42 protein-coding genes and 3 riboswitches are annotated in these 50266 nt (G+C 30.1%); of the genes, 8 read left to right on the top strand and 34 right to left on the bottom strand.

Features of this window, described 5'->3' with window-relative positions:
• Positions 1-120: 120 nt before the first annotated feature.
• The 8 genes from B2694_RS00705 to B2694_RS00670 all read right to left on the bottom strand — a co-directional run bounded on the left by B2694_RS00705 (position 121) and on the right by B2694_RS00670 (position 11620).
• Complete coding sequence (locus tag B2694_RS00705; protein ID WP_346884137.1) at positions 121-2499, bottom strand: homocysteine S-methyltransferase family protein; 2379 nt, start codon at positions 2497-2499, stop codon at positions 121-123.
• Positions 2489-3169, bottom strand: coding sequence for a methionine synthase (locus B2694_RS00700; RefSeq protein WP_346884136.1), 681 nt, complete (start codon positions 3167-3169; stop codon positions 2489-2491). Before B2694_RS00700 ends, B2694_RS00705 begins: the two co-directional genes overlap by 11 nt.
• A gap of 36 nt (positions 3170-3205) precedes the next feature.
• Positions 3206-4093 (bottom strand): methylenetetrahydrofolate reductase [NAD(P)H], encoded by an 888-nt coding sequence (metF, locus tag B2694_RS00695; protein ID WP_346884135.1) that lies wholly within the window; start codon positions 4091-4093, stop codon positions 3206-3208.
• 35 nt (positions 4094-4128) lie between these two features.
• The gene (locus B2694_RS00690; RefSeq protein WP_346884134.1) at positions 4129-5355 is read right to left on the bottom strand and encodes a homoserine dehydrogenase; all 1227 of its coding nucleotides are present in this window, start codon (positions 5353-5355) and stop codon (positions 4129-4131) included.
• A 40-nt stretch (positions 5356-5395) separates the two neighbouring features.
• Complete coding sequence (locus B2694_RS00685; protein ID WP_346884133.1) at positions 5396-6280, bottom strand: homoserine O-succinyltransferase; 885 nt, start codon at positions 6278-6280, stop codon at positions 5396-5398.
• 4 nt (positions 6281-6284) lie between these two features.
• Positions 6285-7583 (bottom strand): O-acetylhomoserine aminocarboxypropyltransferase/cysteine synthase family protein, encoded by a 1299-nt coding sequence (locus B2694_RS00680; protein WP_346884132.1) that lies wholly within the window; start codon positions 7581-7583, stop codon positions 6285-6287.
• 113 nt (positions 7584-7696) lie between these two features.
• Positions 7697-7812, bottom strand: a riboswitch (SAM riboswitch).
• Positions 7813-7901: 89 nt separating this feature from the next.
• A riboswitch (SAM riboswitch) is annotated at positions 7902-8007 on the bottom strand.
• Positions 8008-8133: 126 nt separating this feature from the next.
• Complete coding sequence (locus B2694_RS00675; protein WP_346884131.1) at positions 8134-9876, bottom strand: ABC transporter ATP-binding protein; 1743 nt, start codon at positions 9874-9876, stop codon at positions 8134-8136.
• A 40-nt stretch (positions 9877-9916) separates the two neighbouring features.
• Positions 9917-11620, bottom strand: a complete 1704-nt coding sequence (locus tag B2694_RS00670; protein ID WP_346884130.1) for an ABC transporter ATP-binding protein — start codon at positions 11618-11620, stop codon at positions 9917-9919.
• A gap of 171 nt (positions 11621-11791) precedes the next feature.
• Between B2694_RS00670 and B2694_RS00665 the strand changes: the two genes are divergently transcribed.
• Both B2694_RS00665 and B2694_RS00660 read left to right on the top strand, forming a co-directional pair.
• The gene (locus B2694_RS00665) at positions 11792-12517 is read left to right on the top strand and encodes a hypothetical protein (RefSeq protein ID WP_346884129.1); all 726 of its coding nucleotides are present in this window, start codon (positions 11792-11794) and stop codon (positions 12515-12517) included.
• Positions 12514-13617 (top strand): anti-sigma-I factor RsgI family protein, encoded by a 1104-nt coding sequence (locus B2694_RS00660; RefSeq protein WP_346884128.1) that lies wholly within the window; start codon positions 12514-12516, stop codon positions 13615-13617. The genes B2694_RS00665 and B2694_RS00660 overlap by 4 nt, the downstream gene beginning before the upstream one ends.
• A gap of 295 nt (positions 13618-13912) precedes the next feature.
• Here the strand turns inward: B2694_RS00660 and bioA are convergent, their stop codons facing one another.
• From bioA to B2694_RS00600, 12 genes are all read right to left on the bottom strand, one after another.
• Positions 13913-15274 carry an adenosylmethionine--8-amino-7-oxononanoate transaminase gene (bioA, locus tag B2694_RS00655; protein ID WP_346884127.1) on the bottom strand — a complete coding sequence of 454 codons (1362 nt, stop codon included), beginning with the start codon at positions 15272-15274 and terminating at the stop codon, positions 13913-13915.
• Positions 15275-15292: 18 nt separating this feature from the next.
• Complete coding sequence (gene bioD / locus B2694_RS00650) at positions 15293-16018, bottom strand: dethiobiotin synthase (RefSeq protein ID WP_346884126.1); 726 nt, start codon at positions 16016-16018, stop codon at positions 15293-15295.
• A complete protein-coding gene (gene bioB, locus B2694_RS00645; RefSeq protein ID WP_346884125.1) occupies positions 16011-16994 on the bottom strand; it encodes a biotin synthase BioB in 984 nt (327 codons plus the stop codon). Before bioB ends, bioD begins: the two co-directional genes overlap by 8 nt.
• Positions 16995-17018: 24 nt before the next feature.
• Complete coding sequence (locus B2694_RS00640) at positions 17019-17579, bottom strand: biotin transporter BioY (protein ID WP_346884124.1); 561 nt, start codon at positions 17577-17579, stop codon at positions 17019-17021.
• A gap of 192 nt (positions 17580-17771) precedes the next feature.
• Positions 17772-19493, bottom strand: a complete 1722-nt coding sequence (locus B2694_RS00635; RefSeq protein WP_346884123.1) for an ABC transporter ATP-binding protein — start codon at positions 19491-19493, stop codon at positions 17772-17774.
• A gap of 9 nt (positions 19494-19502) precedes the next feature.
• Positions 19503-20339, bottom strand: coding sequence for an ABC transporter permease (locus B2694_RS00630; protein ID WP_346884122.1), 837 nt, complete (start codon positions 20337-20339; stop codon positions 19503-19505).
• Complete coding sequence (locus B2694_RS00625) at positions 20332-21318, bottom strand: ABC transporter permease (RefSeq protein WP_346884121.1); 987 nt, start codon at positions 21316-21318, stop codon at positions 20332-20334. Before B2694_RS00625 ends, B2694_RS00630 begins: the two co-directional genes overlap by 8 nt.
• A 1-nt stretch (position 21319) precedes the next feature.
• Positions 21320-22882 (bottom strand): ABC transporter substrate-binding protein, encoded by a 1563-nt coding sequence (locus B2694_RS00620; RefSeq protein WP_346884120.1) that lies wholly within the window; start codon positions 22880-22882, stop codon positions 21320-21322.
• Positions 22883-22895: 13 nt separating this feature from the next.
• Complete coding sequence (locus B2694_RS00615; RefSeq protein WP_346884119.1) at positions 22896-23720, bottom strand: class I SAM-dependent methyltransferase; 825 nt, start codon at positions 23718-23720, stop codon at positions 22896-22898.
• A gap of 125 nt (positions 23721-23845) precedes the next feature.
• Positions 23846-24024, bottom strand: a riboswitch (cobalamin riboswitch).
• A 233-nt stretch (positions 24025-24257) separates the two neighbouring features.
• Entirely contained in the window at positions 24258-25151 is an 894-nt protein-coding gene (locus B2694_RS00610) for an AraC family transcriptional regulator (protein WP_346884118.1), read from the bottom strand.
• Between the two features lie 164 nt (positions 25152-25315).
• Entirely contained in the window at positions 25316-25849 is a 534-nt protein-coding gene (locus tag B2694_RS00605; RefSeq protein ID WP_346884117.1) for a permease, read from the bottom strand.
• 2 nt (positions 25850-25851) lie between these two features.
• Positions 25852-26328 carry a permease gene (locus tag B2694_RS00600; protein WP_346884116.1) on the bottom strand — a complete coding sequence of 159 codons (477 nt, stop codon included), beginning with the start codon at positions 26326-26328 and terminating at the stop codon, positions 25852-25854.
• A gap of 249 nt (positions 26329-26577) precedes the next feature.
• Here B2694_RS00600 and B2694_RS00595 point away from each other — a divergent pair, with 249 nt between their 5' ends.
• The 6 genes from B2694_RS00595 (at position 26578) to ric (ending at position 31450) form a co-directional block, all read left to right on the top strand.
• Positions 26578-27297 (top strand): GntR family transcriptional regulator, encoded by a 720-nt coding sequence (locus B2694_RS00595; protein ID WP_346884115.1) that lies wholly within the window; start codon positions 26578-26580, stop codon positions 27295-27297.
• A gap of 12 nt (positions 27298-27309) precedes the next feature.
• Positions 27310-28092, top strand: a complete 783-nt coding sequence (gene frlD / locus B2694_RS00590) for a fructoselysine 6-kinase (RefSeq protein ID WP_346884114.1) — start codon at positions 27310-27312, stop codon at positions 28090-28092.
• Entirely contained in the window at positions 28092-28832 is a 741-nt protein-coding gene (locus tag B2694_RS00585; protein ID WP_346884113.1) for a GntR family transcriptional regulator, read from the top strand. The genes frlD and B2694_RS00585 overlap by 1 nt, the downstream gene beginning before the upstream one ends.
• Positions 28833-28852: 20 nt before the next feature.
• Positions 28853-29878, top strand: coding sequence for a fructoselysine 6-phosphate deglycase (gene frlB, locus B2694_RS00580; protein WP_346884112.1), 1026 nt, complete (start codon positions 28853-28855; stop codon positions 29876-29878).
• A 20-nt stretch (positions 29879-29898) separates the two neighbouring features.
• Complete coding sequence (locus B2694_RS00575; RefSeq protein ID WP_346884111.1) at positions 29899-30606, top strand: Crp/Fnr family transcriptional regulator; 708 nt, start codon at positions 29899-29901, stop codon at positions 30604-30606.
• A 127-nt stretch (positions 30607-30733) separates the two neighbouring features.
• Positions 30734-31450 carry an iron-sulfur cluster repair di-iron protein gene (ric, locus tag B2694_RS00570; protein ID WP_346884110.1) on the top strand — a complete coding sequence of 239 codons (717 nt, stop codon included), beginning with the start codon at positions 30734-30736 and terminating at the stop codon, positions 31448-31450.
• 111 nt (positions 31451-31561) lie between these two features.
• Here the strand turns inward: ric and B2694_RS00565 are convergent, their stop codons facing one another.
• The 14 genes from B2694_RS00565 to B2694_RS00500 form a co-directional block, all read right to left on the bottom strand.
• Positions 31562-32641, bottom strand: a complete 1080-nt coding sequence (locus tag B2694_RS00565; RefSeq protein ID WP_346884109.1) for a 2,3-butanediol dehydrogenase — start codon at positions 32639-32641, stop codon at positions 31562-31564.
• 336 nt (positions 32642-32977) lie between these two features.
• Positions 32978-34918, bottom strand: a complete 1941-nt coding sequence (locus tag B2694_RS00560) for a sigma-54-dependent Fis family transcriptional regulator (RefSeq protein WP_346884108.1) — start codon at positions 34916-34918, stop codon at positions 32978-32980.
• Positions 34919-35023: 105 nt separating this feature from the next.
• Complete coding sequence (gene uvsE, locus B2694_RS00555; protein WP_346884107.1) at positions 35024-36271, bottom strand: UV DNA damage repair endonuclease UvsE; 1248 nt, start codon at positions 36269-36271, stop codon at positions 35024-35026.
• A 21-nt stretch (positions 36272-36292) separates the two neighbouring features.
• Positions 36293-37117, bottom strand: coding sequence for a zinc transporter ZupT (gene zupT / locus B2694_RS00550; RefSeq protein WP_150841597.1), 825 nt, complete (start codon positions 37115-37117; stop codon positions 36293-36295).
• A 289-nt stretch (positions 37118-37406) separates the two neighbouring features.
• Positions 37407-37901, bottom strand: a complete 495-nt coding sequence (locus B2694_RS00545; protein WP_346884106.1) for a hypothetical protein — start codon at positions 37899-37901, stop codon at positions 37407-37409.
• Between the two features lie 169 nt (positions 37902-38070).
• The gene (locus B2694_RS00540) at positions 38071-39795 is read right to left on the bottom strand and encodes an FAD-binding oxidoreductase (RefSeq protein ID WP_346884105.1); all 1725 of its coding nucleotides are present in this window, start codon (positions 39793-39795) and stop codon (positions 38071-38073) included.
• 21 nt (positions 39796-39816) lie between these two features.
• Entirely contained in the window at positions 39817-41373 is a 1557-nt protein-coding gene (locus B2694_RS00535; protein WP_346884104.1) for an FGGY-family carbohydrate kinase, read from the bottom strand.
• Complete coding sequence (locus B2694_RS00530) at positions 41363-41752, bottom strand: DUF1667 domain-containing protein (protein ID WP_346884103.1); 390 nt, start codon at positions 41750-41752, stop codon at positions 41363-41365. The genes B2694_RS00535 and B2694_RS00530 overlap by 11 nt, the downstream gene beginning before the upstream one ends.
• A 1-nt stretch (position 41753) precedes the next feature.
• Positions 41754-43037 carry an NAD(P)/FAD-dependent oxidoreductase gene (locus B2694_RS00525; RefSeq protein ID WP_346884102.1) on the bottom strand — a complete coding sequence of 428 codons (1284 nt, stop codon included), beginning with the start codon at positions 43035-43037 and terminating at the stop codon, positions 41754-41756.
• A complete protein-coding gene (locus B2694_RS00520) occupies positions 43024-44784 on the bottom strand; it encodes an NAD(P)/FAD-dependent oxidoreductase (protein WP_346884101.1) in 1761 nt (586 codons plus the stop codon). The genes B2694_RS00525 and B2694_RS00520 overlap by 14 nt, the downstream gene beginning before the upstream one ends.
• Positions 44785-44866: 82 nt before the next feature.
• The gene (locus B2694_RS00515) at positions 44867-45589 is read right to left on the bottom strand and encodes a GntR family transcriptional regulator (RefSeq protein WP_346884100.1); all 723 of its coding nucleotides are present in this window, start codon (positions 45587-45589) and stop codon (positions 44867-44869) included.
• A gap of 298 nt (positions 45590-45887) precedes the next feature.
• Entirely contained in the window at positions 45888-47225 is a 1338-nt protein-coding gene (locus B2694_RS00510; protein ID WP_346884099.1) for an APC family permease, read from the bottom strand.
• A gap of 12 nt (positions 47226-47237) precedes the next feature.
• The gene (locus B2694_RS00505; protein ID WP_346884098.1) at positions 47238-48935 is read right to left on the bottom strand and encodes an FAD-dependent oxidoreductase; all 1698 of its coding nucleotides are present in this window, start codon (positions 48933-48935) and stop codon (positions 47238-47240) included.
• Between the two features lie 17 nt (positions 48936-48952).
• The gene (locus B2694_RS00500; RefSeq protein WP_346884097.1) at positions 48953-50221 is read right to left on the bottom strand and encodes a YeeE/YedE family protein; all 1269 of its coding nucleotides are present in this window, start codon (positions 50219-50221) and stop codon (positions 48953-48955) included.
• Positions 50222-50266: the final 45 nt, after the last annotated feature.

The raw sequence follows: 50266 nt of genomic DNA, 5'->3' as shown, positions 1-50266 counted from the left end.
AAGTCAAAAATCGTTGACAATAATTTATTTAAATTTTTATGTTTTTTGTTAATTTCTCATAATGTCTTAGTATATCATATTACACTACGTCTTAAATTTAAAGATAGGATTTGACTTATACTAACCCAATACTTTCCTAGCTATGGTTACAGATTCCTTTGCATCTTTAGCATAAAAATCTGCTTTAATCATATTTGCATATTCCTCATTAAGTACCGCTCCCCCCACCATAACTACACAATCTGGCTTAGTCCTTTTTAGTTCAAATATGGTTTCTTCCATATTTTTAACAGTAGTAGTCATTAGTGCACTAAGTCCTATTAGTTTAACATTATTTTTAATAACAGCTTCTACTACTTTCTCCTTAGAAACATCTTTTCCTAAATCGATAATCTCATAGTTATAATTTTCTAGAAGTACCTTTACTATATTTTTTCCTATATCATGTATATCACCTTTTACAGTAGCTAATACTATCTTTCCTTTTGAAATCTCAGCATCAGTTCCTTTTCTTAACTTATCTTTTATGACCTTGAAGGATTCTTTTACTGTTTCTGCAGATTGGATTAGTTGTGGAAGAAATATATGTCCATTTTCATATTTTTCTCCTACAATATCTAAGGCAGGAATTATATATTCATTTACAATCTCTAGTGGTTGTTTATTTTCTAATAGCTTTACTGTAGCTATTTTAGCTTCTTCTTTAATACCTTTTAATATTATTTTAAATAAATCCTCTTGAATATTGTTCACATCTTTTTTTATAGGTATTTGTTCTTTAGATATATTTTCATTATATTTTAAATATTCCTTTGCGCCCTTATCTTCATCCCATAAAACTTTAGAGGCTACGATAGTGTCCATGATTTCTTTATTTAAGGGATTTATTATAGGTAAATCCAAACCGGCAAATAAACTTGCTGCTAAAAATGTTTTATTTAGAATTTCCCTATTAGGTAATCCAAAAGATACATTGGATACTCCAAGTACAGTCTTTACATTTAACTTCTCTTTTACTAAGGAAAGTGCTTTTAAAGTTTCTTTAACATCTTCCTGTTGAGCAGCAGCTGTTAATGTTAAGCAATCTATATATATGTCTTTTTTATCTATACCATAACTTTCTGCTGTATTTACTATTTTTTCAGCTATTCTAAATCTTTCTTCCCCACTTGAAGGTATTCCTCTGTCATCTAAAGTAAGCCCCACTACAGCAGCTCCATATTTTTTTACTATAGGTAATATATTTTCTAAAACTTTATTTTCTCCATTTACTGAATTAACTATAGCCTTACCATTATAATATCTTAATCCCATTTCTATAGCTTTAGCATTTGTAGAATCTATCTGAAGAGGTACGTCCAATATGGATTGTATTTCTTTAATAACCTTAACCATTATTTCTTCTTCATTTATTTCTGGAAGACCAACATTAACATCTAAAATATGGGCTCCTGCATCAACTTGAGCTATAGCCTCTCTTAGAATATAATCTAAATTTCCATTTCTTAATGCTTCCTTAAATAATTTTTTACCTGTAGGATTTATCCTTTCTCCTATTACTTTGACCTGATCAATAATTACTGCTTTAGTAGGAGTGCATACACCACTTAAAGGACTATATTTCTTGTCTTTTATTTCTACTTTCTTTAAAACTTTTACTAGACTTTCTATATGTCTATCTGTTGTACCACAGCATCCTCCTATTACTTTTATACCTTTTTCTTTAAACTTTGCTCCGTAAATTGCAAATTCTTCTGGCAAAATATTAAATATCGTATCACCCTTTATAATATTAGGTAATCCTGCATTAGGCTGGACCATTACAGGCACTTTAGATATGTTTAATATTTCATCTATTATAGGTTCTATTTCTTTAGGTCCTAAAGAGCAGTTAACTCCAAGAGCATCTACGCCTAACCCTTCTAGCACCATTACCATAGATGTGGCATTGCACCCTGTGAAAGTCCTCTTGTCTGCCTCAAAACTCATTGTACAAAATACTGGCAAATCTGAATTTTCCTTAGCTGCTAATACTGCGGCCTTTGCTTCGTATAAGTCTGTCATGGTTTCTATTAAAATTAAATCAACACCACTTTTTACCCCTTGAATAATCTGCCTTTTAAAAATATTATAGGCTTCATCAAAGGTTAAAGTCCCCATAGGCTCTAATAGTTCACCAATGGGACCTATATCTAAAGCTATATATACTTGTTTATTCTTAGTAGCTATTTTTGCATTTTCTACTGCTGAATGAATTATTTTCTCTACACTAAAATTACTATTTTTAAGCTTAATTTCGTTAGCTCCAAAGGTGTTGGTAGTAATAAAATTTGCACCAGATTCAATATAAGCTTTGTGTATTTCAATTATTATTTTTGAATCAGTAATATTTAATATTTCTGGTAATTCACCTAACTTTAATCCTCTACTTTGCAACATAGTACCCATAGCACCATCAAAAATTAAAATTCCTTCTTTCAATTTTCCTTTAATTTCCACATCTATCATCCCCTTTTCTAAACATACAATTAGAATATTTATTACACTGTAAACAGCTTATCTTTTTTATGCTATTATTCTCTCTTTTAACAACCCCTACTATGGCTGTAACGGATTTTCTTGGTATTAAAATACTATTAGAAGATGCAGTAAGCCCTATAGATTTTTCCGCACTGAGCATAGCGAGAAATTTTTTTTGTATATCTATGGGTAAATCCCCATATCCAGGACTATACCTAGATGTTAGTGTATTGTTTTCATTTTGTACAACTTCCTCCAACTCTTCACATATTCTATCACATAGTTCTTCTATAGCTGTTGTAGCACAAGCATCTAGTATTAACGCCTTAGTCATGCTTATCTTTTCATAATATCTTATTTTTGCATCTACACTATTTCCTAGAGTTGCAGCCATTAAGATACAGACTTCTGATTTATCTAAGTGCTTTCTAATATCTCCTCCTGCTATACTAAAATTGCTATTAAATATACATATTTTATCCTTCTCTTTCCTAATATTAAAGAATTTATATATATATCTAGCTTTAATTAAGCTTCTCATTTCATCCATTAATTCATCAATTAAAGCAATAGTAACTTTGTCTAAAACTTGATTTTTATAGCCTAAATATCTTAAAACCTCATCTTTATTTTGTAGAAATTTATTCATGGGCAAGCTCCACCTCCCTTATTCATTAATTATATATTAAATTACTTGTCTTTTATTTATAGAATTTAGTATTGAGCCAATGCTATTAGTAATTCTTTTAGCTATATATGGATTGTTCATTGTATAAAGATGTATTCCCCTTACACCAGTAGAAACTAAATCCACTATTTGTTCTAATGCATATGCTATTCCTGCATCCCTCAGTGCATCCTTATCATGCTCATATCTATTTATTATTTTTATGAACTTGGAGGGTAGATTAGCTCCACAAAGCGAAACTATCCTTTCAACTTGTTTTCTATTGGTTACTGGCATAATACCTGCTTGAATAGGTACCTCTACACTACTTTTCTCTACAGAATTTAAAAATTTATAGAAATACTTATTATCAAAGAATAACTGGGAAATTAAATACTCTGCTCCTGCATTCTCCTTTAACTTTAATATTTCAATTTCCCTCTCTATATCTCTACTTTCAATATGTCCTTCAGGATAGCAAGCTGCTGCTATTCCAAATTCCTTGGTTTCCTTTATGTGGTTTATTAGTTCTTGAGAATTATTAAACTCCCCTATTGAGAGATTTCCTTCAGGAACATCTCCCCTCAAAGCTAATATATTTTCGATTCTATTTTCATTTAAATTTTCTAAAATTCCATTTATTTCACTTTTAGTAGAACCTATACACGTTAAATGTGCTAATGCCTCTATACCATATTTATTTTTAACTAAAGATGATAACTCACATGTTCTATTATTATTAACACTTCCACCAGCTCCATAGGTAATGCTAATATAGTCAGGATTTAAACCTTGTAATCCCTCTAAAGTATCGTATACAGTCTCTATTGATGATGTAGGTTTAGGTGGAAATATTTCAAAAGAAAAAACTACTTCTTTTTCTTTAAATAACTCTTTTATATGCATTTACTATACCCCCTCTTAGAATAATATAATACTTGTTATCTAATAACAGCATAAAACTCATCATTAATGAAGTTTTTAATGTTACTAATAAATTTACTTATTTTTACACAATCTATATCTTTAGAGGTAAATATAATGTTTTCACCAGTTTTTATAATTTTATCAACTATTTTTTCTTCTTTAATAACTGCTAACACCTTCTCATTTAATCCATATTTAGGACTTATTCTTATATAATATATTTCTTTAACTAAATCTGTATTATTACATAACTTATCTTCTTCCTGATTTATTCCACAACTTCCATAATTATTATATATAATATCAAGAACATCACTTACCACAGCATTTGCTGTAGGTAGTTTACCCGCACCTGCACCATAAAATTTCAGCTCTCCTATATCATTCCCAGTAATAGACACTAAATTATTAGCATCTTCTACCTTTGCATAAAATGAATCCTTAGACAAAATATTGGGCTCTACAGATAAATAATAATTATTTTCTTTAAATAAAGCCTTTGCTAATAATTTTACCGTATATCCTAATTCCTTTATTGCCTTTATATCTACTGCCTTAATAGTTCTAATGCCTCTACAGTAAATATCTTCTTCTTTTATCTCTCTTTTAAAGGCTATGGTAGATAAAATTGCTAATTTTCTTCTAACATCATATCCGTCAATATCATCCGTTGGATCCGCTTCCGCATAACCTAACTTTTGTGCAATATCCAGTGCCTGTGAAAAGTCTAGGTTTTCTTTAATCATCTTACTTAATATAAAGTTAGAAGTACCGTTTAATATACTATTTATCTCTTTAATATCATTTAAGGTTACTTGTTGTTTTAAAGGTTTAACAATAGGAACACCACCTGCCACACTAGCTTCATATAAAAATGCTCTTTTATTCTTATTTGCTAAATCTATAAATTCCTTCATATGCCTTGCAACCACCGCCTTATTTGCAGTTATAACATGTTTCCCTTTTGTTAAAGCATATTTTATATATTCATAAGCTTCTTTTATTCCTCCTATAGCTTCTATGACTATATCTATATCTGGATCATCTAAAATAAAATAAGGATTATCTGTTAGTTTATTTTTACAATCCTTTATACTCCTATCCTTATTTATATCTTTAATAAGAATTTTACTTATAGATAGTTCATCACCCACTAATGTTCTAAAAATCCTTTTTCTTTTATATATAATTTCATAAACTCCTGTGCCTACAGTTCCAAATCCTAATAATCCTATATTCATAAAAATATCACTCCTCTTTTAATATAATTAGTTGCATATTTTAACTTTTTACTAAATATTCTCTTACCCAATTTGAGAATAAACGCTGTGAATTACTACTCCAATCTAAGTTAATTTCTTGGCTAGAATCATCACTTGGAAAATAATTTTTAGGTACGCTTATATTAAATCCACTTTTTATATCTCTTTCATATTCCTTTTTTAAGGTACAGCTCTCATACTCAGGATGTCCTGTAATATAGATTTGTTTTTTATCTCTTGTGCTTACTATATAGATACCTGATTCTTCTGATTCGCATAGGACTTCTAATTCTTTTATTTTTTCTATATCTTGTTTTCTAACTCTCCCATATCTTGAATGAGGAACTATAAATCTATCATTAATCTCTTTTAATAGAGGCTCCTTTTTCTTTACAATTACATGAGGAAAAACTCCGAAGATCTTTTCTGTTGTTACACATTTATTTATTCCAAAATTGTGATATAATCCTGCTATTGTTGCCCAACATATATATAATGTAGACTTAACTTTTTTATTTAAAAAATCAATTACTCTCTGTAGTTCCTTCCAATATTCAATATCATTAAAATCTAAAAATTCTAAGGGAGCACCCGTAATAATAGCCCCGTCATAATTACTATTTGCTACCTGATTTAGGGTTTTATAATTTCTCTCTAAATAGGTTTTATCTGTATTTAGTGGTGTATGGGTTTCCATATACAAGAAATCTACCTTTATACTTGTATTCATATTGCCAAATATACTTAAAAACTGAAATTCTGTTTCACACTTTTTAGGCATTAAATTTACAATTAAAATACGTATCACATCTGAATGGTAACTGTGAGAAGCATCTTCTATTTGGATTCCATGCTCAATTAACTTATTTACTGATAAAAGATTTTTATCTATTATTAAGGACATTTCATCACCATTCCTTTAAAACTGCTTTTTTAAGAGCTTGATCTATATCTTCTATAAGGTCATCCACATCTTCTATTCCAATAGAAAGTCTTATCATATCTGATGTAACTCCGGCATTTAATTGTTCTTTTTCATTTAATTGAGCATGAGTAGTGCTTGCTGGGTGTATTACAAGAGATTTTGCATCTGCAACATTAGCAAGATGAGAAAATATGCTAAGTGATTCAATAAATCTTACTCCTTCCTTTACTCCACCTTTTATCCCAAATGTAAATATGGAACCAACACCCTTTGGAAAATACTTTTGTGAAAGAGCATAATATTTATTACCTTCTAAACTAGGATAATTTACCCATGATACAAGTGGATGTTGTTGTAAAAACTCCGCAATCTTTTTAGCATTTGACACATGTCTTTCTACTCTCAATGAAAGAGTCTCCAGTCCTTGTAAAAATAAAAATGAGTTGAAAGGACTTAATGATGCTCCTGTATCCCTTAAAAGTTGCACTCTAGCTTTTACAATATAAGCTGCTGCTCCTATATCTTTAGCATAAACTATACCGTTATAACTAGAATCTGGTTTGTTAAACTCAGGGAATCTCGGGTTATTCAACCATTGGAATTTTCCAGAATCTACAATTATTCCACCTATTGAAGTTCCATGTCCCCCTATAAACTTTGTTGCAGAATGAACTATAATATCAGCTCCATGTTCTATTGGACGTATAAGGTATGGTGTCCCAAATGTATTATCTACAATTAGTGGTATATTGTGCTCATGAGCAATGTTAGCTACCTCTTCAATATCAATAAGATTTATCCCTGGATTTCCTATAGTTTCCAAATAAATAGCCTTAGTTTTGTTACTTATAGACTTTCTAAAATCTTCTATGATATCTGGATTTACAAATACGGTTTTAATACCTAACTTAGTAAGAGTTGTAGATAAAAGATTGTATGTGCCTCCATATAAAGTGCTAGCTGCAACTATTTCATCTCCTGCTCCTGCTATATTAATTATTGCGTATGTGATTGCAGCAGAACCAGATGCAACTGCAAGAGCACCAACACCCCCTTCTAAAGCTGCCACTCTTTTTTCAAAAACATCCGTTGTTGGATTCATTATTCTAGTGTAAATATTTCCTTCTTCTTTTAAAGCAAATAGATTAGCTCCATGCTCAACGCTATTAAAAACATAGGATGTAGTCTGGTATATGGGAACTGCTCTAGAGCCTGTTGCACTATCTACTTCTTGACCTCCATGAACTTGTACCGTATCAAATTTAAATTTTCTTTCTCCCATTTTAATCTCTCCTTAAAATATTTTATTAGATAACATAAAATCCCCTTTCATCTAAATTTAAATAATCTAGATGAAAGGGGATTTACATACAAGGGTACCCATGTTATAGCTCCCTCTCATCTTTCTCTAAATTTATAATTAGAGTAGGAATTGGCACCTTTTCAGACAAATGGGTCTGAAGGTTGCCGAGGTTTCATAGGGCCTATCCCTCCACCTCTCTTGATAAGAGTTTCATTATTAAATTTTAAATAGTATAATTTCTAAAAACAATTTGAAAACAAAAAACCTCTTTCACTGAAAGAGGTTATAACAATCGTCTTCTTATCTTTCAGCTCATACTGTAGGATTTAGCACCATATATGTAGATGAACACATTGGTTGCTGGGTTTCATAGGGCCTATCCCTCCACCTCTCTTGATAAGTATTATATTAAACATTTTATTACATACCATTATAATGACTATGAATATCTATGTCAATAGATTTTTTATATAAATAAAATTTATTTTTATAGTATTAGTTAATTATTTGAAGATAGACTTTTTATTAATTATTCAAACTGAGAATTATATAATTGGCTATAAAAACCCTTTTGTTTTAATAACTCCACATGATTTCCTTGTTCAACTATATTCCCATTATTAACCACTAGAATATGATCTGCATTCCTTATGGTAGAAAGCCTATGTGCAATTACAAAGCAGGTTTTATCCTTCATTAAATTTCTCATAGCCTTTTGAATTTGAACTTCTGTTCTAGTATCAACATTAGAAGTTGCTTCATCTAAAATAAGCATCTTTGCATCCAAAAGCATAGCCCTCGCTATGGTTAGCAATTGTTTTTGTCCTTTAGATACATTAGCTCCATCATCAGTAATTACTGTATCATAACCCTTAGGAAGTCTTTTTATATATGAATGAATTTTAGCTGCCTTAGCTACTTCTACAACCTCTTCCATAGTTGCATTTTCATTGCCATAAGCAATATTTTCAAATATACTTCCTTCAAATAGCCATGTATCTTGAAGTACCATAGCATAAGCCTTTCTTAAACTCTTACGTGTAACCTGTGGTATTGAATTTTCATCTACCTTAATATCCCCTTCATTAACATCATAGAATCGCATGAGAAGATTAATTAAAGTAGTTTTTCCTGCTCCTGTAGGGCCTACTATAGCAATCATACTTCCAGCAGGTACATTCATACTAAGATTCTTAAGAATAATCTTATTCTTATTATATCCAAAGGAAATATTCTCTACCTTCACATTTCCTTCCATATCCACAAGTTCTTTAGCTCCCTCTCTATCTGCTACCTCCGATAGCTCATCCATTAATTGAAAAATTCTTTCAGCAGCAGAAAGGGAGGATTGAAATTCTCCCATGATATTAGCAGCTTCATTAATAGGTCCTGAAAATTTTCTAGAATATAGTACAAAGGAAGATATGTTTCCTAAAGTCATTTGTCCAAAAAGATACATAATAGCACCAAAAATACTGATAAGAGTTAGGGATAAATTATTCATAAAATTAACTGAAGGACCAACCATAGAACCATAATAATCAGCACGATAATAAGCATTTACTGCTTCTTCATTTTTACTTGCGAATTTTTTCTTTGTATTTTCTTCTTGATGATAAGCCTTTAAAGTCTTTTGACCTGATACAAACTCCTCCACCATTCCATTAAGTTCCCCTAATTTTCTTGAACGATTACGAAACATTGGTCTTGTTACCCTAGTTATTCTTTTAGTAAGTATAATAGACATAGGAACTGTAAATACAAATACTAAAACTAACTTTTCAGATATCATAACCATAGAACCAAAGGATATAATCACAGTAATTATACTTGAGCAAATGCTCACTAAATCAGATGTTAAGGTAGAATTTAAAGTATCCACATCATAGGAAATTTTGCTTATGATATCTCCTGTTGCATGGGTATCAAAATATCCCACTGGAAGAGATAATAATCTATCAAATAAATCTTTTCTTAGTCTATAGGATATTCTCTTGCTAATTTCTAGCATAAGTACTGATAAAATATAAGCTAATATAGAAGATAAAATATAAAATCCAATCATAAGTCCACAGTAATAGTATATCTTAGAAAAATTTACTGCCCCTCTTCCAACATTAATATTATCTATAGCATAACCTGATAACATTGGACCAATTAAGGCAAATACGTTAGAGCCTATGGATAATATAATTGCTATGATGATTAATATCTTATATTCAAATAAATAGGACATTACTCTTTTTAATGTATTCTTTTTTCTATCCTTCATATATTATAAATGTCCTCCTTTTTACTTTGATTTCCATAACTTACTCTCCCATCTGAGACTTATGAATTTCTTTGTATACATCACAACTTTCAATAAGTTCTTCATGAGTTCCATATCCTACAACATAGCCATCTTCTAATACACAGATGTGGTCTGCATTAAAAATCGAACTAATTCTTTGAGCAATCATTATAGTTGTAGTATCTTTAAAATGTTCTGTAAGATTTTTTCTTAGTACAGCGTCTGTCTTATAATCTAAAGCACTAGAAGAATCATCTAAAATTAATATTTCTGGGTGTGCTGCTATGGCTCTGGCTATAAGCATTCTTTGTTTTTGTCCACCACTTAAATCTGCACCTCTTACTGCAACTTTAGCATTAAAGCCTTCTGCCTTATCTTCAATAAACTCAGTTGCCTTAGCATAATCTGCTGCTGATCTTATAGCACTATTTTCTAGAGTTCTTCCAAACTTAATGTTTTCATAAATTGTATCCGTGCTTATAAAATCGTTTTGAAATACCACTCCAAACTTTTCTCTTAATTTTTTCATATTAATAGATCTAATATCTTGTCCATTTATATAAACAGAACCCTGATCTACATCATAAAATCTCATTAATAATTTAATTAAAGTAGATTTTCCTGAGCCTGTAGCCCCTATAATACCTAGAGTTTCACCTTTTTTAACTCCAAAGGTTATATTACTCACATTTTCTTCTTTATGATTATAAGAAAAAGAGACATTTCTAAATTCAATAGCATAATCTGTATCTATAATTGGTATGTCCCTAATTGGTAATTCTTCTTTCTCATTTAGTATTTCAGTGATACGCTTTGCGGAAGCACTTGCTTTGGAGTAATTAGTAAACACTCTGGAAATAAATAAAAGGGAATTTAATATTAAAGTTACATATGTTAAAAATGCAATTATTGCTCCTGGTTTAATGGCTCCGCTATTTACTCTGTAAGCTCCAGCCAAAATAACAAATACTGTCCCCACATTTAAACAAAGGTTCATTACTGGATTTAGTATAGCCATAACCATACCACTCTTCTTTTCTTGAATTACTGTAGCATCATTCCTAGCATTAAATCTTTCCTTCTCATGTTCTTCCTTTGATAAAGCCTTAATTACACGAATTCCTGTAACATCTTCACGAACTACACGTACAAAATCATCTACTTTTTTCTGAACAATTGAATACATAGGGATACCTACTTTTGATATGTACATAATAGTGATAAAAATAATAGGCATTACTGAAATCATTACTAAAGTTAGTAATGGATCTAATGTCAATGTTATAATTATTCCACCAATAAGCATTATTGGAGCTCTAATACCTAGTCTTTGCATCATTCCCATCATCTGATGGATGTTATAAGTATCCGTGGTAGCTCTAGAAATTAAAGAAGGTAGTGTAAAAGCATCCACTTGTCTATCAGAAAGACATATCATTTTAGAGAATAAATCATTTCTAACTCGCTCTGTGGTATCTCTTGCCACCTTTGAAGCCATTCTGTTAGCTAATATATTAAAAGTTACTGCACAAATGGCACATAAAAGCATAATTCCACCCCAAATTAAAATTAGAGATACCTGCTTTAATTGAATAATTTCATCAATCATATAAGACAAAATCCATGGAATTGCTAGTTCTACAATAGTTCCAGTAAACTTTATTGAAAATCCTATAAGCATGTTTACTCTATAAGGTTTTAAATACTTAAATATTTGCTTCATAATATTCCACCTTTAAGATATAATATATTTCGTTTTCCTAAATATATTATATCTTAAAGTTTTTAAAAAATCTATTTTAAAATTCAGAAATTTGCTTTAGCAATTTATAGTTCTAAAGGTTTACCTAATAATTTTTAGATGATAGAATAATAAGAATAAGGAGGTGCCATGTTGAGAGAAATAGATTATATGGCTATAGATGCTGCTAATAATCAGGATCTATTAAATAGTTTCATTGAGCAAAATGAATTGTTTATTTTGAAATGCACATCAAGAATAACCCGAAAATACATAACTAAAAGTGATGATGAATGGTCTGTTTCACTTCAGGCATTTGTACAAGCAATTAAAGGTTACGAATTAATTAAAGGAAATTTTCTCAGTTTTGCCGAGCTTATAATTCGTAGGCGTCTTATTGATTATCTTAGGCTTCAGAAAAAATATAACTTAGAATTATCCGTAAATCCTGCCATATTTAATTGTCAGTTAGACGAAAATGAAAATGATAAAGATATTGCACTTGGACTTGCAGTAGCAGAAAAGATAATTCACCAAGAAAATTATACACTAAAATTTGAGATTGAAGCTGCAAATGAAGTATTTTTCTATTATGGCTTTTCTTTTTTAGATTTGTCTAAATGTTCACCTAAAGCTAAAAAGACAAAATCGTCCTGTGCAAAAGTTGTAGTATATTTACTCAATAACCCAATATTAATTAATGAATTGCAAAGTTCAAAACAACTACCATTAAAAATAATTGAAAAAAATTTAAATGTACCCCGAAAAATATTAGAACGTCACCGAAAATATATAATAGCAGCAGTAGAGATACTATCCGGAGAGTATCCAAATCTAGCTTACTATTTCAGGTACATCAGAGAGGAGATTAATAAATGAAATCTGTTGTTGTAGAAATCAAGGCTGGCTATGCTGCAGTCCTTTCTGAAGATGGCTGCATATCAAAAGTAAAAGATAAAAGTTATATCATTGGGCAGGTGATTGAAATGAAAAGTAGCAATTTAAAAAATATAAATAAATTGGTAATGTGTTCTGCTTTAACAGCTATGATTGCAATTGTAGGAGGCATAATACTATGGGCCTATAAAACACCTTACTCCTATGTGAGTTTAGATGTAAATCCCTCTATTGAATATTCTTTAAATCGTTTTGACAAGGTAATTAGTGTAACTGCAGTTAATGATGATGGTCAGGAAATTCTTAATGAACTTGAATTGGACAAACTTAAAAATCAAAAAATTGAAAATGCAGTTGCTGAAACAGTTAATCAAATTAGTGAAAATGGTTATTTTGATAATAGCATTGATAATGACATTGATGGTGGAATTATTATTGCAACTTCTGGTGAAGATCAAGAAAAATCAGATGAACTTGCTGAAAAACTACAAGAAAGTTTAGAAACTGAAATTAAAGAAATAGGTGAAGATATTACCCTTGAAACTATAAGTGTTGGATTTGAACGAGTACAAAAAGCCAAAGAACTGGGTGTAACACCTGGTAAACTAAATTTAGTTGAAAAACTACAAAATAGTTCTTCAAATCCAGAAAGCATTATTCTTGAAGAGTGGTTAAACAAACCTGTTAAAGAAATTATGAGTGCTATCAAGGAAAATAAGAAAGCTAAAATAGAACAAACTGAAACTTCTGATGAAGATGAATCTACTGAAGAATCAACTACAGATAGTACAGAAGTGGCAGATGAAATAAAAACTGATAAAGCCCTAACTAAAGAAGCTGAAAATACCAATGATACTAAAGCTACGCAGGAAAGAGCTAGCCAAAAATCTCAGAATAAAATAGAAAAAGCTACTAACAAGCTTGAAAAGACTGAGAATAAAGCTAATAAAAAATCTGAGGTAACTGAGAAAAAAAATAACAACAATGCTGAAAAACTTAAAGAAAAAATACCTAACAAACCTGAGAAATCTAAAGAAAAAACACCTAATAAACCTGAAAATCCAGGAAAAAAGGTTAATTAAAAATCAAATAAAAACTAATAATAGTTTTTATATATATTACTTATATAACTAAAGATAAAAATATAACTTAAACAAACTAAAGATAAAAACATAATTTAAATAAACTAAAGATAAAAACATCGTAAAGTACAGAAAAATACAAAGAGTATGCCCCTAATGCCCCCATACTCTTTGTATTTTTTATATACATATAAATACCTCTTAAACCCGCATGAACAGAACAACTATTTAACTATTTAACTAGTTAAACATCTATATAGAATACTAATTTTATATTTGTATATTTATTTTACTGTTATTCCATTTTAGCATTATACCTAAAATATTCTTCTATACTTTCAAAGCAAATATCTATCATAAATTCTATTTCATCTTTACTTATTACATAAGGAGGTATGAAATAAAGTACATCACCTATCGCTCTTAATAGTAACCCTTTCTTCAATGCTATTTTATAAATCTCATAACCTACTCTACTTTGCCAAGAATATCTCTCCTTGGTACCTCTATCCTTTACTATTTCAATAGCAGTTATCATGCCTATACTTCTTACTTCTCCTATATGACTACAATTCTTTGCTCTTTCTATTGTAAGTTTTTCTATTAATCTTCCCTTAACTTTATTATTTTCTATTATATTTTCTTCTTCAAATATTTTTAGATTTTCTAAAGCAATAGCACAAGCCATAGCATTTCCTGCATAGGTATGACTATGTAAAAAAGATTTTCTTTCTGAATAATCACCATAAAAACAATTATATATTTCATTAGTAGTCATAACTACAGACATTGGCATATATCCTGCAGAAATACCCTTTGAAAGGCACATAAAATCTGGACTTATATCTGCATGATTACATGCAAACATCTCTCCTGTTCTTCCAAATCCCATGGCAATTTCGTCTACTATCAAATGTACATCATACTTATCACAAAGATTACGAAGTTTTTTTAGATAAAAAGGTGAATAAATTTTCATTCCTGCTGCACCTTGAACCATTGGCTCAACTATTACAGCACTTATCTCTTCATGATTTTCAACTAAACATTTTTCCATAGCTTCAAAGCATTCAGCACTACATTTATCTCTAGTACAACCATATTTACACCTATAACAATCTGGTCCATCAATCCTAAGAGTATCTAAAAGTAAGGGCTTATATATCATATTAAATGCATCAATATCACACACAGATAGAGCACCTAAAGTTTCTCCATGATAAGCATCACTTAAAGCTACAAATTTCTTCTTTTTAGTTTTATTTCTTTGCATATTATAGTGAAAGCTCATCTTTAAAGCTATTTCCACTGCAGAAGATCCATTATCTGAATAAAATACTTTATTTAATCCTTCTGGTGTTATGCTTACTAACTTTTCTGCTAAGTCAATAGCCGGTTTATTTGAAAAATTAGCAAAGATAACATGTTCTATTTCATCAATTTGATTCTTTATGGCTTTATTTATTCTTTTATTGCTATGTCCTAAGGTATTTGTCCACCAAGATGATATACAATCTAAATACTTGTTTCCATGAATATCATAAAGCCAAACACCTTCTCCTCTTTCAATAACTATAGGATTAAGCTCTTCGTAATCCTTCATCTGTGCACAAGGATGCCATATATATTCTAAATCTCTTTTTACATAATCCTTCATATAAACACCTACCCTTTACTACAATTCTTCCATCCATTCTATAATACTTTTATCATTAAAAATCCTTGATACAGCAGTTCTTATATTATCTATATTACCTTTATCCAAGTTATCTATAGTTTTAAATTTACCTACAATAGAAATTCCAGTAAGTTTTTCTATAACCTTAATATTGTCTTTAGTTATATAATTGTCTTCATAATTATTTATAATAATTCCTTTTACTTTGATTCCCATGGACTCTATATATTTCACAGTAAGTACTGTGTGGTTTATTGTTCCCACTCCACCTCTAGCTACAACCACAGTACTCATATTTAAATCCTTAATAAGGTCACCTAGTGTATATATTTCTTCATCCCTATTTATTAGAGGACATATTATACCACCACTACCTTCTGCAATTATAAAATCATATTTTTCTTTTAGTTTCTCAAATTTAGCCTTTATAATATTTAGATCTATAGGATTATCTTCTATTTGGGCAGCTAAATGTGGAGATATCGCTGTCTTAAATATATATGGAGTTATATTTTCATAGGGTTCCTTTAATCCACTAACCTGGCTTACTAAGTCAGCATCTCCAGGTATTAGTTTATCACCTTCTTCTATAGCCCCACTTAAAGCTCCCTTAAAATATGTTGCTCTGTGCCCTTTACTTCTAAGGACATGAAGTAGTCCTGCAGTTACAACAGTTTTTCCTACCTCTGTATCCGTTCCAACTATAAATATCCCCTTAGCCATCACTTCTAACCTCCAGCTTTAGTTCACTTATCATCTTCTTATCATCACATATTTTATTACCAGAAGTGGTTAAATAATTTCCAGTAATAGTAGCATTTGCACCTGAGTTAAAGCATTTCTTCCCCAAATCCCTAATGAGATTTCTACCACCAGCTAATCTGATTAAAGCTTTAGGGTTTATAAACCTAAAGATAGCAATGGTCTTTAAAATATCCTCTTGACTTAAATTTTTAGAATCCTCAAGAGGCGTACCTTTTACAGGATTAAGTACATTCACCGGAATAGACATAATCTTTAATTCTTTCAATTGAAAAGCAAGATTGATTCTATCAATCCAACTTTCACCAAGTCCAATAATTCCTCCTGAACATACAGGTATACCTGCCTTCTGTGCAGCTTTTATGGTATCTATTCTTTCTTCATAACTATGAGTTGTACATATTTCCTTATAAAATTCCCTACTTGTTTCTAAGTTGTGATGATACATAGTTATTCCTCTTGCCTTTAACTTAAGTAGCTTATCGTACTGAAGTATTCCTAAAGAGGCACATAACTCAATTTTTAATTCCCTATTAAGGTTTTCATATATACCTAAAACTTTCTCAAAATCACTACTTGTAATCCCTCTACCACTAGTAACTAAAGAGAATCTATTTACTCCCTCTGATTCATTTTCCTGTGCTATCTTTAATGCTACTTCCTTTGAAGCTAAATCATAGACTTCTGCACTAGTATTATAATGAACAGATTGCGCACAGAATTTACAATCTTCAGAACACCTACCTGACTTTGCATTCATGATAGAGCAAAGATCTACCTTATTACCACAAAAAGTTTTTCTTATATTATTAGCACTAAGACATAATTGTTCAATCTCATCATTATTTCTAATCTCTGTTAATGCCATTGCTTCTTGAAAATTTATGTATTCACCTGATAAAATTCTTATCTCTAAATCCTTAATAAAACTTTTCATACTTCAAGCCTTCTTTCATTTTTATTAAATGTATCCAAACCTTTTGAATATAGGTACTATTTTTATTGCTACATAAGCTGCAAATGCTGTTAAAATCAAATCTCCAGATATGCATAGTACAAAGCCATTAAAAAATGCAAAATATAGTGACATTGGTTGTCCTAGATATAAGTTATAGCTAACATAAAGATATATAACTCCAAATAAATAAATAAAAAATAGTCCAGCTAAAAGCATACCCATAGCTTTAATAAAACTTAATTCCTTAATCTTTTCTCTTATCTTTCCTATGACATAAGCTGCCACTATAAATCCTATAAGATATCCAAAGGTAGGTTTAAATACATAGCTAAGCCCTCCCCCTTCAGTAAATACTGGTACACCTACAAGTCCAACCATAACGTAAATTATTTGGGATAGTGCGCCGAGTTTAGATCCTAAGATAACTCCTGCTAAAGCACAAAATAAGTATTGAAGAGTAAAAGGCACATAAGGTATTGGTATTTTAATAAATGCACCAATAGCAGTTAAGGCTGCAAACATAGCTACTAAAATCAAATTTCTCGTATTCTTGGTAGTTTTCATAATTCTCTCCTTAATATATTTACTTTATGGTTTTGATTATAATTAAGAATTTATAAATTGTCAACTTTTAGAATAGTAATAGTTTACAATTTGTATATAAGAGTTTTCTTATAATTCTAGGTTGAAAAATAATTAAAAATTATTATAAAAGAGCCTAGCCTGATATTACATTGAATTTCAGACTAAGCTCCTTTATCTAAATTGTCCACATAAATTTCCCCACTCATTAATAAGACTTTTAGTATAATTATTAATTGGACTAGAAAATATTTGTGATGTTATTCCTTTTTCTATAATTTTACCTTTATGCATAATATAAGTTTTATCTGAGATTTTTAAAGCTATATTAAGATCATGAGTTATATATATCATTGCAAATCCTCTTTCATTTTGCAATCCTTTTAAAAGCCTTAAAATATTGGCTTGTGTTGAAGGATCTAGCATTGAATTTATTTCATCGGCTATTAAAAGCTTTGGTTCCATAGCAAGACTTCTAGCCAATGATAATCTTTGTCTTTGTCCTCCACTTAACATATAACACTTACGTTTTAAAAAACTTTCATCTGAAGGTAACTGTACTTCTTCTAATACTTGAATAACTTTTTTCTTTCTTTCTTCTTTTCTATCTACCTTTATTATATCTAATGGTTCCTTTATTATTTCTTCTACTGTAAATTGTTCATTTGTAGCTGAAAAAGGATCTTGAAATACTATTTGTATTCCTCCTTTATGGTTAGTTGCACTATTGCCACAAACCTTTTCTCCTTGAAATTTAATTTCTCCACTATTAGGATTAATTATTCCTGATAAAATTCCAACAAGGGTACTTTTCCCTGAACCCGATTCTCCAACTAATGCAATAACTTCTCCATGACGAATTTGAATTTCACAGTTATCACAAGCAATAACATCCCTTCCTTTTGAACTATAAACTTTATTAATATTTTCACAATGTAAAAGAGTAACAATACCTCCCCTATTACAGGCTATCCTTCTATTTAAACCTACATATTCTAATTTAGGAACCTTAGTTTTGCATAATTCTATACTTTGATTACATCGTCCATAAAAACTACATCCTTCTTTTATATTACTATTTTTTTCACCTATTATTCCCCACATATCCTTATATATATTAATACTTGGAGAAGAATTAATAAGTCCCCTTGTATAATTATGCATCGGATTATTTATTACTTCTTTAGTTAAACCTTCTTCAACTATATTTCCTGAATACATAACTGCCACTCGTGAAGTAAGTTTTAAAATTGTTTCTATTTCATGTGATATAACTATTAAGGTGAATTTCTTTGTTTTTTGCAACTTCTTTATTAAATTTATAATTTCATTTTTAGATAATGCATCCAAAGCAGTAGTAGGTTCATCTGCAATTAAAACCTCCGGTTCACAAGATAATGCCATTGCTATTAATACTCTTTGTCTCATTCCTCCTGATAATTGATGTGGATAACAATTACCAATTTTTTTATCTAACCCTACCATTATTAAAAGTTCTATTACTCTATTTTTTCTCTCTTCTTTAGTTATTATAAAATGATTACCGAAACATTCTAAAATTTGTTCCCCAATTGTTAAAACAGGATTTAAAACATCTAAAGAATTTTGATAAACAATAGCTATTTTATTCCACCTTATTTTATTTAACTCTTTCTTACTAATTAATTGTAAATCCGTATCTCTATAGTAAATCTTACCTTCTACTTTTGTAGGTTTTTTTAATAATCCTATTATAGCCATGGCTAAGGAGGTTTTTCCACTTCCTGATTCCCCAATTATACCTAAACTGTCACCTTTATTTAATGTTAAATTTATATCATTAGTTGCTATAAAATTAGTATCTTGCAATTTATAAGTAATTTTAACCTCTTCAAGTTTTAATATTTCTTCTTGCATAATCCACCTCTATAATTTCTTATTTACTATTTTTTCTAATTCCCTACTAATAAACGCAATTGAAACAACTAATAAAATGATAGCAGTAAGAGGACTAATTACCCACCATTTCCAATAATCTGTATAATAAATACCTTTAAAGCCAATAGCATGATTTAAAATTAATCCCCAACTTTTTGTAGTAGGATCTCCTAATCCTAAAAAAGCCATACTTGCTTCTGCAACAATTGCTTTGCTTATAAGCTTTATAACACTTACCATCATAATTGGCATAATAGAAGGTAAAAAGTGTTTTCGTGTTAAATGTATAAAGTTTGCTCCATAACTTTTAGCTACTAATATATATTTTTCTTGTTTTATAGAAAGAATTTTTGATCTTACAATTCTTGCAGGTGTAGTCCATGAAAACAGTACTAATATTACCACAATATTTTTAATGCTTGGTCCTAAAAATGCTCCTAAAACAATCATCATAGGCAAATTGGGTATTATAATTATCATATCAATTATTCTCATAATTATTTTATCTAATAAACCTCCAAAGTAGCCAGAAAATATTCCTATTATACTTCCACCAACTCCTGCTAATACTGCACTTATCAAGCCTATAGTAATACTAATTTTAGCTCCATAGCATATTTGTGCCCATATATCTATACCTATATCATCTGTCCCTAACCAATGAATTTTACTAGGTGGTTCAAGGGCTTGTCCTGAAGGCACATTATATGGTTGAATACTTATAATATTTGAGAATATACCTATAAGTATCATTACAATAATAATGAATATACATACTTTACTTGTGATAGTTAATTTACTAATTTTTTTCATAATCTTACTCATAGTTATTCACCCTAGGATCCATTTTTCTATATACTATATCTGCTAAAAGATTCATAGTAAGTACAGTTATTGTAATAAATAAAAATATACCTTGGATTAAAGGATAATCTCTTACCATTATAGCTTCTTTCATTAAAAGACCTACCCCGGGATAATGAAATACATTTTCAACTAATACTGCTCCACCAAATATAGCACTTAAACTTAAAAAAAACCTTGTAACAATAGGAAGTATTGCATTTTTCAAAGCATGCTTAAATAATATTAACATATTACTTAATCCCTTTCCTTCTGCTGTCCTTATATAATCCTTTGATAATACTGAAATCATACTATTTCTTGACAATAAATAAAACCCTCCAACCCTTGATAGCACAAGGGTTAATACAGGTAGAAATCCATGATTTACCACATCTTTAACCTTTGAAAAATAACTATCATAACTTTCAAAAACACTAACTGCTCCAGAAAGAGGGAACAAGTCTAATTTTGCAGCTAAAATAAATAGAAATAATACACCAATTAGAAAAGCTGGAATTTCAGAAAAAATTATCATGATGAAATATAATATTTTATCTATATAGCTATTGTTATACCATGCAGAAATACTTCCTAAAAAAATACCTATTAAACAGCTAAGAATAATAGATATTAAAACAATTGGAATAGTCCATACCGCTCTGCTAATAATCAATTTTAATACATCTTCATTATAATATATACTATATCCAATATTCCCCTTAACCATATTTACTATATAGTCTTTATATTGATGAACAATTGATTTATTCAAACCATAATATTCCTTATATTTCTCTATCTGTTCATCACTATAATTTACAATTGAATCCCCCTCTTCTGATGATAAAAAAGTAAAGGGATCCCCAGGCATTAACCTAGGGATAATAAAGTTAAGTGTAATTATACATAAAAATGTAATTATATACTCTATTAATTTCTTACAAAAAATTTTTTTCATATTACTTCACATCTAGATAAGATAATTTATTATGAGTTAATGAATGATGATTGAACATATATTTCCACCCATCATATTTTTCTGGTCTATAAACAGTATATTCAGTAGTATTATAAAGTGGTATTTGAGGTAATTCTTCTGCAATTTCCTTTTGTAATTGAAATACTATTTCTTTTCTGCTCTCTTCATTTATTTCAGAAAGTTGTTTTTTACATAATTTGTTTATTTCCTCATTACTATATCCTGGTATGGATGAAAATTTACCATTACTAGAATACATTTTTCTAAGTAAATCTGCATCATTTCCCCATCCTCCATGACCATTAAGAATCATTTCATAATCTCCACTTTTTACTGCTGCATCTCTTGTTTTCATATCTACACTTTTAATATTTAAATCAATTCCTACTTTTTCAAGATCGATTTTAATAAGCTCTGCAATTCTTAATTCAGGTTTAGAATTTGATATTAATAATGTAAAACTATATTTTTGATTATTTAATAATTCCTTTGCTTTTTCTGTGTCACAATCATACTGCTTTATATCTTTGTTATACCATATATGATCTACTGGTAAATACCCTGGGCTAGCAATCTTACCTGCTCCTCTAGCTACTTTATCTATAAGTTCTTGTTTATTAATTGCATAAGAAATACCTTGTCTTAATTCTTTGCTTTTTAATTCAGGTCGCTTTTCCATGTTAAATGCAAGTCTATATCCCCAAAATGCAGGATTTGTTTTAACTACAAATTCTTGATTCTTTTCATATTTAGTTATAATATCTGGAGTGATATTTGCAATATCTATTTCTCCTTTATCAAAAGCTAGTACTGAATCACTTACTGGTATAAATTCTAATGCATCTACTCTAGGTTTTGGTCCCCAGTATTCATTGAATGCAGTAAATTTATAAGCCCCTTGTTCTTTATTATACTGTTCCAATTTGTATGGACCACATCCAATTAAAGCTTCTGATGTATTAAATGCTATAGGATCTTCAACTTTTTCCCAAATATGTTTAGGAATAATTCTTATATCTGCAAATCTATCAAGCACTGTAGAATTTTCTTTTTCTACAATTATTTTTATCTTATTTTTATCTAATACCTCAGCTTTTTTTACAAAACTTTTACCTTCAATATTTAAACTATCAGAAACCGGTGGATTTTTTTCAAAATATTCTAAAGAAAACTTCACATCTTCTGCAGTTAATTCTTTACCATCATGCCACTTAACATTATTTTTTAGTGTAAAAGTATATTCCTTACCATCAGGTGATATATCATATTTTTCCGCTAACCATGGAATAAGACCATTTTCATCTCTTTCTAAAAGACTATCAAATATTAATCTCATTTTATATGCCCCTGGTCCTCTTGAATAGTGACTATATGGAGTAAGATTTCCCCAATCTCCTCCCTCAAGTCTTAATACAGATGTCTTTCTTTCATTTGTTTTTCCTTCATCCTTTAATTCTTCATTAACTTTTTCTGCTCCACATCCTTGTAATATTAATATACACATTATGACTAAACTTAAAATTAAACTCTTTATCTTCTTCATGTCTTTCTCCTCTCTATGCTTTCCAATATATCCACGCAATTTTTGCTTCCATAGTATCCTTTATAATCCCATCTTCAGATATACTTGTTAAATATTCTGTAACTTTATCCTTTATATCTTTAGATTTCTCTCTACCTCTTTGAATTTGAAGTGTATAAAGTTCAATTGCTTTTTCTAAAGGGTAAACCTTCTCACTTTTTATATCATGGTAACAAATTTCCGGATAAAATCCTAAATTCCACAATATATTAAAAGCACAATATATATTCTTACCCCATCTTGAAGAAGGTTCTTCTCCGTAAACTTTTTCATATAGTTCATCCATTATTTTATCGTTACGTTTTGCAAAACTACTCATAAAACAATATCCCTTACTGGCTTGAACCATTTTTACAAGCGCATCTTTACTATTTATTCCAGGACACATAGATGCAAAGACTAAATCATATTTTCTTTCCCATCCTTTTTCTTCAATACTAATATTCTCCCAAGGCATCAATTGGAAATCTATATTTTTAACATTTTTCTCTTCCGAATTAACTTTTGCATAGTTAATCATCTCTGGTGAAATATCTATAGCTGTAACATTCTTACATAATTTTGAAAATTCTAAGCTATATTTTCCTGGACCACAACCTATATCAAGAATATTTCCCTCTTTATTTAAATAACACTTTGATACTAAAAAATTTATTAAGTCATTAGTTCTGTTTGTATTTTCTTTTTTTAAAAATGACTTATTAAATTCCTCTGCTCTTGAATCCCAAAGAATTTGTTGACTATGTAAATCCTTTAAACCTGAACTTGCCCATATTTCTTCATAATATTTTATGTCCATATTTTAAAAATCCCCCTATTCCAACTATTTATTATAAATAAAACCCATTATTAACCATAGATTTAGTTAATAAAGGGTTCTCTTATTCTACACAAATAAAACACCTCCTCTATCCATCGTAAAGTTATGTTGATACAACATAGGCAGGTCTTCTGACTTTAGTATCATAATTTTACTACCCTTCCAGATAACTCCGTGGTAATCTAGTAAAACTCCCCTATTACAGCGGCGGGACCGTATAGGATTTTCACCTACTTCCCTTTTCACTAATCTTTTAATTAGCACCTATATTAAAAATATTTATTTAATTTTTAGCATATGACAATTATAGTATAATTGTATATTTTACCTATGTCAACAAATTATTTAATATCTGTATTACTTATTTCTTTAATCAATATATTGGAATATTAATAGCACTAATACTCCGTGATAATTTAACCAACTAATTATAGAATATATAATAAAACAAAACAGAGCATGTTCTCTATAGATTCATAGAAGTTAAGAACTCTGTTTATAAATATTGATATTCAATTAATTTTCAAGTAGCCTTTTTACTGGAACATAAATCTCCATAATCGTATCTGTTCGATAATGACAACGCTCATCATAAAATTCAAAATCTAATTTATCTTCATCATACATATATCCACTATCTTTAAACCATTCTTCAAATATATATTTCCAAGTTTCTTTAATCACTTCTGAAAACTTATCTTGGTTAGGGTCTACAGTAACATCCACTGGAGGAGTTGTAAATACTGCATATTTCGCCTCTGGTACTTCCACTATAATCATATCCTCTGTAACTTTAGAGAAATCTTCAACAATGACTCCTAAAAGATAGCATACATTTCCCCCTTTATCAGTTGGAACGCATAGACCAACTTCACCATGATTAGGAGGATTTAAGATTTCATACATCTTTGTTTCTAAATTTTCTCCATCATAATTGCTCCAAAAGGATGCAATATCCTTTGTATAACTTGTTCCTCCAATATTAGTATTTATTCCATATCCAGCTACCTTAAAAGCTGGCTTTTTAACAATAACAGGCTTCATAATATAACCTCCAATTTTAAATGTTATTCCCTTATTGAAGTATCCATCCATTCTAGCTATATATTGTGTTGGACTATATCCAAAAGCTTTCCGAAAGGACTTTGAAAATCCACTAGGTGTTTCAAATCCATATTCAAGGGCAATATCAATAATTTTTCTTCCTTTAAATAGTTCTATTGCTGCTAATGATAGCTTACGTTTTCTAAGGTACTCCATTATAGATATACCTTTACATAAAGTAAAAACTCTACAAAAGTGGTTTACAGAATACCCCACATAATCAGCAACTTCACTCACAGTAATAGCTTCCTTGATATTATTTTCTATAAATTCAATACACCTATCAATATCCTTACTGTAATTCACTTTTATCACAACCTTTTCCCTAGGGTATCTTTATTATACCAAGACTTTAAAATTTAAGCTGTTCCTAATTTGCTAAAATCTCAATCTATATAAAAAAAGTATGCTCATTTAAAAGCATACTTTCTATACATACTAATATTAATATTTATATTTGTTTATATTTGTTATAAATTCTCAGCATTTTTATACAATTCATCTGCTTCATCTTTCTTAATAAGAGATGATAATATATATGCAATAATTATAATCCCTGGAATATCAATTAGTAATCTAGTTATTGCGAATTTGCTTCCTAAAGAGGACATTTCAAATAGAAACATTGGGATTTTCGTTGTAGACCAAGCTCCAATAAAGATTAAAATATTACTAAGTTTTACACCCTTTTTCATGAAAACTGCCGCCATAGGAAATGCACCATAAAGTGGTCCTGCAGCTGCAGATCCAAGAATTATGGATAAAATTATTCCAATTATTCCTGACTCTTCTCCCATATATTTCACCATGGTTTCTCTGGGAATCCATACGTCTAGTAAACCTAATAAAATAAAAATTGGTGGTATAACCATAGCCATTTCCTTAAAGCTATATGCTGCAATTCCTAATGCTTTTGTTCCTAATTTATAATTAACTATAGTTAGTACACATACTAATATTACTGTTATAATAAAAAATTTATATCTTACTAATAATTTCTTCATATTTAAACAACCTTTCCAATAATATAAGCTACTATAAATGAAAAGATAAATGCTAATACATTTCTTAAAATAGTAAGCTTTTTACCAAAATATTTTACTTCTACTGGTATTGTAATAACTCCCACCATCATTAATGTAGAAATAAAGGCTCCTATTTGCATATACCCTGCTCCATTTTGAAGTAGCATTGAAGCCGTTGGAAATGCTACGAACCCAGGAATTAATGTAATGGCACCAACTATAGCAGAAATAATTACACCAAACCACCCTGAGTTTCCTCCAATAATTTTCGATATTACTTCTGGATTTAGGACTGCAAGTAAAACTCCAATAATCATAATAATACCTAAAAATTGTGGTAATATGTTTTCAAAAGATTTCCATGCTTTTTTTAAAGCCATTTTTGTTTTTTTCTTATTCTTAAAGAATGAAATACTAAGTAATAAACCCGTTAACATGTATAAAGTATAGTTACCCATAATGTATCCTCCTATAAATTCTATATAAAATCAATCATATATTATAATATTTAGATATAGCAATATAAATATATTATACAAAACATATTTATGTTTGTATATATGGTTTGTATATAACCTTTTTATTTTATGTATTAAAAAGTAAATATTTACTTTTTAACATTTTAATAGTATATTATATTATAAGTGGTATAGTTTTTATATGAACTTGTTTATATAAAAACAGAAATTTATAGAAAGGATAATGTTATGGATAATTCACTTTCTCTCAATAGAGAAAAACTTATGGGAAAAATTCAATGCTATATCATTGAAAATAACTTATCACCTAATGCCAAACTCCCTTCCGAAAGAGAATTTTGTAGTATGTGGGATTGTAATAGAACTACCTTAAAAAAAGCTATAGATCAATTAATTAATCATGGTAAATTATATAAAAAGAAAGGATCGGGAACTTTTTTATCAGAGCCTAAACTTGAAAAAAATTTACAAAGTCTAAACTCTTTCCATGAATTTATAGATGAAAATTCTTTAAATTTATCTACCAAATTACTTTCATTGAAGCTATTAAACGATAATACCTTTGCCTATGAAAACCTAAAGGAAAATTCTAATAACAATTTATGTGAACTAATTAGATTAAGATCAGTAAACTCCGTGCCCTTTGCTATAGAAAATAGTTATCTATCTTCCAAGTATTATGATGAGCTAATTAGAAAAGATTTTGAAAAAACTTCTTTATATGAGGTTTTAAAAAAGGATTTTAATCTAAATTTAAATAGTGGTTGGGAAGAAATATCCATGACCTATGCTACGGCCTTAGAATCAGAACTTTTAAAAGTTGAAGAAGGTTTTCCCCTTTTTCACCTCAAGGGTACTGTGCTAGAAGAGAAAGGTTTTCCCGTTGAATTTTTCTACTCTGTAATACGTGCAGATAGAGTGAAACTAAAAAGTGTATTAACAAGATAGGAGTTGATTGTATTGAAAATAGCTACTGTAGGTGACAATTGTATGGATGTATATTTAAACTTAGGTAAAATTTATCCTGGTGGAAATCCCGTAAATGTAGCAGTATATATGAAAGAATTAAATGAAATCTCTTCCTATGTTGGAGTGGTTGGTAATGATAAATATGGAGAATTAATGATTAATTCCATTAATTCTAAAGGGGTAGATACTTCTCATGTTCGGGTATTAGAAGGTGCTACAGCTATAACAGAGGTTTCTTTAATAAATGGAGATAGAGTCATGGGAGATTACTATGAAGGCGTATTAAGTAAATTTGAACTTACTAACGAAGATTTAGATTTCATTTGTAACCACGATCTTTTTCATACAGCCTATTGGGGTAAAACTGAAAACTACCTTTGCCACATCAAAGAAAAAAATATTCCTATTTCTTTTGATTATGCTACTAAATTAGAAGACTCTCTTGTTAATAAAACCATCAATTATGTTGACTATGCATTTTTTTCTTATTCTAAAAGAGATGACTATATAGAAAACTTTATGAAGGATATTCATAGTAAAGGACCTAAAATAGTAGTTGTAACTCTTGGCAATAAAGGCAGTGTTGCCTATGCTGATAAAGAATTTATTTTTCAAGACATCATAGAAACAAAGGTAGTTGACACTTTAGGTGCTGGAGACTCTTTCATAGCAGGTTTTTTAAAGGGTATTCTTAATAAAAGCTCCATAAAAGAATCCATGCTTCTTGGTGCTAAAACTGCATCTAAAACATTAAAATATTTTGGTGCTTGGTAATGACTGAGAATAATTCAAAAAAACAACTAAGTGGTTCCTCTCCTTTATATACTCAACTAAGGGATATCTTAAGGGATAAAATTATTAGTGGTGAATTCAAGGTTGGTACAGCAATTCCCTCTGAAAATGAATTATCGAATACATATGGAATAAATCGTCTAACAGTACGTAATGCTATATCCATTCTTATCCGTGAAGGATTGTTAAAGAGTATTAAAGGTAAGGGTGTATTTGTTCTTAATTCTAAAATCGAAAGAGACTTATATACCTTAAGCGGTTTTACTAAAACTATGAAGGATAAGAATACATCTTCAAAAACCACTATATTAAATAAAACTACCAAACCTGCTGGAAAACTTTTGAGTAAAAAGTTTAATATAAATGAAGATGATGATATCTATGTTATAAAGAGACTGTGTTATGCCAACAAAGAACCTATATCCCTAGAATACATTAATATTCCAAAATATATACTACCTAATTTAGATAAAATCAATCTATCCTTTTTTTCAATATATGAACTCTTTGAGGTTTATAATATAAATCTTGTTACCGCAGATGAAATCTTGGAAATCGTTCGACTAGATGATAAGCATAGTAAACTTTTATCTCTAGATACCCCTTCCTGGGTAATGTTATTTGAGTGTACTAGCTATGATGATACTGGAAGAGTTATAGAATTTACTAAAACCTATACAAGAGGAGATAAATGTAACTATAATGTACATTTTAATAAATGATATAGAAAGAAGGTATTTATATGTTAAATATTGATAAGTCCACTGTAGATTTTCTTGTTACAGAAAATATGGTTACAGAAGTTGAAAAAGTATTAGAAAAGGACGTTCCTAAAATTAGAACCATAGTTGATGAAATGGTTAAAAGAGGAATTAACAAAGTTTATTTTATAGCTTGTGGTTCACCTCTTTGTGCTTGTGAAACTGCTTCTATGTTATTTGAAAAATACTCAAATATTACTTCTAAAACTTATAGTGGCTATGACTTTTTAGATTGTACACCTTATAATTTAGATGAAAAAACAGCAGTGATTGCTCTATCTCAATCTGGAAACACTGAGGAAGTAGTAGAAGCTTTAAAAAAGGCTAAAGCTACTGGTGCCCTTACTGTCAGCGTTACTCGTGATCCTTCTGGAAACTTATTAGCTCCTGTAGGTGACTATTTAGTAGCCTATGAAGCTGAATGCATCTGGGAAATTCACTTATTAATTACTTATACCTTTGCATTAGAACTTATCAATAAAGTTACACCAAGCATTGAAATTACTAGAATTCAAGAAGACATATTAAAACTTCCTAACCTTTTAGGAAAATTAGTAACAAGTTGGGAATCTAAAGGACGAACCCTGGGTGAAAAAGCTTCTAATTGGGATATAATATATACTGTGGCTGCAGGTCCACTAACCCCTTTAGCCTATAAAGAAGGAGTTATTACAATGATGGAATTTGCTTGGACTCATGGAGCAAGTATAAATAGTAGTGAATTCCGCCATGGACCTTTAGAAATTGTTGAAGAAGGAGTACCTTTTATTTTTCTATTAGGTACAGATGAATCTAGACATACTACTGAAAGAACTATAAATTTTGTTAAGAAATTAGATCAGGATTATATTGTCTTTGATTATAAAGAAATAGCTGAAGACCTTCATCCTACGCTATCACCTTTTGTACTTTTTGTCCCTCTCGAGTGGTTTTTCTATTATCTTTCAATTTACAAAGATCACAATCCAGATGATAGAAGATATTACGGAGGTATTGTTAAATACTAAAAATAAGGATGTGATTATTCATGACTGAATATAAAAAATGCAACTGCGAAAATTGTCTTCATAAATTATGTGTAGAAAGAGTTCCAATTTTCTCTGGTTTAAATTCTGAAGAATTAAGTAAAGTAGCTACCTTAATTGTAAAAAAGCAATATGAAAAAGGTGAGCTAATTATAATGGAAGAAAGTTATTTAGAAAATCTAATCATTATAGATAAGGGTAAGGTAAAAGTATTTCGTTATACTATTGAAGGCAAAGAGCAGATTCTATATATATTTGATCACGGTGACTTCTTTGGTGAAAAAAATCTCTTAAATAATCAGCAATCTACCTATAATGTTGAAGCATTAGAAACTACTTATATTTGCATGATAAATAAAAATGACTTTCAAAAACTTTTAATTAATTATCCTAAAATAGGGATTAAAATCATAGAAGAATTATGTAGTCGAATGGATAAAATAGAGAGCTCAGTTCAAAATATGGGTACTAAAAACATAGAGTTGCGTATAAATTCACTACTTCTTGATTTTGCAGAAAGGTATGGTAAAAAACATCCTAATGGTGTTATTGTAGAGCTCCCATTAAGCCGTGAAGGAATAGCTAACTATATAGGTACTGCTAGAGAAACGGTTAGTAGGAAATTAAGCGTACTACAAGATGAAGGTGTCATTGATATGATAGGAAATAAACAGATTTTGATACGAGATATATATGCTTTAATGAATTAAAAAATAAAAATAATTAGATAGTTTGTTTTAAAACTATGACTCCAGTCACAGAATGTTTTATATAACTAATATATTATAGAGATATAAACAAGAAATCTTTAAATAACACTGTATTGGAGGAATATATATGAATAAATTTAATAGTTCTCAAACTGTAGGAGAAATTGTTTCAATTATGCCTAAGGCTAGTGAAATTTTCAAACAATATAAAATCGATTTTTGCTGTGGAGGTAATAGACCCCTTGAAGAGGCACTCTATGAATTACATCTTGATGAAAATCTAATATTAAATAAAATAAATGAGATTTTTGAAGAAAGTAATAATACAAAAGAAGTATTCATGGATTTTAAGGCATTGACATCAAGTGAATTAATTGACCATATTGAAAATACTCATCATGCCTATACTAAGAAAGTACTTCCTGAATTAGGAGAGTTAACAACAAAAATAATGAGAATTCATGGTATAAACCATAATGTACTATTCAGAGTCCATAAGCTCTTTTCAATGCTTAAAACTGAGTTAGAGCAACACTTGCTTAAAGAAGAACAAATTCTTTTTCCATTAATTAAAGAATATGATAAAAATCCAAGTGTTAATCACCTTGAAAAAATTAATGAAGTAATTAATGAAACCGAGGAGGAGCATGAAGGTGCTGGAGATATTTTAAAGGAACTCAGAAAAATTACCAATAATTTCAAAGTTCCTAATGACGGTTGTAATACCTATATTATAACTTTTAAAATTATTGAAGAACTAGAGAGTGATTTATTCCAGCATATTCACCTTGAAAACAATATTTTATTTAAGAGAATGAACTTGGATGTTAGCAAACATCAATAAGTAACTTTCTTAAAATAAAAAAATTTACAAGCCTAAGGATAATTTATTTCCTTAGGCTTTTTATCATTTTATTCCATACTTGTTTTATATCTTTACATTTTCTCTGATTTCTTATTTATTTAAAAGAGCTTTATCCGGAGTTACAAGAATTTTCACATGTTTTTTCTTTTCAGGACCAGTCAAAGCTCCAAATCCTTCTTCAACTATATCTTCAAGTGCTATTTTCTTAGTTATATATCCTTCAGCCTTAATTCTTCCATCGCTCATTTGCGCAATTGTTGCTGGAAACTCATGTCTATAGGCTAAAGTTCCTACTATTTTCTTTTCAGAAAATACTAAGACATTAGGGTTAAAGTTTATTTCATCTTCCCAAATACTTGTTATTACCATAGTTCCTTCATATTTTAGACTATCTATGCCTATATCAAAGCCTATCTTTGCTCCTGTAGTTTCAAAGGCAACATCTACACCTGTTCCACCAGTAAGTTTTTTAACCTCCATAGCTATATCAACTTCATTTGGATCAAGAACAACATCTGCTCCTGCCCTCTTTGCATATTCCTGTCTTATTGATTTTCTTTGTAACACTACTACTAATTTTGCTCCTGCTGCTTTTAAGCATTCAATAGTTGCAAGACCTATTGGTCCTGAACCAAGTACTATGGCAGTATCTCCTGTTTTAAAATTAGCAATTCTAATAGAATGAAGTGCTACCGCCATTGGTTCTACTAAAGCTCCTTGTTCATAAGTCATCTCATCTGGCATTTTATGCACATATTCTTCTGGAAATACAGTATATTCTGCAAGTCCTCCACCACTACCACAAAGTCCGTGAAATCCTAAGGAAGAGCACAGATTGTATTTACCTTCTCTACATGCTAGACATTCTCCACAAGCTACTATAGGTTCTACAATAACTCTATCACCTATTTGAAATTTTGTTACTCCTTCTCCTACTTCTGCAACTTCTCCTGAAAATTCGTGCCCTAGAACTACTGGTGCTATATTCCCACTTAAAGGATGAGGTTGTCCAACAGGTATAAAAATAGGTCCTCCTAAATATTCATGCAAATCTGAACCACATATTCCACACCATTTAACTTTAATCTTTATATTTCCTTTAGTAACCTTTGGTTCATCTACCTCCTCGACCCTAATATCTTTCTTATCATACCATAATGCTGCTTTCATAATAAAATTACCTCCTAAAAAATATAATCTAACACATTGTTAATATTCTCACATATTTATTATGCAAATCTTATGCCAGAATCATTGCTTAAAATACTTTTTAAAACATTATTCACCCTATTTTGCCTGAAGCTATGAAAATGACTACATCAAGTCTCATTCTACATTTCTAATTAAATTTACTTTAAACCTTATTTATAAATTTAATTTATATAGTAAATTAAAAAATCTCAAAATGATACACAACTTAGTGTCTCATCTTGAGATTTATTATTTTTAATTCTCATTTTGATACATATATAATTCTAATTATTGATAATAAAAAAACAAAGTAATTTATAGGTCATTTATGTTATATTTTTTTATCTTTCTATAAATAGTAGCTCTACTTATTCTTAGCATTTCCGCAGACTTTAATATGTTACCTCCGCAAAAGTTAATAGCTTTTATTATATTTTCTCTTTCTAAAATATCTATAGGTACTATTTCATCTACATCACTTGCTTTCTCATTATTAAAATTATCTTCTATTATTTGTGACTTTTCCAAATATTGTACACAAATTATATCCTTTTCACTAGAATAATAATCCCTTTCTATAGCATTTCTAAGTTCTCTTACATTTCCAGGCCAATCATGTTTTTTTAGTTCATTTATATAATCTGTTGTTATCAGTTTATATTTAGCTTTATTTTTAAAATTAAGACTATTAACAAAGTGTCTTGCTAGTGTCTCTATATCCTCCTTTCTTTCCTTCAAATGAATGGTTTTTATATTCATTACATTTAACCTGTAATACAAATCTTCTCTAAAAGTTTTTTTACTTACCTCTTCTTTTAACTCTTTATTAGTTGCTCCTATTATTCTTACATCTAATTTCTTTTCGTAATTTCCGCCTACTCTAACTATGGTATTGTTATCTAAAACTCTTAATAATTTCGATTGCATATCTAAAGGAAGTTCTCCTAATTCATCTAAGAAAATTGTTCCACCATCTGCTAATTCAAATTTCCCTGGATGTCCCTCTTTAGCAGCTCCAGTAAAAGCTCCCTTATCATAACCAAAAAATTCACTTTCCATTAGATCTCTAGGAATTGAAGCACAGTTTACAGCTACAAAAGGTCCTTCACTTCTTTGACTATAATTATGTATAGCTTGAGCTACCAGTTCTTTTCCCGTACCGCTAGGTCCTTCTATTAATATATTGCACTCACTTCTTGAAGCCCTTTTTGCAAAATTTATCATATTTATCATTTTATCGTTACTAGTTACAATGTCTTTAAACTTATAGTTAGCCTTATATCCTACCACTTTATTTACAAGCCTATGTACAGATTTACTTTCTCTAAAAGTTATAACTACTCCCATAGACCTATTATTAATATTCATAGGTACAACATTTAATATACATTTTATTCTTTTATTATTAATATTAAAATCACATTCTATGTTATTATAAGTTTCCTCATAATTTTCTATAATGTAATCAAAATTTAAATTATCTAGAGCTTCTTTTATATTTATTTCAAATATTTCATCTTGATTCATATCTAAAATATTTTCTGCTCTATGATTTACTCTCTTAATATTAAATTTTTCATCTATTACTATCATTCCCTCTACAATGGAGTCAAAAGTTATATTTAATAAATTATAGGATAATATAAGTTCTAACTGTTTCTTTATGGATTCAGCTGCTGCAATAACTATTCCCAAAGTATGCAGATGTGCATCCTTGCATATGCCAGACATATTTATACACCCTATTATTTTCCCATCACTATCATGTATAGGTGCTGATGAACACGTCCAAGAATGTTGTTGTATACCATAATGCTCAGCCCCAATAGTTTGTATTGGTTTATTTAGATATAAGCATGTTCCTATAGCATTAGTTCCTACTGCTTTTTCTGACCATAAGGCTCCCTTTGTAAATCTTAAATCCCTGGCCTTTTCTAAAATACTATCGTCACCAATAACATCTATTATATATCCATCTTTATCTGCAAGGAATAAAGCAAATCCTGAACCTGATATGGTGTTATACAAATTCTCCATTATAGAATGTGCTACTGAAACTAAATCTATATTCTCTTTAACTTTAATTCCTACAGGAGCTTTATATTTCTCAACACCTCTTCCATCCATATAGTCTACATTATACTCTTTACATCTTATCCATGAATCTCTTATATCTTTTTTAACTTTTTTATTATCTATACCGTATTTCACAAATTCATTCCATGCTTTTGTAATTAATTCCGTATAATTATCCATTCTTACACTCCCACCCCTTAAGAAATATATACTTAAAACAATAAATTTATTATTTTAGTATTTGTTTTATATCACCATGGATAAAATGTATACCTAGAACTAAATCTAATATATAAAATAATAAGAGTTATTAATATAATCCACTCCATATTTTTCACTTAGTTTCTTTAACAAATTTTTTACCTTAATATTATTTTCGTCTGGACTTTTTAAAAGTTCATTAAACTTATTCTTTTCTTTTAATGTTGCTTTATCTTTTATATATCCATAAACATGTTGTGCTGTGTTAATGAAATTTCCTCTACTAAAAGGCTTTTCTAGACACTGATCTATATACATATACACTTCTCTCATTGGTATAGGAGAATTTACTAAGCTACTACATTTTTTATAATAAGAATAATCTTTTTCCATTAAAGAATACTTATACTTCGCCCATTGCTCTGTCCTTATTGAAATTGGTAAGTCCTCATTAAGAGTGCAAATACACTTGATTGTTGATATTTCCTTATCCTTAACTTCAAGCATAACATCTGAATTAATTTCTGAAATACTTTTCATATAATCTAAAAAATTACTAGTAACAACAAACTTAGAATGAGCTCCTCCTTTTTTACTTATATCCCTATCAGAATAATGGAATTTTACTGGACCATCTTCAACCTTCCATGTATTTTTAACAGCATATAAAATATCCTTCCACTCTAAAGAACAAGGATTGAGTTGTTGATGAAGATTATCAAACACTGCTGGTATTTTAATATCATTACAAATATTTAATACATCTTCTATGGTGTAACTCTTATCATCATTCTCAATTACCAATCTTTTTTTCAAAGAGTTTGATAGTCTATTAAAATTATGCTTAAATCGTTCCATTGCAGAAAGTTTATCTCCATATACCCCTCCAACATGAAGTATAATTTTATTAGAATAGTCCACACCTAAACTATCTAAAAATTTGCAATGATACTCTAGATCCATAATACTTTTTTCAACTACTTCCTCATTAGGAGAATTTAGAACTGTATATTGACCAGGATGCATAGAAACCCTAATATTATTATTTTTTATAAAATCTCCACACTCTGTAAGTTCTTTATTGTAGGTCTCCCACCACTTTAGGTTATTAATTGGATGACTACCAAATGGAATTATATCTGAACTTATCCTAAATAAATATATTGCATTTTCTACATTCCACTTTAATATATTCATTAAATCATCAATGTTACTTCTAACACACTGATTAAAAACATTATCACTAAAATTTTTTAATAAAAAGCTTCTTGAAGTTTTATATGGAATAGATGCAGGTGTACATGCATATCCAATTCTATTTTTTTCAAGCAACTTACAACACCATCCTTTTACTTAAATGAAAAGTAATAAACTAATTGCCATTACAGCCATTCCAGCTACTAGACCGTAGATAGATAAATGATGTTCACCATATTCTCTTGCAGATGGAAGTAATTCATCAAGAGAAATGAATATCATAATACCAGCAACTATAGCAAAAATAATTCCAAGAGTAACATTGTTAATAAATGGCATTAGCACTAAATAACCAATAATAGCACCTAGAGGCTCTGACAGTCCAGATAGAAAAGAATATAGAAAGGCTTTCTTTCTACTACCTGTAGCATAAAATACTGGAACTGATACTGCGATACCCTCAGGAATATTATGAATAGCAATAGCAATTGTTATAGGTATGGCTATTGATGGTTCTTGTAATGCAGAAATAAAAGTAGCCAATCCTTCTGGAAAGTTATGAATAGCCACTGCTAGTGCTGTAAGTAATCCCATTCTAAGCAATTTCTTATTATCTTTTGATGTATCTTTTAAATTTTCATTTTCCGTTCCCTCTAACTCTTCAATTTTATAAATATCATGAGGATTTTCACCACTTGGTATAAGTTTGTCAATAATAGCTATAATTAACATACCAAAAAAGAAAGCTCCTACTGTAACCCAAGAACCCAATTTAAATCCAAGTTCAACGGATAATAAGTTCCTAGCTTCAACAAAAATTTCTATCATAGAAACATATATCATAACTCCTGCAGAAAATCCTAAACTGATTGATAAAAACTTTGTATTGGTCTTTTTAGCAAAAAATGCAAGAGCACTTCCAATTCCTGTACATAGCCCTGCAAATAACGTTAATGCAAAGGCAATAAAAACCTGTTCCATATCTTTTCCCCCTAATTCCTATATTTTATTCATTTACTTATTAATAATTTACACAAACTTGTTTAATCATTACAATATCAATTAATACAACTTTTACTAATTTTCACCCTAATTGAACCTAATCATTTTCATAGGATGAATTACTCTATTTTCCTTTAATAGTATAATTATTATATCATAATCAATTTAAAAATCACTACTATGCTATCCTATATAAAATAGCTGGATTTAAGAATAAGTTTGCCTAGTATGATAATTATTCATACTAGGCAAACTTATTTATAAAATACTAATTATCACATAAAACTATAATTTGTGATGGTGTTGTAATTGCAGGTATACTCTTGGTACTCATTCCATATACAACCACAAGATTTCTATTTTCTATATTTCCCAAAAATCTCTGGCCATTTTCAAGTAATATTTGTGTTCTATTACTAATGTTAAGTCTAAGTGAATCATCTCTACTGACTAATCTTCTATTGAAATGAGACACTTTGACATTTTCTTTTTTTGATTTTCTGGCTATAACAATAGCTCTATACTGTGGTGGAAATATTAATGGAACAGGTGCCAGTGCATCATAAAATCCAATTATATAATCACCAGGTCTTATATTAACATGGTCTACAAAGTAAGTATCTCGGCTAACTACTAAGTTAAAATCATCATCTCTTCTTCCTCTTACTGACATTATCATTGTACATGCCGATGTGTCATTTACTGATGTTTTCATCACTTCTATACTTTTAACTATACCTTCAACACTTAAAAATTCCTTCACTATTATTCCTCCATATAATAACATACTGTGTTGTTATTATATTATGGATTGAAAAAACTTGTGTTACAATTTAAATATCTTCTTTAAAAATATAAAAGTAATAAAGAATGCTTATCTACCTATTTTTTTCAAAATTTTAGTACAATTATGGGTACACTAAAGCTAAATTTTACTTTACCATTCTTTTCTTATCATCAGATAAATCAAGACCTAATGTTCCACCTGGATTCATAATATTATTTGGATCAAAATGATTTTTTAATACCTTGAATACCTCCATTTGATTTTTACCTATTTGACCTTCAAGCCAAGGGGCTGTCATCTTTCCTATTCCATGGTGATGACTCATCGCAGCTCCATACTTCTGAATATTATCAAGTATTCCATATTGATATTCTAAATACTCATCTATTTTATTCATTTTAGCTATAAAAATAAAGTACAGATTTGCACCTTGTGGATAAACATGAGACATATGTGTCATACAAATTGTATTTGGTCTACTTTTGCAGTAAGCTCTTACTCCCTTATGAACGTAATCCATATTCTCCCAGTTAACTGAACATTCAAGGGTATCAGTCATAATACCATAATCCTGTAAATCTTCTCTTAAATATGGATCTCTAAATCTTCCGTGCTCCCATGCCTTAGTTACATATCCTGTGGTCGACATAGCTCCATACGCTTTACATATCTTATGAACCTTTTTCCTTACTACCTTTGTAAAACATGTTTCTCCATCTGTAAATCCTAAAAACATACATCTCTCATTTGTCTTATATCCTCTTACAGTCATTATTTTATCAATAATTGTTCCTTCTACTCCATAGAGTTTCATCATAACATCAGTTTCTTCTGGGTCTGATAATCTAAATACTGATGGAAATCCAAATTGCCCTTGCATAATCTCTCTTGCTGCATTTCTAGCATCTTCCCAGTTCTTGAATATATAACTAAATCTCCTTTGATTTTCTGGCATGTATCTAAAAATCTTAAGAGTTACAGAAACTAATATTCCATAGGCACCTTCACTTCCCATCATGATTTCATCGATGGATGGTCCTGTAGCTAATGCAGGATATTCATCAGTTTTTATTTCTCCAACCGGCGTGATATACTCTTGACATATAACCATATCCTCAATCTTTCCAAAGTAGGTTGAATTCTGACCTGCTCCTCTAGTTACAACCCAGCCTCCAACTGCCGAATATTCAAAGGATTGAGGGAAATGCCCACAGGTATATGCCCTCTTTGCACCAAAGAGTTCCTTTGCTTTATTTAATGTTTCTTCTAGTTTCGGACCTGACATACCAGCTTCTACAGTTATTGTTTGATTTATTTCATTAAAGTTAACTACCTTATTCATATAAACTCTCATATCTAAGGATACTCCACCTTTTACACACTCAACGCCTCTAGTTACAGATGAACCTCCTCCGTAAACATACACTGGTATTTTCTCTTCATTACAGTACTCAACTATTTCTTTTATGTCTTCTTTGCTTCTTGGATGCATTACTATATCAGGAATATTTTCAACGATACCTTCTCTAAGTCTCATTGAATCTATCATAGTTTTTCCATATGCTATTTGAAGCCTTGAATAAGGGTCCATTCTTACATTATTTTCTCCTACTATGTGTTTAAAGTGAGCAATTTGCCCTTCAGTTAAAGTAACTTCTTTTTCAAAATCAACCTTTTCTAAGCCCATTTTTTGTGGTGTTTCGAAATCCTCATCAGTCATTTCAAAGGTTCTCTTCATTAAATCATATAATCTAGGGTTTGGATGTTTAAATTCCTTAGGATTTCCCCATTTTAAAATAGATCTATATGATCCTTCTGGTGGTAAATCTTCATACCATTTCGGTGTAAAATTATTTTCATTTTTATTCATAAATAATTCCCCCATATACAATTAAATACCTGGATAATTTGTTATCTTTCCAATATCTGAATATAGTGATTTAAGTCTTCTATATATTCTCTTGTAAACATTCTTAAAAAGTTTTGAATATATTTCTGTATATTCTTTTTCTGGAGTAAATATTTTTTTATAATGAACCATTTTCTCAATAGCTTCATTGTAAGTTACATATTTACCTAAAGCTACAAAAGTTATAATAGCTGCTCCTAATCCTGACGTCTCATGGGTCGTAGTTTTATAAACCTTTCTATTTAGCATACTGGCAGTTATTTGACAAATAGTATCACTTTGAGAGCCGCCTCCTGAAACCATTACATACTTCACTTTTTCCTTAGTCTTTCTTTCTATTTTTTCTATTCCATCTAATAATCCATAATTTATTCCTTCAATAATAGCTCGATAAATATGGCTTCTTGTATGAACATCTCCAAAACCTATAATTGCTCCCTTTGCCTCAGGATATTTTAAACCTGGCCCCCAATATGGTTGAAGCATTAACCCATGGCATCCCGGTGGAACATCCTTTAATCTTTCATTTAATATTTCTTCATAAGAAATACCTCTTTCTTCAGCTTCCATAGCTTCCTTTCTAGCAAATTCCCTCTTAAACCAACTAATCATCCAATACCCCCTAAAAATTTCAAATTCTGGATTGTAATATCCTGGGATGCAAGCTGGATAAGCTGGCATAAACATTAAAGGCTCTATATATTTTTTTGACATAGTCTGAACTGTAGCCGTTGTTCCAAAACTTAAATTTACCCATTTTTCATTCTTACAACCTGTACCTAAGGTTTCACAACCTTTATCTGATCCTGCTGCAATAACAGGTATTCCAATCTTTAACCCTGTAAGCTTTGAGACTTCATAACTTATCTCTCCAATTTTTTCCCCTACTTCTACTAACTTCGGTAGCTTATCTCTTTCAACTCCTGAAATCTCCCACCTGTAATCTTTATTACCTTTTGGCCAATCCTTCTTTTTAAAATTAAAAGGTATATGTCCAATCTGAGATGCTATGGAGTCTACAAAGTTTCCTGTTAATTTAAAATTTAAGTATCCTGAAAGTAATAAATATTTATAAGTGTTTCTCCATATTTCCGGCTGATTTTCCATTATCCAATTTGCTTTACATTTTTTCCTTGAAACTTCTATGGCTTTTTTCATTCCAATTAACCTAAAGAGAAAATCATATCTTTTACTTATAGGTTTTTTACACTCTGCCATCCTCTGATCTAACCATATTATTGCAGGTCTTAATGCTTCCCCATTTTTATCTACATTTATTCCTGTATCTCTTTGTGTTGTTACTGATACTGCAAGTATCTCATTGAAAAAAGTAGAATTATTCTCTTTTAGTGCTGTACATACATGACATACACCTTGCCACCAAATCTCTGGATCTTGTTCTGCCCATCCTGGTTTATTTGAAAAGTATGGTTGAAAATCTAACTTCTCTTTAGCTACTAATGTACCTAATCCATTAAATATCAACGCTCTTACACTTTGTGTCCCACAATCTATGGAGAGAACATATTTATCCTCCATTCGGATACTCCTCCTTTAATATCTCAATCAAACTTGAGGTTGAAATTATATTAACTCCAGTGTTTAATATATTTTCAATTATTACATCATTTATATCAACATGATTTGTTATTATTACTTTACTTATTTCTCTCATCACATTAAATATTTTACTCTTTGGAATCAGTCCATCAGTTCTCACCGGTAGTCTTGGCATTTCCTTATATATTGTATTTACTGTTGAAGCAATACTTCTTAGTGGATTTTTAATCTCATTAATTCCAAATTCTATTCCTCTTTTGCACTTATTACCTTCCACTAATAGTTCTTCATTTTCTTCAATTATAGTAAGTTTACAACCATTAGGACACACTATACAGGTGATTTTTTTTAACTCCACCTTATACACCTTCTTTAATTTTACTCATAACCAAATTTAGATTATCCATATTATTTACAGAAAATGATTTTAAGTTCAAAATTATTTTTTCCATCTCTGGGGGCTTTATTATATTATACTTTTTCATAAATACTACCTTGTTACCTAAGTAAAATTCCACTTTTACATCTTCTATTATATCTTTACTTCTAAAGTAAATTGTTATATCTTTATCTATAAAATTTAAATCTATGCTTTGTGGTACTACATATAGAAATTCTTTTTTATCAAAGGTTATATCCACTAATTTTCTATAACTATTTTCTTTATAAGTTGCTGCCTGTTCTCCAGCATATTTCCCACTTTCTGATACATAATCTACTAAATCATTAACATGAAGAGAATTTCCACAGGAAAATACCCCATTTACACTTGTTCTAAAGTTATGATCTACCTTTGGTCCTTTTGTTGATGGATCAATTTCTATATTCAAACTTTCTGCTACCTCATTTTCTGGTATTAATCCTACTGATAATATTAATCCATCACACTTAATTATCTCTTCTGTTCCATCAATGAGCTTCATATTTTCGTCAACTCTACATGTTTCGACCGCTGAAACTTTACTCTCCCCTATTACCCTAGTTACTGTATGGGATAAATGTAATGGAATATTGTAATCTTCTAAGCATTGCATAATATTTCGGCTTAATCCTGAAGGAGTACTTTTCATTTCATACACACCTATAACCTTGGCACCTTCTAAGGTTAACCTTCTAGCCATAATTAATCCAATATCTCCACTTCCTAAAATCACACAGTTTTTACAAGGTAGATAACCCATGATATTTGTTAAATACTGTGCTGTTCCTGCTGAATATATACCAGCAGGTCTATCTCCATTTATAAAAACTTGTCTAGACGTTCTCTCTCTACATCCATTTGCTAAAACTAACGCCTTAGAGCTAACCTGAAAAACATCTTCTTTTGAATTTATTAAGGTTAATATAAAACTTTCTTCTACCTTTTCTACTTTACTTACAAATGTTGATTTATAAATTGATATCTCTTTTTCCCCAATCTTTCTCATATATCTATCGGCATATTCTGGTCCACTAAGTGTCTCATTGAAGGTAATTAATCCAAATCCATCATGAATACATTGTTTTAATATTCCACCTAATTTTTCTTCTCTTTCAACAATTAATGTTTTACCTCCCTTCTCATTAGATGCTAATGCTGCTGCAAGCCCCGCTGGACCTCCACCTATAACTATTACATCAAAGTGAAATTTATTGTCTTTCATTTAATTTCACCTCATTATCATTTATTGTGAGATTATTATATTTACTTTGGACTTTTTCTATAAGAATGTTAGAATCCTTACCTTTCTTAGTTATTTCATCAAAACTTTTACCACATTCCTCATTAATAATCTTTAACACCTGTGGCAAACAAAAGCCTCCTTGACATCTGCCTGCCCCAGCCTTAACTCTTCTTTTTATAGCATCTACTGTATTGACTTTTATAGGACTTCTTAACGCATCTTGAACTTCACCTTTGCTTATTTCCTCGCATCTACAAATTATTTCACCATATTCTGGTTTCTCTTTTATTAGCTTAGCCTTTTCCTCAAAAGACATATTTCTTACTTCTGGTATTACTTTTCTTATTGGATTCCAATAATCTTTTTTCTTTAACTGTATTTTTTCAGCTAGTAATACACAGGTTAACTTCTCAATTTCCTCTGCTATAGCTGGTGCAGATGCAAGACCTGGTGATTGGATACCTGCTGCATAAATTAAATTATCAACACGTCCAGATCGTTCAATGATAAAATCTTCTTCATAAGTAGCGGCTCTTATTCCTGCATAATATGTTATTACATCACCATAAGATAATTTAGGTACTACAGGTAAATGCTTTCTTAATATATTCTCTATATTTGTTGAATTTGTAGAATAATCTTCTCTAAAGGGTTGTTCATAAGCATCAGGCCCTACCAAAATATTTCCATCTATTGTTTTTATAATACCTCCACCCTTGGTATTTCCTTTAGTCAGGTTTAAGCTTGGCTTAGCTATCACTCCATTAATTAAAGAACCTTTCTTTCTATCTAATATTAGCGTCTCTCCTTTTCTTGGATGTATTGTGAAAAACTGATCACCTGCCATGTTAGCAATTTTATCAGCAAAGATTCCAGCTGCATTTATAATTACCTTAGGATATATTAATCCTCTATTTGTATTTACTCCAATAATCTCATTTCCATCCATAAGCAATGATTCTACTAAGGTATCTAAGGAAAAATCGACTCCATTTATAGCTGCATTTTCTGCAAAAGCATAGGTCATCCTATAAGGAGATAATATACCTGTTGTTCCAAAATGAACTGCCCCAACTATATTCTCCGTCACATTCGGTTCTATTTTTTTTACCTGTACCTTATTTAAAATAACTACATCCTTTACTCCAGCCTTCCGTGATCTATTCATAAGGTAAGGTTTAGCTAACCTTATAAATCCTCTATCAAAAAGCACTGTAGAGCCACATCTTTCAAAAGGTACCCCTAGCTCCTTTGTAATCTTTGAATAAAGCTCATTACCTCTAACATTAAATATGGATTTTTTACTTCCTATAGGAGCTTCTATACCTGGATGTATCATCCCATCATTTCTTGATGATGTGTGCATTGCCAAATCTGATTCTTTTTCAAGCAATAAAATAGACATTTCCCACTTTGCAAGCTCTCTGGCAATAGCACACCCTATAACTCCTCCTCCAATAATAAGTACATCTACCCTTTTTCCATTTAAATTTGAATCTCTTATAATCGGTGCTTTAATTATAGGTATTTTTAAACCTTTCACAGTTATTTGATTTACTACACCCTTGTATCCTCTTTTAGATGCAAGTTTACCAGCTTTAATAACCATATCCCAACTCTCTACCTGTCCTTCTAAAATGATGGAAGAGTTCCATTCTCTGCAGTAAATCTCTTTATTAACCTCTTTTTGTATAAGTCTTTGAACCTTTTCATATTTTTTTATCATTACATATCCCTTCCTTAGGATGTTCGGACATCTTAACTTCTCTGTATATACTATGATTTAACTATAAAATAAATACTTATTTTCAATAATTTATCATAGGTACATAGTATAAATTTTCTGGAACTATAAAATTTAAATAATAGAATGGTTCTTCATTATTTTCTTCATATATCCATCTTTCCATAACTAATACTCTTGTAGTTTCATCTATTTCTAACAGACTTTTTTCTTCGCTATTAGGAATTCTAATAGTTATCGTCTGATCTACCTTTGATATGTCTACCTTTAAATCATTTATAATCATACTTGCCAAGGATTTTTTAAAATCAAATTTACTATTATCATTAGAAAACCGCTGTGAAAAATATGAATTCTCAATGGCTACCGGGATTTCTTCAACAGTTCTTAACCTTTTTACATAAAGGCACTTTTGATTCATTTTCCATCTCATCTTATTTGTTAATTCCTCGGCTGGGATAAAAAAATTCTCATCTAGTATTTTGTTGCTAATCTTTATTCCCTTAGTTCTTAATGTAAAAGTTAAACTAATAAGTGGCTCAAATCCCAAAGAAGGCTTATCTCTTAAAACAAATGTACCAATTCCTTGTTTCTTATACAGATACCCTTGACTAACTAATAAGTCTATAGCTTGTCTTATTGTAGCTCTACCTACTTCATAGTTCTCCATCAGTTCCCTTTCAGTTGGAATTCGAGAATTAACCTCCCATCTACCACTTATAATTGCCTTGGTTATTTCTTCTTTTACTTGTATATATAACGGTGTTTTATTATATCTATCTATCATTATTAATTCCTCCAATGTTTTTTATATTTATATGCTGGATGATTTATATGATTACCAATTTATTAACATGTTGAGGATTATTTATATCTCTTAATTTATATTTTTTAATTATAAAGAAAGAAGAAAGGCAATTGTATCAATAATTAAGTATAATTAAAAAGGCAGCCTGAAACTACTTTTCAGGCTGCCTTATATAATATTATATAATATACTAACACCAATTTATTTAACTTTCCTATGATATTTTAAAATGAACATATTTCTCAAGAATAACTTACTTTTAAAATTATTTTTAAACTTATATGTGATTATCAATTGATTTCATTGTCTTTGAATACTTCTTATAGTAAAAATATCCTAACACTGCCCATAAAATCACTAATACCATAGAAGATCTACTTAATCTTGCAGGAGAACGTGGTATTATCAATAATCCTATGAATACTAGCCCTATAAAAGCCCCCAATGCTGAAAAATATTTGTCAACTCCTATTGAGTTTTTAACCCCAATATAACATACATAAAAATATGCTACTGCTGCTAGTAAGGATGACATATCTACAATATAAATAATAACTTCTCTACCAAACCATGGCGCTATTAAACTGACTACGGCTATAAATTTAACTCCATTTTCGAAAACACCATTTTTATTTTTCTCTTTGTACTTTGCTGGGATAAATTTATATCTCGACAAAGTTCCAATTAACTTGCTACTCCCTAACATAAACCCATTTATCCCCCCTGCTACCGCACCAGCTAGGGATATTATTAGTAGAATAAAGCCTATATATCCCATATTATCAAGTACTGCAGACCCTAAAGCCCACTGCTCCAATAAGGCTTTCTCTGGAGTATAAACTAGACCTGTTGTAATATTTAATAGGTTATAAAAAAGTGCTCCAGCAAATATTGCTAGTAATGCCATTCTTGTAGCTTTTGGTGCTTCAAAATTCAAATCTGTGGATACTTGCGGTATTACATCAAAGCCAACAAACAAGAAGGGTACTATAGCAAAAACTTTTACTACTTCAGTAATATTAAACTTATAGTTATTAATATAGGTATCTCTAATCAAGCTGTGGTCTACCTTCATAAACATGAAAGCAAACACTATAATTACATTTACCACCATTAATAAAATTAAGATGTTCTGTACCATGGAACTCAATTTCAATCCTTTGATATTAATATAAGCAAATACAAGAATTATCAAGCTGGCAATGATAACCTCTGACAAGTATACTGGATAACCTGCTACTTGATATAGATATATAAAATCCACTGCTGAACCAAATAACCTTTTAAGCACCAATACAAAGGCTGTGGCATTAAGTGGAACCATACTTATATAACACAATGTCAATGACCATCCTACTATAAATCCATTTCCCTTTCCTAAATTATTGTAAGTATAAGAGAATTCTCCCCCATCTTCATTATGCTTCTCCATCATTATGTGATAACCCTTTTGTATAAAAACAATAGCAAGACCACCAAGTATAAAACCGATGGCCGTGCTAATAATACCACTTTCATGGAGAAACTTTGAACCTGGCAAGGTAAATGAACCCCATCCAATAATAGATCCTAATGCTAAGGCTAATATGTCTATTCTGTTCAACTTTTTCTTCATAAAATTCAATCCTTAATTAAAATTATATTCTGTAACTATCTTTGCTCTTCCTGTTACTTGATCTTGATAATATTCATAGCAACAAATACCTAGATAAGAACCAGATATATTGATTACATTATCATATCCACTATTTTGTAGTGCCATTACTGCATTATAACTTCTTTGACTTGAACGACAATGTAAATATACAGGTTTATCCTTTGGTATTTCAGACATTCTTTCTCTGATTTCACTTAATGGAATATTTACTGAATTCTTAAGATGTCCTTGTTCATATTCATGCTTCTCTCTTACATCTACAATAAATTCGTCGTTTTCTACTAACTCCCTAACTATCGTTACTGGTACTTGTCTAAACTTACCATATAATAAATTTAGTCCTACTAAAGCTGCAAAATTAACTACATCTTTTGCTGTTCCAAATAAAGGAGCATAACATAACTCTAATTCCTTTAAATTCTCTAAGGTTCCACCCATTGTTATCATCGTTGCAATTACATCTATTCTCTTATCTACATTTCCTTTTCCTATAGCCTGTGCTCCAAGAATTCTTCCTGTTGGATATTCATATATTAATTTGAAATGCATTGGATTACTATCTGGCATTAAGCCAACTTTATCTCCTGGAATAATGTATACAAAATCATAAGAAATACCTGCTGCTTTAGCAGCTTTTTCATTTAATCCTGTAGAAGCTGCTCCTAGATCAAATACTTGAACTACAGATGATCCTATAACTCCATTATTATTGTGATGAATATTATACATATTATCAGCTGCTGCCCTAGCCTGTCTTTGAGCTGGTCCTGCTAAAGCCAGCCTTGAAGTTTTATGTGTTAAGCGATTATAAACTTCTATAGCATCACCTACAGCATATATATCTTTATCATTAGTCAAATAGTTATAATCAACTTTAATGCCTCCAGTTACTCCAATTTCAAGTCCTGCATCCTTAGCTAATCCTGTTTCCGGACTAACACCAATTGCCATTACTACAACTTTTGCAGCCACCTTTTTACCTGATTGTAATTCTACAAAGTCTTCATCTATCTTCTTAACTCCATCACTTAATATAAGGTTTACTCCCTTATCCATCATTTCCTTGTGAAGTATTTGAGCTATATCATAGTCAAAAGGACTCATTATTTGATCAAGTGCTTCTATAAGGCTTACATTCTTATCTGCTAAACATAGGTTTTCTGCTACTTCAACCCCTATAAAACCACCACCAACAACAGCAATATCCTTAATATTGTTACTATCAATATAATTCTTTAGTTTCTTTATATCAACTACATTCCTTACTGTAAATACATTGGAACCTGTTACTCCTTCAATACTTCTTGGCAATATTGGATTAGCTCCTGGAGATAGAACTAATTTGTCATAGTACTCTTCATATTCTTCTCCTGTAAGAAGGTTCTTAACTACTACTTTTTTATCTTCTCTTATAATTTTTATAACTTCACTATTAACTCTAGCTTCAATATTATATTGATTTTTGAACTGTGTTGGACACATTAAAACTAAATCATCACCATTTTCCACCATGCCACTTAAATGAAATGGTAAAGCGCAGTTAGAAAAAGATACATGAGGTCCCTTCTCAAACATAATTATTTCTGCTTCTTCATCAATTCTACGTGCTCTTGCTGCAACTGAAGCTCCTCCAGCAACTCCTCCAATAATTAAAATTCTTTTACCCATAACAATGATACCTCCTTTTAATGTTGTTTAAATAGTCTTTTAGCTAGTGTATTTCCTACAATACCACCAACTACCATGAAAATTAAGAAAATCCAACCGGAAAGTGAGAAATTTGCAATTGGTGTATATAATGCTCCTACATTACATCCATTAGCAAGTCTAGTACCTAATCCCATAGTAATTCCGCCTAGTGCATATAGTAATACTTCTCTTACTGTAATATGCATCTCTGACATAAATGTTTTCTTAAACTTACCAGCAGTTAACAAGTATATACTAGTTCCAATGAGTATTCCAAAGTTTTGCACTGAAACAGCATGTTCAAAGAATGGAACAAGATACGCCTTTGCTGGCATTTGAGTAAAGGCTGCCAAGGATTCTGGTGAAACTCCAAATATCATCAAGAATTTACCAAACCATATTCCATAAGGAGTAGATGCGCCCCATCCAGCCTTAGTAATTCCCATTAACAAAGCAAATAATATACCTATAACTACAGCCCCTTGCACTAATGTCCAAGGTTTTACAAATAATCTGTTGTATGTTGTTTCACTTAAAAGCTTGTAATTCTTAGTCTCTAACACTTCATTTTCATCCTGTACCTTTTCCATTGAGTGACCAGTATAAGTATTATTTTGCTTACGACTTCTCTCGTAACGGTATGATATAAATACAACTACTCCACAAAATAATGCCATTAATACTAAGGCACCTAGATATCCTTCAAGACCATCCCATTTAAATAGATCTGGTAGGAATACACCTCCTGCCAACTTTTCACCTACTGGAGTTGAAAACCAAGAGTTCTTAACCCATCCTACAGTATTTTGTATAGGGAATCCTAAGAATACTCCTAACCCAAAGAAGATTAATGTAATAAACGCTCTAGGAAGACCTGTTATTAAGTCCGTAAGTACTCCTGATGCACAACATGATGAAAATGACATACCAAACCCAAATAGTATTGCCCCTAATATAAGACCAAAGTTAATTGGGTTTATCCACAGATCGTAACTAGCTGAATCTGCCTTGAATAAAAATGCAGTAGTCAATAAAGATGAGATAAAGAACAAGAACATTAGTGTCCTCATTAATTTTGTTGATCCTGTGTTAAATGCACGATTAACACTACCTGCAAATCCTGTATAAGCCCTAGATAAAGCATAACCTAATCCCACACCCACTAAAAGTCTAAAAAATAGCATGTCAGTTTTTAATAATGTCTTTCCTAAAAGTAATACTAGTAAAATTCCTATAAATCCTAAAATTTGTTCAGTCTTTTTCATTTTTTTCCTCCTTATACTTTTAATCGTTCTGTTAAGTTATATGAA

The organism is Clostridium sp. UBA4395 (assembly GCF_002390995.1).
Lineage (GTDB): Bacteria > Bacillota > Clostridia > Clostridiales > Clostridiaceae > Clostridium_J > Clostridium_J sulfidigenes.
Note: the sequence above shows the minus strand (reverse complement) of the source record. Positions and strands in the feature narration are given on the sequence as shown.

Coding starts and splice junctions, on each gene's coding strand:
- B2694_RS00535 (WP_346884104.1), bottom strand. CDS start 41,373: ATGGAGGATAAATATGTTCTCTCCATAGATTGTGGGACACAAAGTGTA.
- B2694_RS00605 (WP_346884117.1), bottom strand. CDS start 25,849: ATGAAGAAATTATTAGTAAGATATAAATTTTTTATTATAACAGTAATA.
- B2694_RS00615 (WP_346884119.1), bottom strand. CDS start 23,720: ATGGACATAAAATATTATGAAGAAATATGGGCAAGTTCAGGTTTAAAG.
- B2694_RS00515 (WP_346884100.1), bottom strand. CDS start 45,589: ATGATAGATAGATATAATAAAACACCGTTATATATACAAGTAAAAGAA.
- zupT (WP_150841597.1), bottom strand. CDS start 37,117: ATGGAACAGGTTTTTATTGCCTTTGCATTAACGTTATTTGCAGGGCTA.
- B2694_RS00585 (WP_346884113.1), top strand. CDS start 28,092: ATGACTGAGAATAATTCAAAAAAACAACTAAGTGGTTCCTCTCCTTTA.
- B2694_RS00625 (WP_346884121.1), bottom strand. CDS start 21,318: ATGAAAAAAATTTTTTGTAAGAAATTAATAGAGTATATAATTACATTT.
- bioB (WP_346884125.1), bottom strand. CDS start 16,994: ATGAAAAGTTTTATTAAGGATTTAGAGATAAGAATTTTATCAGGTGAA.
- B2694_RS00675 (WP_346884131.1), bottom strand. CDS start 9,876: ATGAAGGATAGAAAAAAGAATACATTAAAAAGAGTAATGTCCTATTTA.
- B2694_RS00630 (WP_346884122.1), bottom strand. CDS start 20,339: ATGAGTAAGATTATGAAAAAAATTAGTAAATTAACTATCACAAGTAAA.
- B2694_RS00600 (WP_346884116.1), bottom strand. CDS start 26,328: ATGGGTAACTATACTTTATACATGTTAACGGGTTTATTACTTAGTATT.
- B2694_RS00565 (WP_346884109.1), bottom strand. CDS start 32,641: ATGAAAGCAGCATTATGGTATGATAAGAAAGATATTAGGGTCGAGGAG.
- bioD (WP_346884126.1), bottom strand. CDS start 16,018: ATGGCTAAGGGGATATTTATAGTTGGAACGGATACAGAGGTAGGAAAA.
- B2694_RS00505 (WP_346884098.1), bottom strand. CDS start 48,935: ATGGGTAAAAGAATTTTAATTATTGGAGGAGTTGCTGGAGGAGCTTCA.
- B2694_RS00540 (WP_346884105.1), bottom strand. CDS start 39,795: ATGAATAAAAATGAAAATAATTTTACACCGAAATGGTATGAAGATTTA.
- B2694_RS00685 (WP_346884133.1), bottom strand. CDS start 6,280: ATGTCCTTAATAATAGATAAAAATCTTTTATCAGTAAATAAGTTAATT.
- B2694_RS00520 (WP_346884101.1), bottom strand. CDS start 44,784: ATGATAAAAAAATATGAAAAGGTTCAAAGACTTATACAAAAAGAGGTT.
- frlB (WP_346884112.1), top strand. CDS start 28,853: ATGTTAAATATTGATAAGTCCACTGTAGATTTTCTTGTTACAGAAAAT.
- B2694_RS00680 (WP_346884132.1), bottom strand. CDS start 7,583: ATGGGAGAAAGAAAATTTAAATTTGATACGGTACAAGTTCATGGAGGT.
- B2694_RS00575 (WP_346884111.1), top strand. CDS start 29,899: ATGACTGAATATAAAAAATGCAACTGCGAAAATTGTCTTCATAAATTA.
- B2694_RS00640 (WP_346884124.1), bottom strand. CDS start 17,579: ATGAAAACTACCAAGAATACGAGAAATTTGATTTTAGTAGCTATGTTT.
- B2694_RS00670 (WP_346884130.1), bottom strand. CDS start 11,620: ATGAAGCAAATATTTAAGTATTTAAAACCTTATAGAGTAAACATGCTT.
- B2694_RS00700 (WP_346884136.1), bottom strand. CDS start 3,169: ATGAATAAATTTCTACAAAATAAAGATGAGGTTTTAAGATATTTAGGC.
- B2694_RS00560 (WP_346884108.1), bottom strand. CDS start 34,918: ATGGATAATTATACGGAATTAATTACAAAAGCATGGAATGAATTTGTG.
- metF (WP_346884135.1), bottom strand. CDS start 4,093: ATGCATATAAAAGAGTTATTTAAAGAAAAAGAAGTAGTTTTTTCTTTT.
- B2694_RS00620 (WP_346884120.1), bottom strand. CDS start 22,882: ATGAAGAAGATAAAGAGTTTAATTTTAAGTTTAGTCATAATGTGTATA.
- ric (WP_346884110.1), top strand. CDS start 30,734: ATGAATAAATTTAATAGTTCTCAAACTGTAGGAGAAATTGTTTCAATT.
- B2694_RS00525 (WP_346884102.1), bottom strand. CDS start 43,037: ATGAAAGACAATAAATTTCACTTTGATGTAATAGTTATAGGTGGAGGT.
- B2694_RS00595 (WP_346884115.1), top strand. CDS start 26,578: ATGGATAATTCACTTTCTCTCAATAGAGAAAAACTTATGGGAAAAATT.
- bioA (WP_346884127.1), bottom strand. CDS start 15,274: ATGAAGGATTATGTAAAAAGAGATTTAGAATATATATGGCATCCTTGT.
- B2694_RS00635 (WP_346884123.1), bottom strand. CDS start 19,493: ATGCAAGAAGAAATATTAAAACTTGAAGAGGTTAAAATTACTTATAAA.
- B2694_RS00690 (WP_346884134.1), bottom strand. CDS start 5,355: ATGAATATAGGATTATTAGGATTTGGAACTGTAGGCACAGGAGTTTAT.
- B2694_RS00660 (WP_346884128.1), top strand. CDS start 12,514: ATGAAATCTGTTGTTGTAGAAATCAAGGCTGGCTATGCTGCAGTCCTT.
- B2694_RS00510 (WP_346884099.1), bottom strand. CDS start 47,225: ATGAAGAAAAAGTTGAACAGAATAGACATATTAGCCTTAGCATTAGGA.
- B2694_RS00500 (WP_346884097.1), bottom strand. CDS start 50,221: ATGAAAAAGACTGAACAAATTTTAGGATTTATAGGAATTTTACTAGTA.